Origin of the sequence: Psychrobacter sp. Choline-02u-9 (genome assembly GCF_002836505.1) — a bacterium.
Taxonomy (GTDB): domain Bacteria; phylum Pseudomonadota; class Gammaproteobacteria; order Pseudomonadales; family Moraxellaceae; genus Psychrobacter.
Map to the genome: position 1 here is coordinate 1 of NZ_PJBF01000052.1, position 57671 is coordinate 57671.

Annotated in this window: 52 protein-coding genes (1 of these 52 running past the window's edge); 19 read left to right on the forward strand and 33 right to left on the reverse strand. The window is 43.0% G+C overall.

The annotated features are described in order from the left end of the window. The first annotated feature begins 617 nt into the window (after positions 1–617). Together CXF69_RS07740 and CXF69_RS07745 are read left to right on the forward strand one after the other, a co-directional pair. The gene (locus tag CXF69_RS07740; protein ID WP_102078683.1) at positions 618–1277 is read left to right on the forward strand and encodes a hypothetical protein; all 660 of its coding nucleotides are present in this window, start codon (positions 618–620) and stop codon (positions 1275–1277) included. Positions 1278–1361: 84 nt separating this feature from the next. Beyond that, on the forward strand, positions 1362–1727 hold the full coding sequence (locus tag CXF69_RS07745) for a hypothetical protein (RefSeq protein ID WP_102078682.1): 366 nt from the start codon (positions 1362–1364) through the stop codon (positions 1725–1727). A gap of 142 nt (positions 1728–1869) precedes the next feature. On the opposite strand, the gene CXF69_RS07750 is transcribed toward CXF69_RS07745, so the two are convergent. From CXF69_RS07750 to CXF69_RS07785, 8 genes are all read right to left on the reverse strand, one after another. Next, positions 1870–2181 (reverse strand): YqfO family protein, encoded by a 312-nt coding sequence (locus CXF69_RS07750; RefSeq protein WP_102078681.1) that lies wholly within the window; start codon positions 2179–2181, stop codon positions 1870–1872. A gap of 37 nt (positions 2182–2218) precedes the next feature. After that, positions 2219–2851 (reverse strand): DNA-3-methyladenine glycosylase, encoded by a 633-nt coding sequence (locus tag CXF69_RS07755; protein ID WP_102078680.1) that lies wholly within the window; start codon positions 2849–2851, stop codon positions 2219–2221. Positions 2852–3125: 274 nt separating this feature from the next. Next, positions 3126–3566, reverse strand: a complete 441-nt coding sequence (locus tag CXF69_RS07760) for a hypothetical protein (RefSeq protein ID WP_102078679.1) — start codon at positions 3564–3566, stop codon at positions 3126–3128. A gap of 252 nt (positions 3567–3818) precedes the next feature. Continuing rightward, positions 3819–4532: a phosphoribosylaminoimidazolesuccinocarboxamide synthase gene (purC, locus tag CXF69_RS07765; RefSeq protein WP_102078678.1), complete on the reverse strand. Its 714-nt coding sequence runs from the start codon at positions 4530–4532 to the stop codon at positions 3819–3821. Between the two features lie 127 nt (positions 4533–4659). Beyond that, positions 4660–4986 carry a hypothetical protein gene (locus tag CXF69_RS07770; RefSeq protein ID WP_370587156.1) on the reverse strand — a complete coding sequence of 109 codons (327 nt, stop codon included), beginning with the start codon at positions 4984–4986 and terminating at the stop codon, positions 4660–4662. A 141-nt stretch (positions 4987–5127) separates the two neighbouring features. Then, positions 5128–6033, reverse strand: a complete 906-nt coding sequence (gene dapA / locus CXF69_RS07775) for a 4-hydroxy-tetrahydrodipicolinate synthase (RefSeq protein WP_102078676.1) — start codon at positions 6031–6033, stop codon at positions 5128–5130. Between the two features lie 449 nt (positions 6034–6482). Beyond that, entirely contained in the window at positions 6483–7691 is a 1209-nt protein-coding gene (locus tag CXF69_RS07780) for a metallophosphoesterase family protein (protein ID WP_102078675.1), read from the reverse strand. 265 nt (positions 7692–7956) lie between these two features. Then, positions 7957–9372, reverse strand: coding sequence for a Do family serine endopeptidase (locus CXF69_RS07785; protein WP_416374999.1), 1416 nt, complete (start codon positions 9370–9372; stop codon positions 7957–7959). A 917-nt stretch (positions 9373–10289) separates the two neighbouring features. On the opposite strand from CXF69_RS07785, the gene CXF69_RS07790 reads away from it, so the two are divergent. After that, positions 10290–12563 (forward strand): cation:proton antiporter, encoded by a 2274-nt coding sequence (locus CXF69_RS07790; RefSeq protein WP_102078674.1) that lies wholly within the window; start codon positions 10290–10292, stop codon positions 12561–12563. Positions 12564–12723: 160 nt separating this feature from the next. On the opposite strand, the gene tmk is transcribed toward CXF69_RS07790, so the two are convergent. Together tmk and mltG are read right to left on the reverse strand one after the other, a co-directional pair. After that, the gene (gene tmk / locus CXF69_RS07795; RefSeq protein ID WP_228706753.1) at positions 12724–13455 is read right to left on the reverse strand and encodes a dTMP kinase; all 732 of its coding nucleotides are present in this window, start codon (positions 13453–13455) and stop codon (positions 12724–12726) included. 88 nt (positions 13456–13543) lie between these two features. Beyond that, entirely contained in the window at positions 13544–14833 is a 1290-nt protein-coding gene (gene mltG / locus CXF69_RS07800) for an endolytic transglycosylase MltG (RefSeq protein ID WP_102078673.1), read from the reverse strand. A gap of 170 nt (positions 14834–15003) precedes the next feature. Between mltG and CXF69_RS07805 the strand changes: the two genes are divergently transcribed. After that, the gene (locus CXF69_RS07805) at positions 15004–15768 is read left to right on the forward strand and encodes a DpnI domain-containing protein (protein ID WP_102078672.1); all 765 of its coding nucleotides are present in this window, start codon (positions 15004–15006) and stop codon (positions 15766–15768) included. Here CXF69_RS07805 and CXF69_RS07810 read toward each other — a convergent pair. After that, positions 15760–16326: a hypothetical protein gene (locus tag CXF69_RS07810; protein ID WP_102078671.1), complete on the reverse strand. Its 567-nt coding sequence runs from the start codon at positions 16324–16326 to the stop codon at positions 15760–15762. The genes CXF69_RS07805 and CXF69_RS07810 overlap by 9 nt on opposite strands. A 143-nt stretch (positions 16327–16469) precedes the next feature. Here CXF69_RS07810 and CXF69_RS07815 point away from each other — a divergent pair, with 143 nt between their 5' ends. After that, complete coding sequence (locus tag CXF69_RS07815; RefSeq protein ID WP_227526663.1) at positions 16470–16667, forward strand: DpnD/PcfM family protein; 198 nt, start codon at positions 16470–16472, stop codon at positions 16665–16667. Positions 16668–16670: 3 nt separating this feature from the next. On the opposite strand, the gene CXF69_RS07820 is transcribed toward CXF69_RS07815, so the two are convergent. Next, a complete protein-coding gene (locus CXF69_RS07820; RefSeq protein WP_228706754.1) occupies positions 16671–17699 on the reverse strand; it encodes an aminotransferase class IV in 1029 nt (342 codons plus the stop codon). Positions 17700–17702: 3 nt separating this feature from the next. Next, complete coding sequence (locus CXF69_RS07825) at positions 17703–18365, reverse strand: hypothetical protein (RefSeq protein ID WP_057757980.1); 663 nt, start codon at positions 18363–18365, stop codon at positions 17703–17705. A gap of 490 nt (positions 18366–18855) precedes the next feature. Between CXF69_RS07825 and aroE the strand changes: the two genes are divergently transcribed. Then, a complete protein-coding gene (gene aroE, locus CXF69_RS07830) occupies positions 18856–19719 on the forward strand; it encodes a shikimate dehydrogenase (protein WP_102078670.1) in 864 nt (287 codons plus the stop codon). Positions 19720–19744: 25 nt separating this feature from the next. Here aroE and CXF69_RS07835 read toward each other — a convergent pair whose 3' ends face one another. Then, a complete protein-coding gene (locus CXF69_RS07835; protein ID WP_102078684.1) occupies positions 19745–20866 on the reverse strand; it encodes an FUSC family protein in 1122 nt (373 codons plus the stop codon). A 381-nt stretch (positions 20867–21247) separates the two neighbouring features. Between CXF69_RS07835 and CXF69_RS07840 the strand changes: the two genes are divergently transcribed. Both CXF69_RS07840 and CXF69_RS07845 read left to right on the forward strand, forming a co-directional pair. Continuing rightward, a complete protein-coding gene (locus CXF69_RS07840; protein ID WP_102078846.1) occupies positions 21248–23068 on the forward strand; it encodes an acyl-CoA dehydrogenase C-terminal domain-containing protein in 1821 nt (606 codons plus the stop codon). Positions 23069–23189: 121 nt separating this feature from the next. After that, positions 23190–23660: a hypothetical protein gene (locus CXF69_RS07845; RefSeq protein ID WP_102078847.1), complete on the forward strand. Its 471-nt coding sequence runs from the start codon at positions 23190–23192 to the stop codon at positions 23658–23660. A 97-nt stretch (positions 23661–23757) separates the two neighbouring features. Here CXF69_RS07845 and CXF69_RS07850 read toward each other — a convergent pair whose 3' ends face one another. Further along, the gene (locus CXF69_RS07850) at positions 23758–24132 is read right to left on the reverse strand and encodes a 5-carboxymethyl-2-hydroxymuconate Delta-isomerase (protein ID WP_102078848.1); all 375 of its coding nucleotides are present in this window, start codon (positions 24130–24132) and stop codon (positions 23758–23760) included. 204 nt (positions 24133–24336) lie between these two features. Then, complete coding sequence (gene ybaK / locus CXF69_RS07855; RefSeq protein WP_102078849.1) at positions 24337–24825, reverse strand: Cys-tRNA(Pro) deacylase; 489 nt, start codon at positions 24823–24825, stop codon at positions 24337–24339. 424 nt (positions 24826–25249) lie between these two features. Here ybaK and plsB point away from each other — a divergent pair, with 424 nt between their 5' ends. Further along, positions 25250–27898, forward strand: coding sequence for a glycerol-3-phosphate 1-O-acyltransferase PlsB (gene plsB / locus CXF69_RS07860; protein WP_416375000.1), 2649 nt, complete (start codon positions 25250–25252; stop codon positions 27896–27898). Positions 27899–28000: 102 nt separating this feature from the next. Here plsB and ettA read toward each other — a convergent pair whose 3' ends face one another. Beyond that, the gene (ettA, locus tag CXF69_RS07865) at positions 28001–29662 is read right to left on the reverse strand and encodes an energy-dependent translational throttle protein EttA (RefSeq protein WP_057757965.1); all 1662 of its coding nucleotides are present in this window, start codon (positions 29660–29662) and stop codon (positions 28001–28003) included. 402 nt (positions 29663–30064) lie between these two features. On the opposite strand from ettA, the gene CXF69_RS07870 reads away from it, so the two are divergent. From CXF69_RS07870 to CXF69_RS07885, 4 genes are all read left to right on the forward strand, one after another. Then, positions 30065–31324, forward strand: coding sequence for a flavin reductase family protein (locus tag CXF69_RS07870; protein ID WP_228706755.1), 1260 nt, complete (start codon positions 30065–30067; stop codon positions 31322–31324). Positions 31325–31482: 158 nt separating this feature from the next. Further along, positions 31483–32895: a fatty acid desaturase family protein gene (locus CXF69_RS07875; protein ID WP_102078851.1), complete on the forward strand. Its 1413-nt coding sequence runs from the start codon at positions 31483–31485 to the stop codon at positions 32893–32895. 255 nt (positions 32896–33150) lie between these two features. Then, positions 33151–33444, forward strand: coding sequence for a GNAT family N-acetyltransferase (locus CXF69_RS07880; RefSeq protein WP_102078852.1), 294 nt, complete (start codon positions 33151–33153; stop codon positions 33442–33444). Between the two features lie 128 nt (positions 33445–33572). Next, on the forward strand, positions 33573–33866 hold the full coding sequence (locus CXF69_RS07885; RefSeq protein ID WP_102078853.1) for a 4a-hydroxytetrahydrobiopterin dehydratase: 294 nt from the start codon (positions 33573–33575) through the stop codon (positions 33864–33866). Between the two features lie 109 nt (positions 33867–33975). Here CXF69_RS07885 and CXF69_RS07890 read toward each other — a convergent pair whose 3' ends face one another. Next, positions 33976–34131: a DUF1328 domain-containing protein gene (locus CXF69_RS07890; RefSeq protein WP_021814049.1), complete on the reverse strand. Its 156-nt coding sequence runs from the start codon at positions 34129–34131 to the stop codon at positions 33976–33978. Positions 34132–34562: 431 nt separating this feature from the next. Here CXF69_RS07890 and CXF69_RS07900 point away from each other — a divergent pair, with 431 nt between their 5' ends. Beyond that, complete coding sequence (locus CXF69_RS07900; RefSeq protein ID WP_102078933.1) at positions 34563–35849, forward strand: saccharopine dehydrogenase family protein; 1287 nt, start codon at positions 34563–34565, stop codon at positions 35847–35849. A gap of 751 nt (positions 35850–36600) precedes the next feature. Further along, positions 36601–37170 carry a hypothetical protein gene (locus CXF69_RS07905; protein ID WP_102083171.1) on the forward strand — a complete coding sequence of 190 codons (570 nt, stop codon included), beginning with the start codon at positions 36601–36603 and terminating at the stop codon, positions 37168–37170. Between the two features lie 116 nt (positions 37171–37286). Here the strand turns inward: CXF69_RS07905 and CXF69_RS07910 are convergent, their stop codons facing one another. Next, positions 37287–39833: a Tex family protein gene (locus CXF69_RS07910; protein ID WP_102083172.1), complete on the reverse strand. Its 2547-nt coding sequence runs from the start codon at positions 39831–39833 to the stop codon at positions 37287–37289. Positions 39834–40211: 378 nt separating this feature from the next. On the opposite strand from CXF69_RS07910, the gene ompR reads away from it, so the two are divergent. Both ompR and CXF69_RS07920 read left to right on the forward strand, forming a co-directional pair. Beyond that, positions 40212–40970 carry an osmolarity response regulator transcription factor OmpR gene (gene ompR / locus CXF69_RS07915; protein WP_102078650.1) on the forward strand — a complete coding sequence of 253 codons (759 nt, stop codon included), beginning with the start codon at positions 40212–40214 and terminating at the stop codon, positions 40968–40970. 67 nt (positions 40971–41037) lie between these two features. Then, positions 41038–42267: a CobW family GTP-binding protein gene (locus CXF69_RS07920; RefSeq protein WP_102078651.1), complete on the forward strand. Its 1230-nt coding sequence runs from the start codon at positions 41038–41040 to the stop codon at positions 42265–42267. 251 nt (positions 42268–42518) lie between these two features. Here CXF69_RS07920 and CXF69_RS07925 read toward each other — a convergent pair whose 3' ends face one another. From CXF69_RS07925 to ubiG, 4 genes are all read right to left on the reverse strand, one after another. Continuing rightward, positions 42519–42785, reverse strand: coding sequence for a DksA/TraR family C4-type zinc finger protein (locus tag CXF69_RS07925; protein WP_101204603.1), 267 nt, complete (start codon positions 42783–42785; stop codon positions 42519–42521). A 158-nt stretch (positions 42786–42943) separates the two neighbouring features. Next, positions 42944–43780 carry a YciK family oxidoreductase gene (locus CXF69_RS07930; protein WP_228706757.1) on the reverse strand — a complete coding sequence of 279 codons (837 nt, stop codon included), beginning with the start codon at positions 43778–43780 and terminating at the stop codon, positions 42944–42946. A 75-nt stretch (positions 43781–43855) separates the two neighbouring features. After that, positions 43856–44566 carry an HAD family hydrolase gene (locus CXF69_RS07935; protein WP_102078652.1) on the reverse strand — a complete coding sequence of 237 codons (711 nt, stop codon included), beginning with the start codon at positions 44564–44566 and terminating at the stop codon, positions 43856–43858. Between the two features lie 67 nt (positions 44567–44633). After that, positions 44634–45461, reverse strand: a complete 828-nt coding sequence (gene ubiG / locus CXF69_RS07940; RefSeq protein WP_102078653.1) for a bifunctional 2-polyprenyl-6-hydroxyphenol methylase/3-demethylubiquinol 3-O-methyltransferase UbiG — start codon at positions 45459–45461, stop codon at positions 44634–44636. Positions 45462–45966: 505 nt separating this feature from the next. Between ubiG and CXF69_RS07945 the strand changes: the two genes are divergently transcribed. Continuing rightward, entirely contained in the window at positions 45967–46587 is a 621-nt protein-coding gene (locus CXF69_RS07945; protein WP_057757933.1) for a thiol:disulfide interchange protein DsbA/DsbL, read from the forward strand. A 199-nt stretch (positions 46588–46786) separates the two neighbouring features. Here the strand turns inward: CXF69_RS07945 and yjgA are convergent, their stop codons facing one another. From yjgA to mazG, 8 genes are all read right to left on the reverse strand, one after another. Then, on the reverse strand, positions 46787–47299 hold the full coding sequence (yjgA, locus tag CXF69_RS07950; RefSeq protein WP_057757930.1) for a ribosome biogenesis factor YjgA: 513 nt from the start codon (positions 47297–47299) through the stop codon (positions 46787–46789). 49 nt (positions 47300–47348) lie between these two features. Further along, complete coding sequence (gene rapZ / locus CXF69_RS07955; protein WP_102078654.1) at positions 47349–48314, reverse strand: RNase adapter RapZ; 966 nt, start codon at positions 48312–48314, stop codon at positions 47349–47351. 52 nt (positions 48315–48366) lie between these two features. After that, on the reverse strand, positions 48367–49269 hold the full coding sequence (gene panC, locus CXF69_RS07960) for a pantoate--beta-alanine ligase (protein ID WP_102078655.1): 903 nt from the start codon (positions 49267–49269) through the stop codon (positions 48367–48369). A gap of 48 nt (positions 49270–49317) precedes the next feature. After that, positions 49318–50118, reverse strand: coding sequence for a 3-methyl-2-oxobutanoate hydroxymethyltransferase (panB, locus tag CXF69_RS07965; protein ID WP_102078656.1), 801 nt, complete (start codon positions 50116–50118; stop codon positions 49318–49320). A gap of 111 nt (positions 50119–50229) precedes the next feature. Further along, complete coding sequence (gene folK / locus CXF69_RS07970; protein WP_102078657.1) at positions 50230–50751, reverse strand: 2-amino-4-hydroxy-6-hydroxymethyldihydropteridine diphosphokinase; 522 nt, start codon at positions 50749–50751, stop codon at positions 50230–50232. A gap of 1 nt (position 50752) precedes the next feature. Then, a complete protein-coding gene (pcnB, locus tag CXF69_RS07975; protein WP_101204611.1) occupies positions 50753–52975 on the reverse strand; it encodes a polynucleotide adenylyltransferase PcnB in 2223 nt (740 codons plus the stop codon). 166 nt (positions 52976–53141) lie between these two features. Beyond that, positions 53142–53516 carry a ComEA family DNA-binding protein gene (locus CXF69_RS07980; RefSeq protein WP_102078658.1) on the reverse strand — a complete coding sequence of 125 codons (375 nt, stop codon included), beginning with the start codon at positions 53514–53516 and terminating at the stop codon, positions 53142–53144. Then, positions 53500–54381, reverse strand: a complete 882-nt coding sequence (gene mazG, locus CXF69_RS07985) for a nucleoside triphosphate pyrophosphohydrolase (protein ID WP_102078659.1) — start codon at positions 54379–54381, stop codon at positions 53500–53502. The genes CXF69_RS07980 and mazG overlap by 17 nt, the downstream gene beginning before the upstream one ends. A 228-nt stretch (positions 54382–54609) precedes the next feature. On the opposite strand from mazG, the gene CXF69_RS07990 reads away from it, so the two are divergent. After that, positions 54610–56097: a phosphohexomutase domain-containing protein gene (locus CXF69_RS07990; RefSeq protein ID WP_102078660.1), complete on the forward strand. Its 1488-nt coding sequence runs from the start codon at positions 54610–54612 to the stop codon at positions 56095–56097. Between the two features lie 102 nt (positions 56098–56199). Here the strand turns inward: CXF69_RS07990 and CXF69_RS07995 are convergent, their stop codons facing one another. Both CXF69_RS07995 and pgi read right to left on the reverse strand, forming a co-directional pair. Beyond that, a complete protein-coding gene (locus CXF69_RS07995; protein ID WP_227522886.1) occupies positions 56200–57585 on the reverse strand; it encodes a UDP-glucose/GDP-mannose dehydrogenase family protein in 1386 nt (461 codons plus the stop codon). 37 nt (positions 57586–57622) lie between these two features. Then, on the reverse strand, positions 57623–57671 hold the end of the coding sequence (gene pgi, locus CXF69_RS08000; protein WP_102078661.1) for a glucose-6-phosphate isomerase. It continues 1631 nt past the right edge of the window; the window shows 49 of its 1680 coding nt (coding positions 1632–1680); the start codon falls outside the window, past its right edge; it ends in the stop codon at positions 57623–57625.

Here is a 57671-nt window from a genome sequence, read left to right on the forward strand (position 1 = left end):
ATAAATCACCGTCCTCCAGACACGATAAAACCGCATAGCAATCAATTGTTATGCGGTTTTATTGTTAACTATCCATGTTACCTACCACGACTGCTTTTCATGCATCCTTGCACAAATATTCAGTACATTGTGATACTGGGCATCCTACCCTTTTTACTACACTACAGCTTCAGTATTACTTGCTGCTATCAGCAAAGGGACTGTGTCCTTACTTCAATCGCTATTGTCATCCTGACGCTAGTTATCGAATCATTATCCTTAATGCGGTCAACTCAATCCTTGAGTCACATTCCCTAATGCCGTGTGACTATAATGCCTAACTCTCACTCGCATGTTAAGTCGCGTAAACGTCATTGCGTGTAAGCATATGCTTACAACAATATATTTTACTTACCACAATTATTACAACTTATTAACGCAAAAGACACCTGCCGCAAAGTTTTGTACTCTATTATAGATAATGTAAGTAAATATTTCGAACAATAAACTACCAAAGACACTTGCTAACTGCTAGCTAACTTAATAAACCAAAATACTTTTAAAATCTTATAGTTATAGAGAATATAGGTACCTTTAACCTACACGACCTACTTAATACCATCATAGGATATTGCCTCATGAAAATAATAAAACCCTTTTCTATTAAGGCCACTCTGTCTACTAGTCTTGTCGTTGCATTATTGGGTACGACAGTAGGTTGTGCGGTTGTAGGCTCAGTATATGACAATCAGCCTGTCTATCGTGGTGATAATAATAGCCAAAACAATAATTTTAATCGCGTAAGTCAGCAGCTTCGACAAGACTTGCGCCGCAAAGGCTATCAGGTTATAGATATCAGAGCTGATAGTTACCGTGGTGATCGAGCTCTTACGGCGTATGCTAAAAAGAACAACCAAGCCTACGAGCTAAAATATACTTACCCTGCCCTAAGACTCATCAGCTCAAGCAAAAAAGCATGGCCAGATAACTGGGATAATAAGTCGCAAAATAATAATAACCGCTATAAAGAAAACAAACATAAAGATAATTATCAGAATGGTCAGCGCTATAAAAAAGGCGATGTCGAAGACACTATTAAAAGAGAATCACGATACCCAGCTATAAAACGCCGCGCTGTCAATAAAGTAAGAGCGATGGGCTACCGTGTCGAAGATATCGATCTTGAAGAAAAAAATAAGCGCGGTATCTTTGAGATTGAGGCTAAACGCGGTTCACAGAAGTACGAGATACTATTAAGTTATCCAAATTTAGATGTGATCAAAGTCAGAAAAGATTGATCGCTTTCAACATTTTTAGCTAATTACCTCGGTACGTTTAGCTTTTACCCATATTGAGCAACGATATATTACTAGGAAATCATTATGAAAACTCTATCATTTTCAACATTAAAAACAGTAGCGACTGGCAGCATAGTCGCAGCTTTATTAGCAGTGACCACAGGCTGTGTAACTGCGCCGAATGGCTATGACAACCTTTACGAGCACACTCATAAGGACAATAAAGGCCATAAAAAACACAAAGACAAAAAGAACGACAAAGACAGCTATGTCTCCGTTGTCGAGCAACGAGCTGCTAGTAAAGTCCGTAGCATGGGATACCGTGTCAAAGACGTCAAATATAAAAACGGTGATCGTAAGATTAAGATAAAGGCTGAACGTGGACGCGACGATTATAAAATTGAGCTAGGCTATCCAAGCTACAACGTGATTAAGCTTAAAAAAGATTAATCAGTTGTTAAGGGCTGACATTCACTATTAATACTCAGTTGAAATATTAAAAGCTTTATAGCCAAATAAGTTAGCAAATGGCTTATTTGGTTTTTCTATGAGAATTCTTACAGTCAATCATCTGATACTTTTCTATATAAAACTAAAAACCCAAAACTTTTATCACATCATAAGCTGGTGTTTCATATGGATGTGACTTTTTTAATGCGGCAATGGTAGCATCGATAAAGGCTTCATCCACTACCATTTCCACTCGCCACTCATCGACCGTTTCTAAACTATCCTGTGTACCAATGTGCGGCTCACTGCCTGATAATGGCATAAACTGACCGGCTCCTTGTATCTGCCAACAGCATTGCTCATAGTTTCCAATCTTCCCAGCGCCAACAGTAAACAGAGCAGATTTCACTTGGTCTAACGCTGCATCAGGAATAAAAACGGTCAACTTATACATAGGCTTACCTCATAGAATGGTTTTGAGTCTCAATTTGCTAGTTCTTAGATAAGGAAGGATGATCAGTCCATATATAACGTAGCAGCCAGTCTTTTGCGTCACCTGCATAATCAATACCAATACGTGGGCGTAGTGATACAGGTGGCTGGCAGCCATCATCTTCTATCCAAACTTCTGATATCGGCGAAACAGGTTTGCCATATAAATCGCGATCAATTTGCAAGCGTTTGGTCAATTTGCCAGGGCCTGCAAACTGCTTAGGATGTGTAAACTGCTTATCTGGACTGAGTTGTTGCTCTTCGATCAGACGGTCACTATCATCAGTCAAAAACCCAGCGCGTATCAGCACCGATTCAGGCGACTCTATAGAGCCGCTAATCAAATTTAGCATATGATGCACGCCATAGGTCAAATAGACATAGAACACTCCGCCTTGCTCATACATAATCTCTGTGCGCGCCGTTCGAGTACCTGCATGTGAATGGCACGCAGGATCATCTTGACCAATATAGGCTTCGGTCTCAGAGATACGCATACGTAGCGTTTTTTGCTGTCCATCACTATTGGTTAACTGTCGACATAAGACTTTACCAATCAGGTCAGCAGCGACCACACAGGTTGGACGAGCGAACCAGTCAGGCTCCAAAACGGTTGATGAGGCAGTAGACATTAGCAAAACCTTTTCTTATTTTTATGGTCTAATTGATATGAGTAAGTACTAACAAATTAGCATAAAAATAAGATAAGGTATCGAGGACAGTGTTGGCGCTATGTTTGATTTTTTATACGAGCTAAACTACAAGCCTGTGCTTAAAGAATGATACTAGTTGATAAATGGATAGGAATTGCAGGCTGTGATGTGTGGTTCCATTATGGCAGTCTATTTTAAGTAGTCTGTTAATACGTTTGAAGAGTGAAATAGCTGGTTCCGTTGGGGTATACCGTTAATACTTTAAGAGTATATTTTCTGATTTTCTAGTTGATACCTGCAAATCTCCTTGATCTAATTTTTTTAAATGCGCGTAATTGTTTCCAAAAGAGATAATGTGTGCCTTAAACTCTTTAGGCAAATCTATGCGATATTTTTGAACTAGATAAATGTGCATGTCATACCAGAAAAAAACTCCATCCGAGTACTCACCTGTACAAACATTATACTTACTATCAATTGGATCCTTTACAAGTCCCATCCATGCATAAACTAATTCTCCACTTCTCATATAATTTGAAAATAAGCTAGCCTCTGCTGAGGTTAGCTTATTTATATGATTTAATACACTTGGAAACTCTTTAAGCTTATCTTTACCTAAGAAGTATTTAGAATCTTGACTTGTATATTCAGTACCTAATTCTTCGATAAATCGTGGCAACACTTTAAATGACATACTCATGACCTCTAATGCGCTAAATAGTCAGCGATAAATTGCCTCTATGATAACTTACTTGAAGAGCCATCAAGCCTAGGTTGTCAAATACACTCGGATGTACACTAATGCGACACAGGAGGTTATGTTAATTGAAATCACTTGAGCTACAGCCGAGCCTTCGAGTCCTCACTAGGGTAGCATTACAAATATAATGACAATAAAAAACTGAGCACATGGCTCAGTTTTTATTTTATGCTAAGTATCTGATACTTATTTTAATGGTACACCGATACGGTCAGCCACTTCTTCATAAGCTTCAATCACATCACCTAATGATTGACGGAAACGGTCTTTATCAAGTTTCTTCTTGGTGTTCTTGTCCCAGATACGGCAGCCATCTGGTGAGAACTCGTCACCTAACACGATACGGTCATGGAATACGCCAAACTCTAGTTTAAAATCAACTAGGATTAAATCACCCGCATCAAACAATGCCTTTAGTACATCGTTGACTTGATAGGTTAGCTCTTCCATTTTAGCCAGTTGCTCTTTGGTCGCCCAGCCAAGAGACACAGAAAGTGACTCGTTAACCATCGGATCACCTAGCGCATCATCTTTATAAAACAGCTCATAAGTTGGCGGCGTCAATTCCTGACCTTCTTCTAAGCCTAAACGACGCACCAAACTACCAGCTGCAAAGTTACGCACCACGCACTCTACAGGAATCATGTCCAAGCGTTTAACCAACACTTCGTCATCAGACAATTGCTTCTCGAAATGTGTTTCGATACCAGCATCAGACAATTTTTGCATGATAAAAGCATTAAAGCGGTTATTAACCACACCTTTACGTGCTAATTGTTCGATACGCTTACCATCAAGCGCTGAGGTATCATCACGGAAGTGCAAAATCAGAAGATCATTATCCTCTGTTTCATAGACAGATTTGGCTTTACCTTTATACAGCAGTTGTTGCTTTTGCATTATGGGGGTTCCTGTTCGTTCAAGCTTATGTGGTAAAAACGCGCAGCTACCGCTGACTGATGTAAGATACATGGTTTGCGGCTATGATAAAAACGCAACAGTCAGCGATATAGATAAGGGAATAAGTTTAGTTCGAAGTGTTGCTAACAGCACGCTGAGGTTTTGGCAGCTGATACTGATTGCCTGACTCATTTTGTAGTTGAAGCGTGTTTGCCCCAGCATTAGGTGTTGAATACAAAGGTACGAAAGGTGCCGTTTCTTGGGCGGCAGGTAGCTCTATCGGTGCAAGCTTTTTGCTTTGTTGATAATCTAAGCTACCGTTGTCACGTTTACCAAGCAGGTTTTTGGTCGCTTGACAGCCGCTCAATACCAAAGTGCTACCCAAAACCAAGGTCAGCATTGCTGGAAATAATTTTGTCGTTGATGATGTTGTCTTTGATGTTACTGTCATCATGTTGTCTCTCTGAGTTAGCAGTTATTGCTCATGTAGGCGATTGACTTATCGTGATAAGTTGGCTTGCTGCTAGCTCGAATGGCACTCATCTAATGTGCAGCAAGTCTTAAATCGCCGAATATCAATTGGCTAAATATCAATTTATAGTATGTTTGCTCGAACCAATGCTTCATCAATAGTTGCATGATGCTGCTCTGCGAGCCAAACCAATGGCAGACGGATACCTTTATCGATAATGCCCATTTTGTGCAATGCATACTTCGCTGGGATAGGGCTTGATTCGATAAATAGGTCACGGTGCAGATGCTTGACCACGTCATGGATTTTACCAGCCGCTTCAAATTCACCACGCAAGCCAGCAGCGAAAGTCTCGCTCATGGCTTTTGGTGCGACGTTGGCCGTTACTGAGATATTGCCTTTGCCACCTACTTTCATTAGATCAAGCGCAGTGCCGTCATCACCAGATAGCACAACCATTCTATCACCAACGGCTTTGATCAACTGCTCACCGCGACCGACAGATCCTGTCGCATCTTTGATAGCAACAATATTATCGATATCACACAAACGCTCAACCGTTTCTTGAGCGATATCAACTACTGTACGGCCAGGCACGTTATACAGCATTTGCGGTATATTTACGGCTTTGGCAATGGCTTGATAATGCTGGAATAAGCCTTCTTGTGGCGGCTTATTGTAGTAAGGAGCGACTAGCAACGCACAGTCCGCACCTGCATCGGCAGCATCCTGAGTCAGCTTGATGGCTTCCATCGTGTTGTTGGCACCAGTACCCGCGATGACCGGTACACGACCTTTGACATGCTGAACGAAATAGCGAATAACATCGCTATGCTCTTGCATAGATAGAGTCGCTGATTCGCCAGTAGTACCAACAGCCACAAGGCAGTGTGTGCCCTGCTCGATCTGCCAATCTATGAGATCTGCGAGACGTTTATAATCGACCTTACCGTCAGGGTGCATGGGCGTTACCAAAGCTACCATTGAGCCTTGTAGTCGGGTTTTGATCTCGTCGTATGCTGTGCTCATAACCGTGCCTTACTGTATTATCCTAGCTTTTATTAAAGCTGTCACATGATAGGTCGTTTGCAAGTAGCCATTGCTTTGTGTGCGTTGATAAACGCTGATGGCGTAACTTACTTGATGTTAATGCTGCGTCTCTACTTACTATAATAGCGTTTGTACCATAGATAATTATATCTACGATATCAGTATCGTGATGGCAATTTACCAAGAGTAAAGGCCTGCTTACTAACCGACAGAAATATAATAATAAGAGTGCTCGTTAGTGTAGCATATTTTGATTTGACCGCTATCAATCAATTGGCAGTCAGCTCATAATTTTAGTACCAAAAAACGGGCATTATTTTTTGCTTAAATATATAAAGCTTGGGCTAAAACCTTGCAAATAAATAATCGCACTACTACAGGAGCAGTTTAGCGTAATCAACGTGCGCTGATAAGTCTCTTATGTAATATTAACGAATCGTCAACACATCGATAGTAGGTCGATAGAATCGAAAAGGCAACCCTCTCGTACCGATGCCGCTACTAACAAATATCTGTGCACTTGCATGTTGATATAAGCCGCGCTGCTTACCCATACGACTGTTACATAGCAATGCTGATTGCTCACTACTGCGTCGAATATCGTTCTGTTTTTGAGCAAGCAGGATATTTTTTTGAATAGCCTTTGCAGCACCTGTTATTAATAAAGGACGTGGCTGTAAAGACTTTGGCAGATCACTGATACTATCAAATCGTGATGCCAAGATAATCACTGGACTGGTGGCATTGGCAATCTCCGATCCAAGCATTGCTTTATCAGTCGCCTCTGACGTTTCAATATCTGTAGATTGCTTGGACACATCTTGCCAGCCGCAAAGCACCGCTACTAATGAATTTGTATTCGAGTTTTCTTGCTCAACACTGTCTTGATTATTAGTTCGATAAGTCGACTGATTGACGACTAACTGCTCATTTGTCGCTCTTGCACATTTGAGTGGCAGTGACGTACATTGCTGATCGATATAGTTAATATCGAGTACATCAAAAGTACTAGCCAATGTATCTTCTAATAATGGCTGACCTTGCTTGGTCGTATTCATAGACTGATAACGCAAGTCCGAGGTACTCATGACTGTATAAACAGGTTTATTTACCCCCTTGAACAGCATTAACTGACCCACTAAATCTGCACTTGGGTAGTATAGCCAGTCCCCAGTAATCAGTACGGCATCTGCTGACAAAGCATTGATAGTAGAGACCAGCTTGCGAATATGACGCGGCTTACCACCGTATATCCCTATATGCAAATCTGCCAATACGGCGACCTTGAGCGGTGTAGACAAATCTAAGTCAATAGAATGATGCTCTAATCGTAAGCGGTTGGGTTGTACAATGACAGTATAAAAGTACAAGCCCATCATCAATATTGCCATAAGTACGGCAGATAGTGATAGCTGCGCTAACATCGGCATCAGCTCCTGTGACCAAACCATGATAAGCAATACTGCCCAAACAGGCATCGTATAAGCAGCATAATATAATGCGAGCTTTACCCAAATACGCATAAAGCGCTTGGTAAGATTGGCATTAAACGTTTGTAGCCCTGACCACAGTGCAATGTACGCTAGCAGTGCTGCTGACGTCGTTGTAATAAGCGTATGTAGAGCGGGGTCAGTCATAATTACCTAGCGGTTGCATAATGGTACGAGCCTACTAAGCGACTCGGCCCACCTTAGAGCCTATTGATTGATCAATAGCTCATTTAACGAATGGATTGCTGTTGAGGTCTTACTCTTAGCTGTTTGATAAAAAACCAAACATTATAGAGGTCGACCTCCATGATAGACAAGCACAATTATTGACGTGCGCGCTGCCTTTATACCCTGAACCATAATCTGAGTTACATTATTAGTCATATTAACAGCCACGATTTAATCATGACACCTACTCAATACGTAGACCAATAATAGCAGGAATGCCTTGGCGTATAACTTCTATAGTGACCACTCCTTTTTTAGGAAGAGATGAGATAGCACCTGAAAAATCTGCCACTGTTTCGATCGGCTTTTGATGAAAGTTAGTGATGACATCACCTGCCAGAATACCTGAGCGCGCGGCCAATCCAGTAGGATCCACTGTGGTAACCAATATGCCCGTTTTATTATCGACTGCGATTTCTGCTTGTTCATCTGCCGTCAAATCGCGTAAACGCAAGCCCAACTGTACATCGTCATTTTGCTCATTACCGCTCTGTGCTCTTACATCATTGGGCGCATAAGCGAGCTTGCCGTTAATCACCATCTGCTTACCGTTGCGCTGAATCCGTGCACGGAAGGAGTCGCTTGGACGCGCTCGATTGAGCAAGTTCAGCAAATCGGACGCCTCCATGATTTGTACGTCATTGTATTGCAAGATGATGTCACCAGGTTTTAGGCCTGATTTTTGTGCTGGTGAATCTGGTGATACACGAGTCAGTAAGGCACCTTGAGGGCGCTCTAAATTATAAGCCTCGGCCAGATTGCGATCGATATCTTGTGGGTAGATTCCTAGATATGCTCGTGCCACTTCACCGTCATTTTTCAGCTGCTCATAAATATCCATGGCAGCGTCAATAGGGATAGAGAATGACAGTCCCATATAACCGCCAGTACCACTAAAAATACGCGAGTTAATACCAATCACTTCACCGCGCTGATTAAATAGTGGCCCGCCAGAGTTACCCGGGTTTAGCGCCACATCCGTTTGGATAAATGGCACACTGGTCTCGCGCGAAAAGCTACGTGATTTAGCACTGACAATACCGGCAGAAGCTGAGTAGTCAAAACCAAATGGCGAACCGATTGCTAATACAGGCTCTCCTACTTTTAGACCACTTGAGTCGCCGATAGGCAGGGCTGGAAATTGACTGCCCTCAACTTTTAGCACAGCCACATCTGAGCGCTCGTCACTACCAACCAAAGTTGCATCAAGCTCGGTTCTATCATTGAGCGTCACAGTGATTTTGTCCGCACCTGCGATGACATGATGGTTGGTCAGCATATATCCATTGGAGGTAATAAAAAAGGCCGTACCATAAGCATGTTCAATCGCTGGCGTCGCGACTCGATCAGGAATACGTAGACGATCACCAAAGAACTGACGCAACACTTCAGCAGTCTGAGCCTTAGCGAGCTCGGCCTCACTAATCGTTTTGGTAACATTGACACGTGCCACTGCTGGCGTGACTTGTTGCACCAAACCAGAAAAATCAGCCGTAGTGACTGCAGCCTGCGCACTGTTTATCGTCGTGACATTGATACTAGCAAACATAGCGGTACTAATAGCGAATGCTAGAGCACTACGTTGTAACCAGCGCTGCATATCGGCAGTGGTCTGTCCTTTGAACATATTGATAGGCATTTTGTGTCCTCCATATGAGTAATCGCTGCTATTAACAGCCACGTTATGATTGTCAGCGATAGCGACTACACCAAGCGGCATGTCCCTATTCGTTACTATTTGGTGAAATTATATTCTTTTATCTATTTATCTTGTCTATTTATGCTACGCAGCACTTTTATTCGAACTTATTGTCATACCTATTTAGCAATTACTTTACGCTTATTTTTATCACTACTCACTACTTGAATATTTATAGAGCGCTTGTCTTTAGAAGGTGGTTAATAGTGTAGAACATGATTAATAGTGTCTTATAAAAATAAATACTTTCAACGTTCAGTATATGATATTTCATGGCGCTAACACTATTATCCTGTACGCGACGTGCATGCCCCACGCAGCTACTGTATGATAAATAAAAACTTAAAGTATTCTGCTAGCACCTTTTGCATAGTGCAGGATAACCCAAGGCAGCGTTATTTCATATGAGCTTCGTATACTTTTGTGGCCGTGAGATAGCTTTTTAGCAGGTACGGCTTACATCAGCTTGAAATAAAATCATGGTATGATGTCAAACCAAATATTTTACTAAACAAACAAAAGTTAGCTTGTATATGAGTCTGTTTATTACGACCTCATTAAACTGGCTATCATCACTCTTGTTTTCCATCTTTTGCATTTCTAGCGTATTGTGATTTATCTAGAAGCGCTTTTGTCTTTGCTACTTTATAGTAGTTATATCATATCTAGCTTATGTTGTGATTCACGATGGCTATCAGTGCGATAGCTTGGCTACAACAAAAACGGATAACAACTTATTGTTAAATAAACGGTAGCGACTATCTTATAACAGCTATCGATAGATATAAAATATGACAAGATTATAAAAGGATTAATTTATGGATACCGCCCTTTTGCTATCCGGCGTGGTTGGGATTGGCATTGCCGCCCAATGGTTGGCTTGGTATTTAAAGCAACCATCCATTTTATTTTTATTACTGATTGGTATTATCGTCGGCCCAGTGCTGGGTGTATTTGACCCAGATCTGGTATTAGGCGAGCTGATGTTTCCTTTCATCTCTTTGGGCGTAGCAATTATCCTATTTGAAGGATCGCTAACGCTAGAGTTCGATGAAATTAAGCAACATGGTACCGTGGTACAGATGCTGGTATCAGTCGGTGTACTGATTACCATTGCGATCGTGGCCCTATCGACTTATTTACTATTCGATGTCGATCCATTGATTGCTCTACTCTTCGGTGCGTTAGTCTGTGTGACGGGTCCGACAGTCATTATGCCGCTGCTGCGTAGTGTACGCCCCAACAAAACCATTTCCAACATTCTAAAGTGGGAAGGTATTATCATTGACCCAATCGGCGCTATCGCTGTGGTATTGGTCTATGAGTACATTATCTCAGGCGGCGAAGCCAGTAGTATTCTACTGTTTGCTAAGATTGTCGTATTGGCAACTGCAATGGGTATGGCGGGCGCTTGGCTACTTGCGTTCCTTATGCGTCGTCATATGATTCCTGAGTTCTTGCGTAATGTTTTTACCCTAGCATTTGTACTGGTGTTATTTTCGATATCGAATCATCTAGAGCATGAGTCAGGTCTATTGACCGTCACAGTACTGGGCGTAGCACTGGCAAACTGGCCAAAATTCCCACGTGAGACGATTTTAGAGTTCAATGAATCGTTGACCATTTTGCTGATTTCAGTGCTGTTCATTATTCTGGCGGCGCGTGTAGAGCTAGCAAGTTTGCTCAGCGTTGGTTTTGCAGGGCTAGTGCTGCTCGCTATCGTGATGTTTGTCGCACGTCCATTATCAGTCTGGGCATCAGCTATCGGCTCTAACCTTAAGACCAATGAAAAGCTGATGATTAGCTGGATTGGGCCACGTGGTATCGTTGCCGCTGCCATCTCATCCCTGTTTGCGATTCGTTTGCAAGAGTATGATATTCAAGGCGTAGAGCTACTTGTACCTCTGGTATTTATGGTCATTATCGGTACGGTCATGATTCAGGGTCTAGGTGCAAAAGTAGTCGGTAATTTACTTGGCGTACGTGAGCCTGAGACCAACGGTATCCTTATCGTTGGCTCAAACCCAATTGCGTTATTGATTGCTACCTCTCTCAAAGACCAAGGCTTCGACGTCATCGTTGCGCACAATAACTACACCAATATTGCACGCGCACGCATGAGCGGTCTGCGTACTTACTTTGGTAATCCTATCTCTGATCATGCAGATCATCATCTGGATCTGATCGGTATTGGTCGCTTGTTTGCGATGAGTATGGACAAAGAAATGAACACGCTGTCCGAGATTCACTATCGTCATGAATTTGGTGAGCGTAAGCTATACCGTCTTAAATTCAGTGATGAAAAAGTCAAAAGCGAGCGTGATGATAAGCAATCGAACTTCCATTCACAGTGGTTGTTTGGCAAAGATGTGACCTATACCAAGCTTGCCAGTATGCTGTCCAAAAAAGCTCGAATTAAGATTACCAACATTACGGATAGCTATAGCTTTGAGCAGTATAAAGCGGATAATAAGCAATTTGTACCGCTATATACCGTCGACAAAGAAGGTAAACTGCACGTCATCACCGATAAGTTTGACGGTACTGTCCCTCGTGACCGTAAGCTTATATCGCTAGTGGTAGACGATGAAGTACAGCCAAAGCCAGTCGATGTAACGCCTAAGCAAGAGCAGGCTCGCATGGCAGCTGATGCTAACTTTGAGTCAAACTCAAAAGCCCCTGAAAAGCGCAAAGAGCAGGAGCCTAGCCCTGACGATAGCCAGACAGCAGCGCCAGAGCCTTCGGTAGATAGTGATAAAAGTGATGAACAAAACACTGCTAATCAGTCATCAACCACTCAAAGCAGTAGTACCGAGACTAAGTCCTCTTCTAACACTACCGTAGAGAAAAGTGAACCAGTAGAAGAGCCAAAAACGTCTGCTACTAATGGGGATAATAAAGGCGTCATGTCTGCAAACTCGACAGCGACTTCGAAGACCAAAACCTCTACGAACAGTAATGGCAATGGTAGTGCGCCCAAAAACAAAAAAGGAGCACTTGACCCAAATCGTCTACCTGACTCTGCTCAGGATAGCGATGCCTCTATCGCTACTACTGAGGATGTAAAAGTAGATAAGCCAGACGACAAATAATATGTGTTGTTATCTGCTTTATTGACTTAAAGATGAAATATTTACCTTAACAAAAAGCCCCAGCAATGAGCTGGGGCTTTTTATTGGTGCTAACTGACTGACTGTCTAACTAACTATCGATACATCTAACTGCCCTATAAATCTACTTGGCAAAATTTAGTTATTTGATATCGAATCTGTCCATAACTGTCTGCCATATACGTGCACTCACATCATCCGTACTACCCGATGCATCAATACGCTGTATGCGCTCAGGGTATTCGCTCGCTAGCTGGCTAAAACCAGTATGCACCCAAGTAAAAAACTCGGTAGCCTGCTGCTCAAAACGATCTGCTGCACTGCGCTTGTTGGCACGCTTCATGCCTTCGGCTACTGGCAAATCCAACCACAACGTTAGCTCAGGAAGCTGCGTCACAAATTGTTTGATAAGCATATCTATTTTGCCGCGTACCAACTCGTCGCCATACGCACGCCCAAAGCCCTGATACGCAATAGTAGAGTCGGTAAACCTGTCACATATTACCCAAGTGCCATTTTGGAGCGCTGGTAAAATGACTTGCTGCATGTGATCACAGCGCGCTGCAAATAATAGCAACAGCTCGGTATCGTCTTCGATATCTGTCGCTGGGTCCAATAATATATCACGTAACTGTTCGGCAAATGGACTACCACCCGGCTCACGAGTACGTAGATACGAGATGCCATTAGCTTCTAACCGCAAGCATAACTGTTCAATCGCGGTAGTTTTTCCCACACCTTCGGTTCCTTCAAAACTAATAAAGCGGCCTAACGTAGGTGCCGTCTCCGTATTTGAAGCACTTGTTTCAGGTAGATTCGATGATGGGGTGTTGGTATGTGACGGTGTTGTGCTGGTGTGCATAGATACTGACATGATATGACCTTATGTCATTGATGAGCGCTACCTCTACTTTGTAGCACTCAATAAACGATAAGTTTTTTAAGAAGATTAAGAAGGATATTTACTGCGGCGGCGTTTGAGATTTTTTCTCACGCATAACACTGAGATAGTCTTTTACCGCTTGGTTGTGTTCAGCCAAGCTATTGGTAAATTTGTGCCCACCATTGCCCGTTGCCACAAAATACAACGCTTCACTATCGGCAGGATGTAAAGTCGCTTCGATAGAGGCCGCTGATGGTAGCGCAATTGGCGTTGGCGGTAAACCATCAATTTGGTAGGTGTTGTAAGACGTTTTTTCATTGATGTCTTTGCGGCGGATATTACCATCATAACGACTGCCCATACCATAGATAATAGTCGGGTCCGTCTGCATACGCATGTTCTTATTCAAGCGATTTCTAAATACGGCAGAGACTAAAGGACGTTCATCAGCTACGCTGGTCTCTTTTTCGATAATAGATGCCATCACTAACGCTTCATATGGACTCTTATAAGGGAGGTTCGGTGCACGATTTTCCCACGCATCAGTCAGTACCTGCTGCTGACGATTATACAAGTCAGTCAATACTTTTTTATCGCTAGTTCCTTCACCATAATAATAGGTATCAGGCGCGAACCAACCTTCAAGATTATAGTTAACAATTGGGTCACTGCTATTAGCCACACTATCTGGCAGTACACCCGTCAAATCCAATGCTTGTGCAATACTCGCATTGTCACTATCTGCGGTCAGTACTTCTTTTTCGATTTTGTCATTATCACGCAGCGCTTGATAAAGGTCTTTAGATGTCTTACCTTCGATGATCTGTACCTTGACCATGGCTGCTTTTGCGCCTTGACCTAGTATCTGTAGCGCCTCAGCGATAGTCGGGTTTTCGGGTAGTTTATACGTACCAGCATGCAACGGCGCATCGACTTGTGATTTGATATATAGCTTGGCCACGCCTGCCGAAAACAACGGAATCTGCTGCTGCCACTGCGGTAGTAGACCATAATACGTCTGACCTGGTTCAATCGTGACCATTTGCTGCGGCTGCTCGATACGACCAAACAACGTCTGATAAACCATGACTAAGAAAAATGCAGCAATAAGCCCCAACACTAGCAGCACTTGATAGCCGCGTTGCATAAAAAACGATGGGTTATTGACTTTATATTGACGCGGTTTACTGTTGCCGCTGATAAGCGAGACGTTGGTTGCTGGCGTTGCTGATGTGTCTTCCACCTCATCTACCACTGGTTGCGCGTCCGGCAGCGTGGTATCGACACGCTCCTCGACTGTGCCATCTTGTTTGTTTGACGGCGACTCATTGGGACGTTCAGGTGGTATATTGGGTGTAGGCTTGCTCATGGCAACTCGCGAGGCAGATGTTTGCTAGAATTTAGCACTGAACCGTGCGATTTTCAATGGTATTTGCTTAGCTTATGAATTATCTTGCTATTGATAGCAGTTTATATGGCTTAATACTTAGGTGTTTTTTTCAATATTCTCAGCTTATCTATTAATAATGAAAATATCTTATGAACCTACATTTCAACCAAAGTCTTGCTAAAAACTATCACTCTGAACCTCAAAAAGTTCGTGTACTCAGTGAAGCATGGGTAAAAGAAAATAGTTACTGCACCAATTGTAGCGCCCAATCGCTAGCTGAGTTTGCTAATAACAAACCTGTCGCTGATTTTTATTGCGGAAATTGTAATGAGCAATATGAGCTAAAAAGTAAAAAAGCCAAGTTAAGCAATGTTGTCAATGATGGCGCTTATAAGACGATGATTGAGCGTATCAATAGTAAGGACAATCCCAGCTTTTTCTTTTTAACCTACTCAAAAGAATACACCGTCAATAATTTTCTGATTATTCCCAAGCATTTCTTTACACCCGATATTATTGTTAAGCGTAAACCCTTATCAGTGAATGCCAAACGAGCAGGTTGGGTTGGTTGCAATATTGACTTACGCCAAGTACCCGAATCAGGCAAAGTATTTTTGGTCAAAGACCAACAAGCTATACCGCGTGAAAGCGTTACCCAACAGTTCCAAAAGACTTTATTTTTACGCAAACAATCTATGGCTTCACGCGGTTGGACACTCGATGTCTGGCAATGTATTGACCGTCTCGATGTCAGTTTTTCTCTCAATCAGGTCTATGCTTTTGCTGATGAGTTGCAGCTCAAACATCCTGAAAACAACCACGTAAAAGATAAAATCCGCCAACAGTTACAAGTATTACGAGATAAAGGCATCATTGAATTTGTGAGCCGTGGTCATTATCGAAAGTTATACTAGTCGCTTCTCGTTGTAGTGCTTAGGTTTTGGCTGTCCCTTTTTGTCACGGTATACATCGGCAATCAGCTCATCTCTATCATCCCATAGTGGTAATCGCGCAGTAGCCACAAGGCGCTGATGAAACTTATGCGCTGGATACTCCCAATCAATCTCATCATTAATTTTGAAAAAATGCTCTTCACGATAGTCAATATAAGCATGCAATCGATTACGCACATAGCAATTCCACTGCCATAACAGCTGTACCGAGTTGCGTACAGGTTTGGTAAAAGGAATGAGATTAACCGTCAATGCACACATCACCAATTCATCATTAGGAATAACGTCGATACCCTGCTCGATGACTTCTTTTCGCGTATGCGCATACTCAAACATACCACCAAAAGCCACAAACCTTTTAAGGTCTTTTGAATATATGACACCAAAAGCCAATTGAGTATAAGGCGACAAATGCACGATTTCATTAGGCTTAGCTTTGGCCAATCTACAAATTTCATCAAACACCATCAAACGACGGATTTGTAGCGGGATACTTTCATCTTCATAAACTTCGTACATTGGCTTATCTCCTTATTAGATAAGCAGCATTGATCGATTTGCTTTATGACACAAGTCTGCGTAACAAAAGACGATCACTTCTTTTGATGGCTTTTGCTAATCTACTTGGTATTGATGACTGAAGTGATATATGAGAATCGAGTGTGAATATAATAATAAAAGATAAAAAGGCAGCACAAACCTTTCAAGTTGAAATTGTCGAAACATTAAGCACTATCGTGGATGTTGTCGCAGAAGATGAGCAAAGTGCCCTTTTGAAAGCGCAAGAGATGTATAGAAATGAGCAAGTGGTTTTATATCCAGATGATTTTATTGATACCCAATTCAATATCTTTCAATAACAGCTAGGCAGATTCAAAATCCACAACATCACCTGACAATAACGTCAGACTGCTCATTGGCATGATACCGCGCAGTGCATTGCAAAAGAAAAGCTGCGTTAATTTAGGCAAATCTTCATCTCGTAGCGACCTGATTCTGACTGGATATTGCGTCGTGGATAGTGCATCTATAATTACCTGACGCATGACGCCAGCGACACCCGATTGAGCCATAGAAGGGGTGTACCACTGACCGGTGGTTAGGTAATCTTCATTATCTTTATGAATACTAGAGGTAGTTTTGGATTCCGATAGCGACTCTTCTGCCAATTGATAGAATACATTACTCATCGTACCCTCAACCCACTGCCCGCTCATATCGCGTAGTAGTCCTTCACCAAGTGTTGAAGCAAGCTTTGATGCCAATGGCTCAGATTTTATACGTTGTAGCTCACCACTAGCGAGAACATTATCTAAACGATTAAGGCTCTTGAGACCTGCCAGCGGTGGCGGTAAGCAAGCAATCTGAGATGACAAGCATATTGCCGAAGCAGAAGGTTGGATAGGTACTAGGTTGCCATCAGGCAAAGACAGTTGCAGCGCAGTAGAAACTCTCATTGCAGTAACCTTTAGCCATATCTCACAGTCGCTACCATTTGTACTAGGTGTATAGCCATAACCGCGCACATCCTGCGCAGCGCGAGTAACTATTAGCTTTAGCATACCCTGCTCTAATTGCTGGGCATACAGCTGCAGTACTGCTAATAGCTCTTCGCTATTTATGTTTAGCTGCAAGGCTTCAGCATGAGAGACAAGCCGCTGATAATGATAATCTGACCATAGTATCAACCCATCGATGACACCTATAGTAGTAAAGAAGCCGTCAGCGTATGCCAGCCCGCGATTATCTAAAGACATGGTTACCGTTTGGCTAGTCGACCTACCCTCTTCGGTCACACTGCTGTCTTTGGTCAAACTACTATCATCGGTCACACTGCTGACTTGTGGATACAGACAAACCCAGCCGTTTGGCACTGACGTCATATCGGTCATGATTTAGCTATTGTCTGTTTGAGCGGCGGCTTTATTGATCACCAGCATGCAGCTATAAAACTCGCATTTTGCCAGCTCTATTTTTTGTCCACCGACGATTCGGTTTTTGATGATTTGGCTATTTAGCATATCAGCAACCATTTTTCCGCCATCATCACCCATCAATTGACGCGATAGTTGATAGGCTTTTTTGGCGTGGTTTTGGCTTAGCTCTTTTTCTTTGTCTGTGTCAGTAGGATTGGCATAATACCAGCCTAGCTCTAGATATTTTTCAGAGTCGATGATATCCAGATAAGGCGCGTCCGTTTTCATAAAGCGATATTTTGCCGCTGGATTACTGGCATAGTCTAGGCTGTTTTCGTCAGTGCTCATCACTTCGCCAAACACCGATTTTATACTATCTAACTCATCCACAGCGAGCGACTCAACCTTATCCGTACCCCATGCTGCGACATCATATCTCACTGGCGTGCCTTGCTGAGCAGTGGCACCATCTAGGTCAGGATTGTTTGCGCTGTCCTGTACTGGCTCATTCGTTGTTGCCTGCTCAGTGGTCTCAGCATCTGGATTTGGAGCATCTTCTTTGGTGCTATCACAGCCACTGAGCGTCACACTAACTGCCATTATCGTACCGACTAGAAGGGTCTGTAGGTTAGGATTCCACATGGATAATTTACTCACACTTTTAGATTGATCTCGAAATAGTATTAACGAGCTGGCAGGAACGCCGCTGATAACGAATAGTTTTCAATAAAGAGCATATTTCACAAACATTATAATCTAGCAGTCATTACAGCATATTGATATAGGTTTCCATATTTTATAGTTTACCCAACTGCTCAGCACTTGACTACCTTTTACGTTACGCGGAGCACTCCCCGAGAGTACAGATTTGTTAAATATATAACGTACTAAAACGACCTTCTCTTTAGTAGAAAGTAGAAAACTGCTTGCGCGTGTTTTGCGTATGTTTGCTTCAATGTCAGAATTTATTTTCAGAAGCGATAAGGCAGCCTCTGATTAACGCTGTCACTTTCTAATCATTGATTGGTGATAGCCTCTTGGTTTGTCAATCATAGCGTTATCCCTTATGATGATTGAACGCCACTTATTGCTTCTTTGATAGTATTTTTATTTTTTAGCCAGCGGACTATTTATGACCCAACACTTTATCGTTATTGGCAATCCAATCGCCCATAGTAAATCTCCTGAGATTCATGAGCAGTTTGCTGTACAAGCAGGGATTGATATTAGCTATCAGCGTCAGTACTGTCCTGATGATGCCGCCAGTTTTACAGCTGTCGTTGAGGCGTTTTTTTGCGGTGGCGGTGTGGGCGCTAACGTGACGGTTCCTTTTAAACAAGTCGCTTATGACTGCTGCGCAGCGCGTGGTGGTTTATCAGAACATGCCAAGACGGCAGGTGCAGTCAATACGTTACTATTGAACAAAGCACTACTAGAAAGCGGCGTGCCAATCACTGATGCACTCTATGGTGATAACACGGATGGACAAGGACTTATCAATCACATTATGAGTCTGGACTGGCCGCTGACCGATGCTCGTGTGGCGCTAATAGGTGCAGGCGGTGCAGCGCGTGGCGTGGTATTACCGTTATTTGAAGCAGGTATTGGCTCTCTCACGATCGCCAATCGCACCGTGTCTAAGGCAGCCGATTTAGTAAATGAGTTAAGTGCGGCCAGCTCAGTAATCGACGACCAAAATATCGAGGTTTGCGCGACCAATGAACTCAGTGGCGCTTTTGACATTATCATTAATGCCACTTCTATTGGCTTGTCAGGTGATACGTTGCCGTTGGATGATGCTCTAAACTGTCAATACGCTTATGACATGATGTATGGTCGTCCGCTGCCATTCTTGCAGCATTTTGCTGCTCGTGGCGCACAGATCTCTGAAGGCTACGGTATGCTTATCGGTCAAGCCGCTTTAAGTTTTGAGCGTTGGACTGGGCATACTATCGATGTCGCACAAGCGACAACAGCGTTAAATAAAGACCGTTAATCAAAGAGAATGCATTGTAAAGCTATTAACTAAAACGCAGTAATAGCCAATTTTCAAAACGGCGCAGCGGTACACGCAATCGCGTAGAGTGTATCGCCAGACCACCGCTCAATCCAATCACGCAGCCGAGCGCCGTATCAATCATACGCGCTTGGATAACGTCCCCAGCGACGGGAGGCACTGACATCGTACTACCATACTCGGCGATAAATATCGTCAGCGGCGTGATAAATATCACCGCCAGTCCATAATGCCGATCGACAAACGATTCAATCAAAAACATCATACATAGTATTGCTATAGCGATGCCCCATCCTGATAGTCCCCAAGACAGCATCCAGCCCGCCACGCCCATGCCAGCCAACGTACCCAATAAACGGTGCAACTGTTTGATCCACATGGTTCGTAGCTGCATACCTTGGATGATAATAAAGCAGCTCATCGCTGCCCAGTATGGATAAGGCAGCTCTAATAGAACGGCAACGACCAATGCCAAACTAACGAAACTTACCACGATCAGACTATCGCTAATCATATCAGGCTGATAATCATAGACAGGGACAGAAGCAACAGGACGGGCCGCCAATAAGAACAAACTATAGAGTAGCGCTAGCAACATCGAGGAGCCACTACCCAATATCACAAGCCCTATCGCTGAGAGCACTTGATCAATCGGCACGGGGATAAATAGCGCAATCGCACCCGCCATCAATACAAACAATCCCGCTGGTGGTGGTTGCCGATAATAACGACCTAACATCACCACGCTAATCCCAATCAGCATAAACACAGGCAGCCGCAACACTGGCATCAGCTGCGCGATCAGCCCCAGTGCAAAGCTGAGTATCATCGCAAAACCCCAAGCCATGACCGTCACTAGCCGATGTGGTAGCCCTCCTGCAAATGGTAGGTTTAGAATAATCATCGAGCCTAGCGATGCTTTGATACCTGAAGACAAGTCACCAAAATAAGCCCCTACAAACACCGGAAAGCTAATCGCAATCGCCGCGATGATGGGCATATGCCATGGTCGCTGACTGCGATTGACTGTGAGTAAATGATTCAGCTCACCATCGATTAACCACTTAATACGAGTTAATAATGCGCTCAACCAAGAGGCTCGCTGTTGCTTTTTTGAGGTGCTCATAAATGGCTTTCCTATTTGATAAGTCCATTTTTCTTTGAATTTAAATGAGTCTACATAACCCTTTATAGAATAATTTCAAGCGAAGATACAATTTACCTATACAAACTAAAATGAATTAATAACATAATTAATCATGAATAATAGTTATTAGTTGTATATTTGTCGCTGTTTAAGATTTATAATCATATCAACGCCATAACAGCTGTCCGCCACTAAAGGCGTTCTAATAACTAATACACTAGAAAGCTGTCCACTAATAATTCACTTGATGACTAATATAACGTCTAGCTCATCCAAAATAAGTAAATATCGCTTACATAAGTTGTGACTCAAATATTGCGCCATAAGTCTATGATAGCGAACTAACCAAAGAGAGCGATTATGTTAACTTACAAAGCCCCCTTACGTGATATCAAATTTTTGATTAATGATGTATTTGACTATCAGACGCATTATAAAAGCTTAGACAACGGCGAAAACGCTGATCCTGAAACTGTAGACATGATTCTACAAGGTATGGCTGATTTTGCTGAAAACGTCATTGCCCCGCTCTATCAATCAGGTGGTGAAGAAGGCTGTCATTTCGAAGATGGCGTCGTGACCACGCCAAAAGGCTTCAAAGAGGCTTATGACCAGTTTGTAGAAGGCGGCTGGCAAGGTATTTCATACCCTGAAGAATTCGGTGGTATGAATCTGCCAACGTCAATCAACCTTATCAAATCTGAGATGATCGGTACTGCTAACTGGTCATGGTCAATGTATCCTGGTCTATCAACAGGTTGTATCAACACATTGCTTCAGTACGGTACTGACGAGCAAAAAGCACTTTATTTACCTAAACTGGTCGAAGGCTCATGGGCAGGTACCATGTGTCTGACTGAGCCACAGTGTGGTACGGATTTGGGTCAAGTTAAATCAAAAGCCATTCCACAAGATGACGGTACCTACAAAATCAGCGGTACCAAAATCTTTATCTCAAGCGGTGAGCATGACTTAACAGACAACATCGTCCATATCGTCCTAGCACGCCTACCAAATGCACCAGAAGGCACGCGCGGTATTTCACTATTTATCGTACCTAAGTTCACGCCAAACGCTGAAGGTGAAGCTGGCGAGCGTAATGCCGTAGTTTGTGGTTCAATTGAGCACAAAATGGGCATCAGCGCATCTTCGACGTGTGTATTGAACTTTGATGGTGCAACAGGCTATCTAATCGGCGAACCGCATAAAGGCCTAAAAGCTATGTTCACATTCATGAACACGGCTCGTATTGGTACTGGTATCCAAGGTCTGGCGCATACTGAATTGTCTTTCCAAAACGCCTTACCATATGCCAAAGAACGCCGTTCTATGCGTACGCTATCTGGTACTAAAGATCCTGAAAAAGTAGCTGATGCTATTATCCATCATGCCGACGTACGCCGTATGCTACTGACGCAAAAAGCCTTTGCTGAAGGCGGTCGTTCAATGATTTATCATTCAGCACGTTATGCCGACAAAATGGCACAAGGTATTGTCAATGGCGATGACGAAGAGTTCGAAAAATGGGATGACAAATTGGGCTTCTATACGCCAATTCTAAAAGGCTTCTTAACTGAGCTAGGTATCGAAGCTGCCAAGCATGGTCAGCAAGTCTATGGTGGTCACGGCTACATCAAAGAATGGGGCATGGAGATGATCGCTCGTGATGCTCGTATTGCGACGATGTACGAAGGGACTACTGGCGTACAAGCACTTGATCTACTAGGTCGTAAGGTTATCTTGCAGTCTAAAGGTAAGATTATTCGTGACTACACGTCAAGCATCATGAAATGGTGTGGCGAGTACGCACTCGATAAAGAAATGCGTAAATTTGTTTGGGCACTGACCAAACTATGTGCTGAGTGGAACACCTTGACGGTACGCTTGATGCTGATGGCACGTAAAGACCGTGAAATCATCTCAGCCGCGTCAGAGGACTTCCTAATGTACTCAGGCTACGTGATGATGGGTTACCACTGGGCGCGTATGGCAGCGGTCGCTTACGAAAAGCTAGAAAAGGGTGGCACAGAAGCACCAGAATTCTACAAAGCAAAAATTCAGACTGCTGAATTCTACTTCGATAAGTTGTTACCACGCACGTCTGGTCACGCAGAAGCGATGGTTGCACCAAGCGAAAGCATGACATCAATGGAAATCGATCACTTTGCTTTCTTAGACTAAAATTGACTAAAACTGCATCGATAATCAATAAAAAGCGCCTATCATTTAGGCGCTTTTTTATGCTTAACTGAAAATATACTTATACAGAATACACAGCAATGAACAGTTTTAGGAGCAAGCTATGCCAATACCCTATTACAAAGCTACCGCGTTAGCCACACGCTGTATGCAAACATTGGTAATTAGCATGGTACTAGCAAGTATGTCTGCAAATAGTGCGATTGCTAAAAATAGCGATACCCCTATTCGTTTTTCAAAAGGTGCTATTAGTAGCGTCATCACTGGTAAATTAAATCCCAATGACAATGAACGCTGGTATCGTTTTGACGCTACAAATGGACAGTATGCCGTGATAAATATTACCCCATTTGCGGGAACATCTGAGACTGCCAATGTCGGCGTATTACATATGCCAAATGGTACGCAAGATGGGAGCAAAGGCGGTATAGTCTATCAAAGCTGTTTACCTGCGACGGGCACATATCGGTTGCGTATCGCCCGCAATCTTATGGCTACCGAAGGCAAAATCGCGGGTTATAAAGTGGAAGTAATGGTACTACCAACGTATGCCAGTCAGCCTTTATGCAAATGATTGTAATCATTTAACGTTGGTAACTTTAGCCTACGAGCAGTCACCTTTTTAAGCAGTCGCTTTTTCAACCAAACAGTTTTTGAAAAGGCAAGTACTGTTAGCTACCAAGCATTTTCTTATGATAGACCGCACTTATCTCTTCAACTTCTACACATATCTGCAATGCCGCACGCCCTGATTGCTCTGCGCCTATTTTATCCTCGATAGTAGCAACCAACAGTTCAGCCAACTGGTCACGAGCGGCCATATCACGTCCACTCATCAGCTTTAGGTGGGCGTAAATAAATCCATTGGCCTGTTCATCGTCTTCAACACCTACTAGAAATGACTTAATAGGTACAATACGTGCTTTGATATCAGTAGGCAGCTTAAACTGACCACTATCCCACAATGCTTTGTTTAGCGATTTGAGTAGTGATTCTTCGTGAGCGATACTGACGTTGGGTGTTACTTGAATGGTTAAATGTGGCATGAGCATGTCCTTAAATGTAGATAAAAATAATAGATAAACCGGCGTATAAGTCTACGCCTCATCGCTATGGTCAATCTACAACAATCTTGCGCCAAAGTATTTTCAATACAAGCGAACCCAGTATAGATTACTCATAAATATGCTTAGCGAAATTGTCGACATGGCCATTTTGTAATAGGCAGATGATAGCCACCGTATAACATTTTACTCATCAGTAATACCACTAAAGCAAGCATGAAGCGTTATGGCCAACTGTGCAGGCGGCAATTCAATCTCAAGACCGCGGCGGCCACCACTTACATAGACAGTGGCCTGATCTTGAGCTGTGCTATCTATCACGGTTTTTAGCCGCTTTTTTTGACCCAGTGGACTGACGCCACCCAACACATAGCCCGTACTACGCTCTACTTGTTTTGGGTCGGCCATCTGTACTTTTTTGCAGGATAGCAATTTGTTAGAAGATAGCGCCTTCGCCATTTTTTTAAAATTAAGTGTTTTATCAACTGGTAATATCGCCACAGCGAGCACGCCAGTATCGGTGATCACTACTAAAGTTTTGAACACCTGTGTCACCGCTACGCCGAGTTTTTCTGCGGCTTCTAAACCAAACGATGCGGCATTGCTGTCGTGAGTATATTCGTGTACTTGGTAATCAAGGTTACGTTTTTTGGCAAGATCGATAGCTGGAGTCATAAGTTTTAGGCTTAATAAAATGAAATTGAAAAATAGACGCTATATTTATGAGTCATCGGTGATATAAATATATTATTACCCTAAACATGTGAACTTTCAAATGTTTGAGCATTTTGTATAATTGGTCACTCACTACAGCGTAACCAAACCGTATTAATATTGGTAGTATATACAGACACTATATATCGCTTTGGTGGCTTTTATGGCATCATAAGCGCAACATATTTGACTATTTTTGATACTGATTATGATACCGAAGTTCTTAAAAAAACGGATTTTTAAAGCGCCAGTCGCGACTGATGGCACTGCTAAAACTGATGGCATCGCGACTTATAGCACTGCTGAAACTGATGGCAATGCAATCGCTACGAAGCCTTACTCTAATGCACCGATCAATCAGCTGTATCGTAAGCTGTCAGGTCAGATGCTCGATATCGCCGTAAAACCTAAGCTATTAGGCGAGCTACCTGAGTTCGATAATGATGATCAGACGCTAAGGTTTTATGTACTGCAGGACTATTCTCGTTCCAACAGCATTCTGATTGACTTGCAGACGCAAGAGCACAACTTACCGCCTGCACTGGTTGGAGTAAATGATGCCGCCCATAATATTAAAGAAAATGCGGCCATCATATTTTTGAATCACCCAAGTGCTAAAGACAGCCAGCTGTCTCCTCGCCTTTCCCGCTTGGTATCTGCTGTGTTGCAATATCCGGAGTTAAAGGTACGTCTAGTACCCGTATCGATTCTGTGGGGACGCGCACCTGAAAAAGAAGATTCGCTATTTAAGCTACTAACTGCCGACAACTGGCAAGACCCTAGCATTACCAAGCAACTATTCAATATCGGGGTGATGGGCCGTGATACTTTTGTACAGTTTCACCCACCGCAAGACTTACGTACTATTATCAATGATAATCTTAAAGGCGACGTGGAAGGACCTGCTACCTTTGACTCAGTCGCTACAGATGCTCTTAAAGCAAGTTCAACAGCGACGGATTCACTCGATATAGATTCAACTGCCGCTACTACTACTGATGCCGCAGCTGACGCTGAGCAAACACCAAGCTATGCGCTAGTCGCATCAGCCGATAGTAATCGTGAACTGGTTCGTATGTTGCAGCAGCAACTGTCAATTTATTTAGATAAGCAGCGCGCCAGCATGCTTGGCCCTGATTTATCAGATAGACGCAACTTGGTAGACAAGCTAGTGTACTCGCCAGCGATCAAACATGCGATCGAGATGGAAGCGGCCGAAAAAGGGACCAGCGTTCGAGAAGCTCGCAGTCAGGCCAGAGGCTATGCTAATGAGATGGTCAATGACTACTCTCATTCCATTATTAGAGGCTTTTATAAATTTCTGACATGGCTATGGACGCAGTTATATGACGGCGTAGAAGTCCATCACTTCGAGCGAGTACGTGACCTTGCAACCGATTATGAGCTGATTTATGTGCCTTGTCATCGCAGCCATGTCGACTATCTATTACTGTCTTATGTTATCTACAAACGCGGCCTGAGTATCCCTTATGTCGCAGCAGGTGATAACTTAGATGTTCCTGTATTAGGCCCACTATTACGCGGTGCCGTTGCGTTTTATATTCGTCGTAGCTTCCGTGGCAACGCGCTATATACCGCTGTACTGCGCGAATATATGCATACCCTTATCACGCGTAACACCCCGATTGAATACTTCATCGAAGGTGGTCGCTCACGTTCAGGTCGCTTGCTACCGCCGAAGATGGGTATGCTAGCGATGACCGTCCATAGCCAATTACGCCAAACCAATAAGCCTGTGGTATTTATACCGACTTATATTGGTTACGAGCGTATTATGGAAGGCGGCACTTATGTCGGCGAGCTAAAAGGTAAGCCGAAAGAGTCGGAGTCTTTAATCGGGCTGCTCAAAGTTGGCCGCAAAATCGAACGTATCTTCGGTAATGTGCACTTGAGCTTTGGTACACCGTTGCATCTTAGCGATTTTATGACAAAGTTCGATGTGCCAGCCAATAGTTTGCCATCCGATCGTACTGACTCGCCGCTTGATGAAAAAACCAGCGCTATGGTTGATAACATCGGTGTGAAAGTCATGCAGCATATCAATAAAGCTGCGGTCGTCACGCCTGTATCGCTATTGTCATTAGTTTTACTATCGGCACCGAAGGCGGCATTGGATGAAAACATCTGCCGTGAGCAAATCGCTTTGTATCAAGGTCTGGCTCAGCAGCTGGTCTACTCAGAGGATACAGTTATCACTGATATGACGCCGCAGCAAATCATTGATTATGGTATTAAGTTAAAACTTATTGAGCGTACGCCGCATATCTTGGGCGATATCATTCAGGTCGCAGGTAAGCAGGCAGCGTTACTCAGTTACTTCCGTAACAACATTTTGCATGTCTTTATTTTGCTGTCGTTCCTGTCTGCACTAGTCGCACGCAACGGGCGTATCAAACGCAGCCGTCTCGATAGTATCGCTGAGCAGCTATATCCGTTCTTACAAAGTGAGCTATTCTTATATTATCCAGCACATGGCTTAGCTGATACGCTCAATAAGAAAGTTGATAACTTGCTGTCTCATGGGCTCATCGTTGAATTGGGTGATGATACGCTCAGCGTGCCTGAGTCTAATAGTAAGCACTATCAGCAGCTGCAAGTGCTTGCGACTCCAGTTGGACAAAGCCTTGAGCGTTACTTTATGACGCTTGCTCTACTTGCTCAGCAAGGCTCTGGTAATTTAACTGAAAACGAAGTTGTGGACCTGTGTCATCTGCTTGGGCAGCGTTTGTCTGTGCTCTATGCAGATGATATTCCTGACTTCTTTGATCGCGCCTTGTTTACCAGTTTCATCAGTGCGCTGACTCGTCTTGACTATCTGCAAAAAGACGATGAAACAGGTATACTGACTTTTGATCATCGTATTAATGACATCGCTCATCATGCTAAGTACGTACTAACGCCTGATATGATGCAAATCTTGCAGCAAGTCGCTAGTTTGGACGAAGAAGAAATCACTCACGCTATTACTGAGATTAGTAATAAAAAGCAGCGTAAGTTTGGGCGTAAGCGTTAATTTTAACAACTACCCATACCCTTTAAGATTTTAAGCTAAACAAAAAAAGACCGCTAACAATTAGCGGTCTTTTTTTGGATTGGACTATATTAAACAGCCGTATTAGTTAGTAATTTTCTTATACTTGGCACGTTTAGGACTGGCATCATCACCCATTGTCTTTTTACGATACGCTTCAAACTCAGTATAGTTACCATCGAACCAAACTGGGCCTTCTTCTTCGAATGCCAAGATATGAGTAGCGATACGGTCAAGGAACCAGCGATCATGCGAGACGACCATGACCGTGCCTGGGAATACTTGAATCGCATCCTCTAGCGCACGTAAGGTTTCGATATCCAAATCATTTGATGGTTCATCGAGGAGCAATACGTTTGCGCCTTGCTTTAGCGTCTTCGCTAACTGCAGACGGTTACGCTCACCACCTGATAATTGACCGACGTGTTTCTGCTGGTCTGAGCCTTTGAAGTTGAAGCGACCGATATAGGCACGGCTTGGCGTGGTGTAATCACCAACCGTAATAATATCAAGGCCGTCCGAAACTTCTTCCCATACGGTTTTATTATCATCTAAGTGATCACGTACCTGACCGACATAGGCAACTTTAACACTTTCGCCCAAGTCAACTGAACCTGTATCTGGCGTATCGCGCTCAGTAATCATGTTAAACAGCGTGGTTTTACCCGCACCATTTGGACCGATAATACCAACGATACCACCAGCTGGTACGTTAAAGCTTAGGTTTTCATACAGCAGACGATCGCCGAATGATTTAGAGATGTCATTGATCTCAATAACCTTGTTACCCAAACGTGGACCAGGTGGAATATAAATCTCAGAAGTCTCATTACGTTTTTGGAACTCAGTTGAGTTCAACTCTTCAAAACGCTGTACACGAGATTTAGACTTGGCCTGTTGGCCTTTTTGATTTTTACGAATCCACTCAAGCTCTTTTTTCAGCGCTTTAGCAAATGATTCTTCTTGCTTATTTTGCTGCTCTAGACGCGTGTTCTTTTGCTCTAGCCACTCAGTATAGTTGCCTTCATACGGATAGCCATGGCCACGGTCAAGCTCCAAGATCCACTGAGCAACATTATCCAAGAAATAGCGATCATGGGTAATGGCAACGATCGTACCACTGTAGTTCTGCAAGAACTGCTCTAGCCATGCAACAGACTCGGCGTCCAAATGGTTGGTCGGTTCGTCAAGTAATAGCATGTCAGGGCGCGACAATAGCAGACGGCATAGTGCCACACGGCGTTTCTCACCACCTGACAGTTTGCTAACGTCAGCATCCCATGGTGGCAGACGTAGCGCGTCGGCTGCTTTTTCTAGCTGGTTATTTAAGTTGTGCGCATCCCAAGACTGGATGATATCTTCCATCTTGCCTTGCTCTTCAGCAAGCTTATCAAAATCAGCATCAGGCTCTGCGTATTCAGCATAGATAGCATCTAGACGTGCTAGCGCATCTAACGCTTCGCGCATACCGTCTTCGACATTACCACGAACGTCTTTGCTATCATCTAGCTGTGGTTCCTGTGGTAGATAGCCAACTTTGGTACCTGCTTGCGCGCGTGCTTCACCACTAAACTCAGTATCCACGCCTGCCATGATACGTAGCAAGGTTGATTTACCTGAACCGTTGATACCCAAAACACCGATTTTGGCACCAGGGAAAAACGATAGGTTGATATTTTTTAGGATTTCACGCTTAGGGGGAACAAGTTTTGACACGTTGTTCATCGTGTAAATATATTGAGCCATTAACACTCCGATAGACTGCATAGAAGAGAACAGCAAATGCAACTCAGCGATGATGCCAAGCGTGCCGTACCTCAAAATCAGGGTTACAAATTATAGGTCATTATCGCATTGTGGCGCATACCCTGCAAGCTGACAGGTTGTTTTACCAGTTGTTTTACTGTTTTTGACAGCAGGCTATGCCTTTTGGCTATAAAACTCGCTTTAAAAAATAATTCAAGGAGTCTTATCTTAATGAACTAACTTAACATTTTGATTCATTAGCGTTTTATAAAGACCACAAAAAATAGCATCAAAACTTTCGCAAATTTAATCAATAGCCGTTAGCATATTAGTGTGGCTTAACAAGGTCTATCGGCTCGATTTCATTTTCGATTATTAGAATGAATTATGAACTGACTTTGTATGCGTTACATCATTCACTTTCATAGCAATCATACAGGTACTGATAATATGGCCAACGGCTATCGCCCTGAAATTATTCAACGTGCGTTTGTCGATTTTATCGGATCGCGCTTACATCCGTTTTGGTCATTGACGACTCCTAAGTTACGCCTGATCGCACGCTATACATTAAGTGATAATTTGATAGCACTTCGTTTTGAGACCAATAGAGCCTTTAAACAGCAGACTTCTGAGATGATGGGTGGTTGGCAAGGCGGCCAATATCTCGATTTGCGCGTTTGTATCGATGGAGTTTATCACCAGCGTAGCTACTCGATAGTAGGTTTGGCGCATCAACCCCTCTGGTGGCGCGACGATACTACCGAGAGCCATACGGCAGACCAACGACATACGGTAACTATCGCGATTAAACCGCAAGGGTTGGTATCTAACTATTTAACCAAACAGATGCCACTGGCTAGCGTCGTTGATACAAGCTTGCCACTGGGTCATTTTACTTTAGCACAGGCAAAGGCAAAGGCAAATTTAGACCATAGAGAACCAGATAACCAAAAACTAAACCCTTTATTATTTGTCGCTGGCGGTAGCGGTATCACACCTATGCTCGGACTTATCACTCAAGCCTTGAGTAATGGTCACCATGTGACGCTGTTGCATTACAGTCGAACTGTTTCATCCAAGCTGCAACATCAGTGGCAAAAGCTGAACGAAGCGTATCCAGACTTCACTTATCATCTAATCCATACTGAAGATCCGACTACCTATTTGGCTGGCGTACGATACTTAAGTGTAGAGAGTCTGCTGTCGCTAAACTTACCTCTAGCAGATACGCAGATATTTGCTTGCGGTTCACCAGCGTTATTAGCTGGCTTATATAAAACCGCCGCAGAGATAACTTTCTCTACAGACAAACAGCTGCGCGATAACATCATAGTAGAGAACTTTGGTAATGCCCTAGCTAATGTTGATAATAGCAGCAATCAAACATTTGATAGAACAGTACCTGTAGCAGAACACACTGTCTATTTGCGATCACGGCAACGACAGTTTAGCAGTGACACGACCATACTGGCTGCGGCTGAGAATGCAGATGTACGGCTAGCGCATGGTTGCCGGCAAGGCATTTGCCAGTTGTGCCGCTGTAATAAAGTCAGCGGCGTGGTCAAAAATATCCAAACAGGGAAAGTGAGTGGTGATGGTTACGAATCTATTCAGACTTGCATCAATATTGCCATGACTGATGTGATACTCGATGTTTAATGACTGGCTTAATAGAACAACTGGCTCAATAGAAAGCATATGCTAAACAACCTATGAGAAATAAAAGACAAACGTTATTTTATAGGCTAAAACTCAGATAACTTATCAAACCGGATGCAGTGCTGTTCATTCATGCCGTTTCGGTTAAGGATTTATTTATGCGCTTACTACCACCCGTTACTACGCCACAATCTGCTGTACCTATCTTGACGCCACTGTCCGATACACAGCTAGCGAAAAACGCGCCTTTACCTTTGACGCCGCAAACGCCTTATACGCAGCTTAATGATGAAGCAATCAATGATAGCGGTCAGCCAGACACATCAACACGGACTCGATACCCAACAGTAACTGATGCACCCTTATCAAAGTCTCAAAGTGATGCTTTAGCTGTAGAGCTCAACGCCCTGTATAAAAGCGTTATGGACTCGCTAGGTAGTGAGGATGCACGCTACATACAGCGGATTTATGCGACTGTGGTTTATAGTGAGCTTGTCGCCCGTGGTTTACTGGCTGTCGCAGGACGCATGTCATCACGCCGCGCGCAGATAGGGACTTGGCTACTGGGCACGTCAATGCTTAGCTTTAGCAAAATACTCAACAATATGGAGCTTGGGCATAATGTCATGCATGGTCAATACGACTGGATGCAGCACCCACATCTGAACAGTCAAAAGTTTGATTGGGATATTGTTTGCCCTGCGCCATTGTGGCAACACTCGCATAACTACTTGCACCATACGTTTACCAATATTGTTGGGCGTGACCATGATGTCGGCTATCACTTGATTCGGGTGACCGATGAGCAGCCTTGGACGCCAGAAGATCGCTATAATATGTTTAGTACAGCGGTGCTGGCATTTGGGTTTGAGTGGGCGGTTGCCTTTCATGATATTCAGATCAGTGTCGATGAATACGCCGACTCTCCTGACTTGCATAAAATCATGCAGCAAAAGTCTCGCGCACTATTTGCCAAAATCGGCCGACAAGTAAGCAAAGACTATATTGTCCTGCCAGCCATAGTGGCAATGACGCTAGGCCGTCGTAGTGCTCTAAGCACACTGAGCGGGAACATGACGGCCAATACGGTTCGTAACCTGTGGACGTGGGCGGTGATTTTCTGTGGTCATTTCACTGAACAAGCACATATCTATACCCATCTCGATACTGATGAGAGCAAAGGCGACTGGTACGTGCGTCAGATTTTGGGTTCTAGCAATATCAAAGGGAATAAATGGTTTCACATTTTGACTGGCAATTTATCCCATCAGATTGAGCACCATATCTTTCCTGATATGCCAGCCAGCCACTATGCCAGTATCGCCCCGCAGGTAAAAGCGATCTGCCACAAATACAATCTGGCCTACAACACTGGACGTTTTAGCACACAGCTGCGACAAGTCATAGGACGTATCCACCACTTTAGCAAACCTAGCGAACAAGAATGGAATGCGTATAAGGCGTCAATGTCAGATACTAGTATCGAGCGTGAGACCAAACCAGCGGTCAAAGGTGGCCTTGGTCGGTTTTTACCGCCAGTTGTCCGCCAAGCCTTATCCTATGCATGGTAGTGTGCCAAAATAGTATTTTAGAAGTATTTCATTCTTACGCAGACTGGTTAACGCTAAAACTATGTACACAGCCGCTGTCATGTCTACTATTGTGGTAAGCATCTAGATTGTTCAGCGGTAATGCGTCATACTAAAATAACAACAAGTGTTTGATAAATATATGGCTAGAATTATCAGCACGTATAATGATTTTAGCATCTGTTAAATAACCTTAATTCATCATAAAAATTCGATAATAATAAATGGAGTTGTTCAATGAGTAACCAAACGACCAAACCAAATTTAGATATTACTCATAACCAAGCAGCAAATCGTTTTGAGACGACTATTGATGGTCAAACTGGCTATATCAGCTATCAAGACCGTGATGACAAGCTCGTCTATGACCACACGATCGTTCCGCAACAATTAGGCGGTCAAGGTGTCGGTTCAGCACTAGTCAAGCATGCGCTAGATTACGCCCGTGAACATGACAAAAAAGTCGTGCCGCAATGCTCATTTGTCGCCTCATATATCAGCAAGCACCCTGAGTACCAAGACCTTATCTAGCTTACTGCTACTCCTTAACGATAAAAGACTGTGTGCAATAATAGTTTTAGCAACCTATTTTAGATTAGGAGACCGATCCCAATATAACTTTTAATAAACCAATCCGTATAACAATAAAGGTTATTAATATGAGTAGTTTATCTGACAAACAAATCAATCTACAGTTAGAAGAGCTTGCTGGTTGGCAGCGCGATGGTAATAGTATCGTCAAGACCTATCACTTCAGTGACTTTATCGAAGCCATGAGTTTTATGAACCAAGCGGCATTTCATGCTGAAGCACTCGAACATCACCCTGAATGGCGTAATATATACAATATAGTCGAAGTACGCCTGACTAATCAGGATACAGGTGGTATCTCTAGTTTGGACATTCGCCTTGCAAAACGCATGGAGCATATCGTTCAGCCCAAACGTCTATAGCCTGATATTTCTGTTAAATGAGTAACTGAAGTGCTTTAGTTGAACATAAAAAAGACCCTCAATTGAGGGTCTTTTTTTATACTGGATTTTTTATAGTAATAAGCTGTGTTTACATTTTGCGACTGACAAATGCCACAATAAATAAAATCACAGCGACTGCTAAGAAGATGTATGCCAGATTAGCAGACAATCCTGCGACGCCGCCAAATCCTAATAAACTTGCTAACAGTGCGATCACTGCAAAAATAATAGCCCAACGAAACATAATATTCTCCTCAAATAATTGTTAAAAATCAGATAGTAAACTTTATATAGTATTGATTTAACTTTTTGTTTTTCTAATACCAGTCATATCTGCTTACAAACATAGATTAGCAATATTTCTCTTTAAAGAACGTGCATTTTAGTAATGATGTCAGTAGATTATGTAAAGTTTGTAGCAAGTGTTAATACCTTTTATTTTTTCTTGTCTCTATAAACATATTATTTAGGATGACGAGCATCTTATTTGCTAAATTATTGATTGCCTTATAGTTGCATATAAATAACATCAAAAATTTCTGAAAAAAATATTTGGCAATGAAAACTATGGCGACCCCATAAACTTCTAACGTATTTAGACCACTTGGTTTATAGTTTCCACTTGGTTTATAGTTTAAAGTCACATTATCATCCAATCTATTAAGGACAATACTTATGAGTACCGAGACGGATACCGCAAAACCCACGCAACAAGATACTAGCGACAACCGCCCTTATGCCGTCATCTTATATGGCGCAACAAGCTTTGTCGGACAAATAACCGCTCACTATTTAACCAATTTTTTATCCAATGCTAAAAATAAAGATGGCTCTAACGTCACTTGGGCAATTGCAGGGCGCGATGAAGAAAAACTCAATGAGCTACAGTCGAAACTTGAGAGCAAAGTAGATATTATCATTGCCAATAGTAAAGACTCTACCAGCCTTGATAAGATGACCAAACAGACACAAGTCATCATCTCAACCGTTGGCCCCTACCTCAAATATGGCGAGCCTCTTATCAAATCTTGCGCCGAAAATGGTACCGATTACGTCGATCTTACTGGTGAAGCGATCTTTATCAAAGATATGATGGACAAATATCAAGATACTGCCAAACAAAGCGGCGCACGGATTGTCAACTCTTGCGGCTTTGATTCTATCCCATCAGATTTGGGCGTGTACTTTACGCAAACCAAAGCAGAAGAGAAGTTCGGAGAAGCTTGTAATGTGATTCACATGCGAGTAAAGGCGGCAAAAGGTGGCATCTCTGGTGGTACGATTGCCTCGATGGCTACGATATTCGAAGAAGTTGGTGAAGATAAATCACGCCGTAAACAAGTGGCTAACCCTTATCTACTAAACGATGACACAGATGTGCCCAATATCCGTCAAGACAACATCAGCAAACCAGAATACGACAGCACCCATAAACGTTGGTTGGCGCCCTTTGTGATGGCTAGTATCAACACACGTATTGTACATCGCAGTAACCAGCTACTTGGTTATGAATACGGTCGCGATTTTAAATATGACGAAGCCATGTGGATGAAAGACGGCGTCAAAGGAAAACTGTCTAGCTATGCTATGAGCGCAGGTTTATTGGGCTTTGCCACTGCAATGATGATTAAACCAAGTCGCGAGTTACTATCCAAGCACGTTTTACCAAAAGCTGGCTCAGGCCCTTCTAAAGACGAGCAAGAGAACGGCTACTTTGATATTCGCCACTTTGGACAAACGGCCAAAAATGACACTATTACCGTTAAAGTAACAGGTGATCGAGATCCTGGTTACGGCAGTACTTCTCGCATGATTTCGCAGGCGGCATTATGTCTGGCACAAGATATCAGCAAAGAGGACGTTGGCGGTGGGTTCTGGACACCAGCATCTGCGATGGGAGATAAGCTAATAACTCGCTTAGAAGCGCATTCTGGTCTTAGCTTTGAAGTGATTGATAGTTAATCTATTGAATGATAACAAAGGCTCAATGTTTTTATGACCGTATCTTGGTTTCGAGATACGGTTTTTTATTACCTACTTTAAAATTTCAGCTAGGATTAAATTGAGAACAACGTATTTTTTTGGTGAACAATGTTTCTGTTTCCCAATTATTTAATACTTTATGATACTAATCACTAATGTAGTATTGCTACTATCATTTTATAGATATTGTAGAAAAATTAGATATAAACATTAGTTTAATAAAGTATATGTTATCAAAGAATTTATATAATAGAACTTAAGAATTATCTAAACACTGGTTTTGAATTATAAATAAAAACTACTGATAAAAGTCTCTATAATACTGACAAATAGCACTCAAAAAAACTATTAATAACAATCAGCTAAGTTCAAATAACAACTATAAGCAATCAAAAATTTATATTTTGAATACTAGAGACATCGGTAGATATTTATAATTAATAGACTCATTTATTAACAGCTTTAATAACACAATCAACCTTTGCTACTAATGAGTTTTTGGAAAATCTAGAAGTTAAAATATCAGCTAGACTTTAAGTATGACAGTTTCATAACGTCACAAGAAAACATTAAACTGTTAGAACCTTAATGAGTTTGCTACTGAAATATAAACTACATCATTGATAATTTGCATACAGTATTTACAGACATATTTAAATAAAAACAGCTCATTATTAAATATGAGCTATCGTTTTTAACTATTGCTAATTATGTATCATGGAGTTTTATAATGAAAAAGAATGTTTTATCACTAATCGTCGGCGCTACCCTTGTATTACCAACTATAGCAATGGCGGCACCCGTTAACAATAGCGATCTAATGCCAGCAGATATGCGTAACGCTGCTGTTGAAAGCACTGTGCAAGCCGAAATAGAAGGTCCTGATGGTGAGTTGCTCGCGACTCAACCTGGCGCTGTAGATGTCGAAGAGTCAAACACTGCTGATGTCGATATGAACATGGCTAATGAAGCAGATGAAATGAACGACGAAACTGACGATATGGATAATGAAGCAAGCGATGATAACGCATCTTTGATGAACAACGCTCAAGCAACAACCAATGCGGCAGCAATGACAACTGCTCAGGCTCCTGTACAGAACGCTCAAGCACCTAACATGCAACACAGCAATGCAGACTATCAGCCTTTGATCGCTGGTGAAGCGGCTACTGAGAACAAAGTTGCAGATGCTGCTAGTACTTTGCAAGAAAAGAAAAAAGACAAGCGTGGTGAGTTATTAGCTACTCAGCCAGCAAACGTACAGTTTAAAGAAAACCGTCGTATCGCTGTATCACGCTAAGCAGATAGTTAGTTTATTTGATTAGTTTGTAAGTGTATTACTTATATAAAAAGGCAGCCATATGGCTGCCTTTTTTGTTATACCAAACTATAAATTTTAGCTATTTTTAGCAGTATTTATTTCTTAGTTTTAGTCACGCCAGCTTCTTGTAATAAAGCACCGAGTGTACCCATTTTACTTGGGGCTTCAGCTTTATCATTTTTCACTGGCTTACTACGATTACTCGCGTTGTCTTTATCCTGACGCTTGCCACGTGGCTTAGACGGACGTTTGTCAGCAGCTGGACGGCTATTATTTGGACGATCACTATTTGTATTGTTATTGCGTGGACGACTAGTTTTCTCGCCATCTGTACTAGCTGTCGTAGACTTGGCAGCAGTACGGACAGGTTTTTCAGATTCAGGCTTCATGCTAAAGCCGATACGACCACGCTTTTCATCGATAGAGATAACCCGTACCGATACGATATCGCCAGGTTTGACACGGTTCATAGGATCTGCGACAAAGTCATTGGCCATCTGCGAGATATGTACCAGACCATCCTGATGCACACCGACGTCAACGAAACAACCGAAGGCTGTTACGTTCGTTACCACGCCTTCTAAGGTCATGCCTTCGCTCAAATCTTTGATACTATTGACGTCATCACGGAAATTGGCCGTTTTAAATTCAGGACGAGGATCGCGAGCAGGTTTGGCAAGCTCTTCGATAATCGCTTTTACGCTGACATTATCATCGTTAGCAGCCAGTGTAGTCGTATCAATCGTATTTAACACGCCATCATTACCGATGACTTCTGACAGTGGCTTGCCCGCTTGTGCGAGTAAGCTATCAACCAATGCATAACTCTCTGGATGCACACCAGTGGCATCTAATGGATTGCTACCATTATGAATACGCAAAAAACCAGCTGCTTGCTCAAATGTCTTAGCGCCTAGACGTGGGACATTTTTAAGCGCTTCACGACTATCAAATGCACCGTGCTCTTTGCGATAGGTGACGATTTGCTGCGCTACATTGCGGTTAAGACCTGCGATGTGAGCCAAGATAGCTGGGCTGGCTGTGTTTACATCCACACCAACGGCATTTACGCTATCTTGAGTTACTTTATCCAGACTGTCTGCAAGCTGGTTTTGATTGACGTCATGCTGATATTGACCAACGCCAATGGCTTTTGGATCAACTTTCACGAGCTCTGATAATGGATCCTGCAAGCGACGCGCAATAGAAACCGCGCCGCGTACAGAAACGTCTAGATTGGCCAGCTCATCACTAGCAAGTTCACTCGCTGAATAAACAGACGCACCCGACTCATTAACGATAACGGCTTTGGCTTTTAATGTATCATTCGCAGCCAAAATCTCTTTAATCATCGCATCTGTTTCGCGACTTGCCGTACCATTACCGATAGCGACCAAATCAACGTTATAGGTGCTCAACAGCGCATCGATGACTTTTTTAGCTTCATCCATCTTATTATCAGGTGCGAACGGATACACTGTCGCGATAACAGGCTTCTCTTCGCTATCTGACATGACATGACCTTGCGCATCGACGATGGCCATTTTTACGCCATGACGGATACCAGGATCGACACCCAAGATTACTTTAGGACCTGCAGGTGCAGACATTAGCAAATGCTGTAAATTGCTAGCGAACACATCAATCGCATCCGCCTCTGCGGCTAGGCGCTTTTCAGTTAATAGGCGATGCTCGATATGCGGACGCCATTTGTCTTTCCACAAGCTACTGGCTGCCTCTGCCAAAAACTCACGGCGTGCTGCTGGCGCTTTAGCATCGACGTCAAAATGACTGATGATTTTTTCGATAAAGGGTGTGTCTTCGCCTTCAATCTTTAGGCCCAAGACGTTTTCTTGACGACCGCGCAACATTGCTAATAGGCGATGATTTGGCAGTCGAGCAAGGCTTTCGCTATGCTCAAAGTAGTCTTTGAATTTTTCGCCCACTTCGCGCTTCTCTTCGCTCGCAACGCTCGATACGATACTGGCAGTTTTGGCAAAGCCACTGCGTAAATTGTCCAACAAGCCCAATGCTTGTGTCCATTCATCAACGATAATCGCTTGTACGCCAGCGAGTTGTTTTTCGATATCGCTAAAATCAACTTCGATTTCATTACCACTGTCATCAGTGATACTTGACTGGACTTGATAATCAGCCAAGGCATCTGTCGGGGTGATCTCTTGGGTCAAGACCGCTTGGGCAGCAGTATCAAGACCAGCGGCACGAGCTTTAGCAGCAGGTGAACGACGACGCGGACGATATGGCAGATAGATGTCTTCAAGCTCAAGCTTAGACGTCGCATTATCGATACGCGTCTGTAGCTCGTCGGTCAGATTGCCCTGTGTGCTTAGCAGCTCAGTAATTTTGAGGCGACGTGTTGCCATGTCACGCTCATAATTAAGCGACTTCTCTAAAGCACGTAGCTGCGCATCATCAAGATTCTGAGTCTTTTCTTTGCGGTAACGCGCAATAAAAGGAACCGTCGCGCCTTCATCATAAAGTTTGACAAACGCATTGACTTGAGCAGTCTTAATGCCAAGCGCGCGAGCAAGCTTGTCGTGAATATTCGCGTGTGTGGTTGCATCTAAAACCTGTGCATTTGTCGAGGTTTGAGATGACGTTAAGGTATCAGTGCTACTCATATACGTATCAATCGTTGAGAAATGTAGCTTTGCATTATAGCAAAAGCTGCATGAATAAAAATCCTTTTTATCTTTTCGTTATTTATTGCGCATTTTAGGACGCGAATCGTTCTATATCACACATCCTATGGACTTGTTAAACAAACGCATACAGCATTTATTATCATGGGTGATGCAATTCTCGGTGCAATCTTATACACTAAAGTATCAATAACACAAATATTGATATGTGCTGACATATTGAACAATAGTTTTTAATTTTATGAAGTGCTTATTCGTAACCAATAATTAAATAATGATAATTAATGGCAGTGTTTTTGCTCATAGCTATTTACTTGTAGTTTCTGATAACAATAATTTTTATAAAAGGATGCCTGTATGACTGATAACAACAGCCATGACACGTTAACTCAGCGTATTTTAGTCGTCGATGACGATGCTCGTCTGCGCTCTTTGTTGCAACGCTTCCTAGAAGACGACGGTTTTGTCGTTCGTACCGCTCATGATGGCAGTCAGATGGACAAACTCATGCAACGTGAGCTTTTCTCTTTGGTCGTGCTTGATTTGATGCTACCAGGCGAAGACGGTATCAGTATCTGTAAGCGTCTGCGTGAAGACAATGCAGATATTCCTATCATTATGCTGACTGCCAAAGGTGGCGATGCTGACCGTATCGCAGGTCTAGAAGCGGGTGCAGATGATTATCTGCCTAAGCCTTTTAACCCAAAAGAGCTATTGGCGCGTATCAAAGCGGTGTTGCGTCGTCAAAACCGTGAGCTTCCAGGGGCACCAAGTCACCAATTAGAAGTGGTTGAATTTGGTCCATGGACACTAGATCTATCGACTCGCACGCTCAAACGCGACGGTAACGTAGTCACTTTGACAACAGGTGAGTTTTCAGTCCTAAAAGCGCTCGTACAGCATCCACGTGAGCCATTGACCCGCGATAAATTGATGAACCTTGCCCGTGGTCGTGAATGGGGTGCGATGGAGCGTTCTATCGACGTCCAAGTATCACGTCTGCGTCGCCTAATTGAAGACAACCCTTCACAAGCGCGTTATATCCAAACTGTTTGGGGCGTTGGTTATGTGTTTGTTCCTGATGAAGCTGAGGTAGAAACCATCAAGAGTGAATAACTTTTGACTGATCTAATTCCTTTTAATATAGGCCGTGTTTGTTTACTCACAAACACGTGCCAATATGATGAGCCTATTTGTGAAAAACCCAATTATTTTTCAAAACATACCCTGCACGTTAGTGACAGGGTTTTTAGGTGCGGGCAAAACCACCGTAATCAATCAGTTACTGGCCTCGAAACCGAATGACGAGCGCTGGGCTCTCTTAATCAATGAATTTGGCCGTATCGGTATTGATGGCGCACTCCTAGCAAGCTCCCAAGATAACGATCTTGAGCAAAAGAATATCGCCATTCGTGAAGTCAGTGGTGGCTGTATTTGCTGCACCAGCCAGCTGCCCTTACAGATTGCAATCAGTCGTCTGCTCAGTGAGCATCATCCACAGCGATTATTAATCGAGCCCACAGGATTGGCACATCCACGTGAGCTGATACTACAACTCAGTGAGCCGCATTGGCAAACTGCCCTAAAAATGAATGCTGTGATAACCGTGTTAAGTGGCGAGCAGTGGCAACAGATTAAGTATCGTGATCATGATGGTTTTCAAGCGCATGTCCGTGATGCCGATGTACTGATAATCAATCGTTATGTCCAATTAGATACTATCGAAAAACAAGCCTTGGTAGAATGGATAACCAAGCTAAATTCGCAAGTAAAAATCATTTGGGCAGCATCAGGACTAACAGCATCTGAGACAACAGCTTCATCAGATAGTCTTGTAACAGATGCATATTCGTCTACGTTAAACGACCAACTGAATCAGCCTAGCTCTATCATTTCGAATCAACGAAAAGTCACTATCTCTAATCCTAAAAAATCGATGATTGGTTTACAGTCTCCAGCCAATTCTTTAGCAACTGTACCATCATCGAGTTCATCTACCGATGAGACTAAAGCTCAGGCTAGTGCTGATAGTGGTCTGCCCTATCGCTACCATGAAGAGCAGCAAGACTTTCAATTGGCAGGATGGCGACTACCTACACACTACATACTAAACGCTGACGATTTACAGAATTGGTTGTTAGCATTGCCAAACTGGCAACGTATCAAAGGCGTGGTACATACTTCTGATGGCTGGATGCAGATCAATTTTAACCCTGGTAGTCTAACTACCAGAACCATCGACCCACAGACTAATAGTCGATTGGAAATTATTTTGCAATTAGACAATACTGTCGATACAAATGCTGTCGACAAAGCTACAGAAAAATTAGAAACTGAGAATGGTGCCAAAGCATCATCGGCCTTGATAGATTGGGAAGAGTGCGATCGCGAACTGATGGCGCTGGTCATATAGTAACAGACAAAAAAAGGGCAGACATTGCTATTCTATCTAGCAATGTCCGCCCTTTTTTTTCAACGCAACTAGGGCGTGTCCTCATTTTAAAAATGGTGATAAAAATGAGATAAATCGCAGTCAAACAAGGAAAATAGCGCAGATAATATCGAGATATTAGTCAGCTATTTGACGACGTTTGGCAAGATTTAGCCATTTTTAACCCATTTAGATGACTATCGATTGAATTGAGGACACGCCCTAACTATTTTTTAACGCAATTGACTGTCTTTACTACCACGACGATTAAACAGCTCAGCCGCTTTTGCTTCTTGTTCAAGCTCCGTCTGACAGCTAACACAGTGCTGAATACCGGGCACCGCTAGTCGCCTTGCCTCTGGAATAGGCTTACCACATTCGTCACACAGCTCAGCACTTACACCTGTCGGTAACGAACGTCGCGCTCGCTCTAATGCATCATTTACAGTTGCATCCATTTGTTCGTGCTCAGCACCATCTCTTGACCAGCCACCTGCCATAATCTTATCCTATTTTTTATTCATTATAATCAGACAATACAAATATCTTTAATAACAAATAGATGGGGCTAGCTATGATTAATTGCAACCTGCGATAGTGTATAAAATCATCCATAAAGAGCGACGTAATTATTTTGACTCACCTGAAAACTTTGCTACTAATCTTTAGGTTGTAGCTCAATGACTTGGCCGCGTACGCCAATACTTTCGTCACTCATCAGACAGACATAGCCTGCCATGATATCTTCAGGTGTTTTTAAGCTCATCGGGTTTTCACCCGGATACGCATGCGCACGCATATTGGTACGAGTACCACCTGGATTAATGCAGTTAAAACGTAAATTGGTAGTGTTCTGCGTCTCTTGAGTAAAGATATCACTCATACCTTCTACTGCTTGTTTTGAGAGTGCATAAGCCCCCCAAAATGCGCGAGGATGTGTACCTACAGTGCTAGAGGTAAAGACAACAGAGCCATGATCAGCATCTTTTAATAGCGGCAATAACGCTTGAGTCAGCATAAAAGTCGCTGTGAAATTGACTTTCATCACTTGGGCGAAAGTATCGACGTCATACATTTCAAGCGGCGTTAATTGTCCTAATATACCAGCATTATGCAAGATACCATCTAACTGGCCGACTTCTTTATTAATTAGCCCTTCGAGCTGCTGCATTTCGGCATAAGTCGCCCCTTCTAAGTTCATCGGCAACATAGCAGGCTGCTTACCACCAAGACTCTCAATCTCATCGTAGACGTACTCAAGCTTGCTACTAGTGCGGCCTAACAATAAGACAGTGGCGCCATAACGAGCATATGTCAATGCAGCAACACGGCCAATACCATCCCCTGCTCCAGTCACCAAAATAGTCTTACCATCTAGGCAATTACTGGACGGTACAAAGCTACGAATATCATCATGAGTCAAAGGCTGAATAGAACTTTGAACCGTTTTTTTATTGTCTTGTGGATCGACTGATTGATTATTATTGTCACTCATGGCATTGCTCACTACTTATCATTAAATCGTTGAGAATATGTGCTTATGGTTGTAAATCTGGTGATATACAGCAGTCTATAAATACTCAAACTTACCAGACGATAGCAGTAATTTATTTAACTGCTCAGGCGTGTCAGTAATATAGTCGGCGCCCCATTTTTTCAAAGACTTTTGATCTTCAGGTGGAATATATCCATAAGCGGCCAAAATCGTTGGCATGCCAGCAGCGTTGCCAGCTTCGATATCGCGTATATGGTCACCAACATAGAGCACGCAGCCTGCCGCGCCTCGAGGGATACCCAGTTTTTCTAGCGCCATATACATTGGCTCTGGATCTGGTTTGGTACGTGATACATCATCTGGACAGACCAAAACTGCACAGCGTTGATCCAGTTGCATCTCATTTAATAGCTTTTCGGCTAAATAACGTGGCTTGTTGGTAACGATACCCCAAGGCACACCTTTTGCTTCAAGCTCAGTCAGCACCGCTTCAAGCGCCTGAAACACGCAGCTATCGACACAGATATCTGCTTCATAATCATCTAAGAACTGCTGACGAAACTCAAGTAATGCTTCTTCGCTGACTTCGAGTTGATCATTGTGTCTTAGCATCAATTGCACCATAGCTGAGGCGCCCGCAGAGACTTGCTCTCGGATTTCCGCTTCAGGCGGTGCCTGCCAATCATTTTCGAGACTCATTTTACCAATGATACGAACAAAATCAGCAGCAGTATCGATTAATGTCCCATCAAGGTCAAATAAAACAGCTTTTACAAATTGGGTCATAGTGAATGCTCTTGAAATTGATGACGTATTTAGTGAAAGTATGGCAAATAAATGGACGTTTGCAGCATTAAACCAGTGGCTTTTGTACGGCTATCATATAATTAACATCGACGTTTTGGGCAAGCCAGTAGCGTTTGGTCAGCGGATTATAATGCAAACCGATAATATCCTGACGAACAAATCCAGTATTAAGTGCCATTTTATCTAATTCTGCTGGCCTAATAAATTTGGCATAGTCATGGGTACCGCGATCAAGCAATCGCAGCACATACTCTGCACCAACGATGGCAAACAGATAAGACTTAGGATTGCGATTAATCGTTGATAACACACAGACGCCGCCAGGAGCCAGTAACTCATAACAAGCCTGCACAATCGAGCTAGGATCTGGCACGTGCTCTAGCATCTCCATACAAGTCACCACATCAAACTGACCAGCATGTGTTTTTGCCAACTCTTCAACGGGTATATGTTGATAACGAAGCGTATTCTCTAACTGGCTTTGCTCTGCATGTAACGCAGCAGCTTTTAAGTTCTCTGTACCTAAATCAATCCCTGTCACATCAGCACCGCGGCGAGCCATAGATTCTGACAATATTCCGCCGCCGCACCCTACATCGAGTACTTTTTTGCCAGAAAGTCCTTGCTCAGCGATTTTATTAGCAGCGTTTTGATAGCCACGTTTGACGTTTTCTTCTATCCAGTTTAGACGTAATGGATTGATCTCGTGTAGCGTTGCAAACGCCCCTGTGTTACTCCACCATTCACTCGCCAAGTTATTAAATTTTTCGACTTCGCTAGGATCCACGTTGATGGTGTTAGACTCTGTATTATTGAAAGCGCTATTATTATTTTGATCACTCGAAGTTGATGAAGAGTTTAAAGCTGAGCTCATGGTATATTCCTTGATTGTAACTATCGTTATTATCGTTTACAGTGCACGATTATGTGCTTAATATTAGCATGAGAGTAGCAGTTTTGTCGTAAGCACATCGTCACCGATTGTGAATAGGCTTAAACTTTACCCTGTTTTTTGGGCAGTATCTTGATATAGAAAAAATACGTATCCTTGTGACAATATCGCATCCTGATATTTTTAAATCTCTTAAATCCCATATGGAAATAAAGCAAACGTTTAAGAAACAGTAGGTTCAGAAAGTAACAAGCAATATACCTTAAATAATAGCTAACAGCTTTACAACTATCAGTTAAGAATGCGATTCACAAGTACATACATTTTACGTTATCATAGTCGATACTTTGCTATTGTTCGATTATACTCGACACTGTCTGGTTTAGACGCTTTAAAATCTATATATTCTAAAGTGTCACATGTTTAACAACCATATAGACACCAACCTCTTAACCCATTCTAAGTCTCCACACCTCAAGGATAAAGTATGAAACGTGTCATCACACTGACTGGTCTAGCCATGGCCATTGGACTTGCCTCTATGGGCGCACAAGCTGCAGACTATGTCGCTGGAAAAGATTACCGTGTGCTAGACAACCCAGAGAAAATCAGCGGTGATGCTATCATTGTTCGTGAGTTCTTTTGGTATGGTTGCCCACATTGTAATGCGCTTAACCCGCACATGGAAAAATGGGCAAAAACCAAAGACAAAGATGTTGCATTCTTTAAGACACCAGCGGCACTTAACCCTGTTTGGGAAGCCAATGCACGCGGTTTTTATGCGGCTCAGCTTTTAGGCTTTGAAAGCAAAACTCATGACGCATTATTTGACGCTATCCATAAAGATGGCAAAAAACTGTTTGATCAAGCGTCACTAAGCAAATGGTATGCATCAAAAGGCGTTGATGAAAAGAAATTCAACAGCCTATATAACTCATTTGCCGTTGGTACAAAAATCGGTCGCTCTCAAGAAGGCGCCAAGCGTTATCAAATTACGGGTGTTCCATCTGTCGTGGTACAAGGCAAATATGTGGTAACTGGTGAAAACGCTAAAGTCGCTAAAGTTGTTGACTATTTAGTTGACAAAACTCGCGCTGAAAAGAAATAATTCAAGCCATAAGTACTTGAATAACTCACATGACGTACAGCATATCTGTATGTCGTGCATAAAAAAGCCAATCATAAACTGATTGGCTTTTTTGCATCTTAACCTTCTAGCTATACGTCTTTTAATTACTCATTTTTTAACTACTAATCTTTCAACTAATAAAATTCTAATTAATAGATTTCTAGCTTGGTTATAGATGCTATTTCTTCAGCTGCGATAAAATAGCCACTTCACGTATATAACTTGCCAAATCTGCTTTAGATTCTGCTAGCAACTCATCATCTTGCATGTGTTTGGCATACTCTATCCACAATAGTAACTGATACATACTATGGTGCTCAGAAGCTTTATATTGCTTCACAAACTGCTTGAGCGTACCTTCATCATTGATATTCAGACGCTCGTACCAGCTCTCTATTTTTGAGACTTGCTCTTTAGGAAAAAAGGCATCAAATAGTGCCTTTATCAGCTCATGACGATTTTCTTCAATCATCAGCTTGCCAACACGTTTGGTCTGACGATTACGAGCATTGGCGCTGGTAATATCAGCCAATGCCATTAGCTCTGCCATAAAATAATCACTGGCAGGTAAGGCTTTTAGCTGTTTTTTCGATAAGCTAGCAAGCGGTATAGATAATTGCTGCAAGCGCTCATGGGCTTTTTTGAGTTCTGTGCGCGAAACGCGCATGTCCTGTTCTTTCCAGTCGATCATAAAAGCTTTCCAAAATAATAATTAATAAATTAAATAGTGTCTGATATCACTACCAACGACTTTTTTCGCGGTGTTTTGCCAATACCTTCACGCCTTTGGGCATAGCATCAGCAAGGCGGCGTTGTAGATGATCAGTGATAAAAACAGAGCGATGTTTGCCGCCCGTACAGCCTATGGCAACCGTGACCGTATGACGATTATTGTGCAAAAACTCTGGTAGCCAACGGGTCAAAAACTTATCAATATCACCCATCATTTCTGCTACTTCTGGATAATCTAAGAAGAATGCGCCTACCTCAGTATCCAGACCTGTCGAGTCACGTAACTCAGGGTTCCAATGTGGATTAGGTAGAATTCTAACGTCGAATACAAAGTCAGCATCAATGGGGCCACCGTATTTAAAACCAAAAGACAGTAGATTGATGACAATCTGGTTGTCCATGCCTATGTGTTCACGCAAGCTATCTTTTAACTGATGAATATTTAGGCTACTGGTATCAATCCTAATATCAGCATGACTAGCAATTGGCTCTAACAGCTCAACTTCTTTTTTGATAGCAGCAGGTAAATTGAAAGTAACATGCTTAGCATTATCACTATCAATATCTTGTGACATTAGCGGATGTACGCGTCGCGTCGCATTGAAACGAGCTATCAGCGTACTCTCTTGTGCAGTCACATATAAAATCTGTACCGCATGAGACCCATAAGTTTCCTTGAGAGAAGCATATGTCACTGCAAAGTTAGATAAATCCGCACGTGGCGTTCGAATATCGACACCCAGCGCAATACGATGAATACCGCTTTCATTGACCAGTTTATGAGCAGCATTAGGTAACAAAGACAGCGGTAGGTTATCAATAGAGTAATAGCCTAGATCTTCTAAGATATTCAACACTGAGGTCTTACCAGATCCTGAACGCCCTGAGACCACCAATATACTGAGCTTATTCGTAGACCTCTGATCCGCTATCGTTGCTGCCGCATTACTATTTTGATCCTGACTTACACCCATGATCTACTCATCCAAGTCTATTGTATCTAGTCTACTGCTATGTCATAAAAGCCTAACTTACCACTACCAACTGATTGTCTAACAAGCGCGCTTTTCCTAGCCATGCTGCGACTAAAATAACGACATTTTTGTTTTCTATATTAAAGGTTGTAGAGTCACTTACGACAGAACCTAACTCCTCAGTCTTTATTTCCAGATAATCAATAATAAAACCTGCGTCACTAATACGTGTCCGCGTCTCTACTAATAGCTTATCAAATGCTTGCTGACTAAGAGCCGTACTTTTCAAACGCTTCGCTAATTCTTGCAATGCTTGATGTAATACAGGGGCAGCTTGACGCTCATCTGCACTTAAGTATTGATTGCGCGATGATAGCGCTAAGCCATCATCAGCACGAACAATAGGTGCGCCAATGATATTAATAGGATAACTCAAGTCACGTACCAACTGTTTAATGATAGCAAGCTGCTGATAGTCTTTTTGTCCAAATACTGCCACATCTGGTTGCACAATGTTGAACAGTTTAGACACCACAATACCAACACCATCAAAGTGTCCGGGACGTGATTGACCACATAACTGATTGGCAATAGCACCAGCCAACACAGCAGTAGGTGGTGGTAATACTGGATACATTGCATCAATGCTAGGTGCAAACACGTAATCTGCATCAACTGTCGCAAGCTTAGCCACATCTGCATCTAGCGTACGCGGATAACTGTCAAAATCTTCCCCAACGCCAAACTGAGTAGGGTTAACGAAGATACTGACCACCACTACATCTGCATACTGTTTGGCAATCTTTACCAGCTCAAGATGACCGTCATGCAGATTACCCATCGTTGGTACTAACGCAATGCGCTGCTGACGGCCTTGTTTGTCACTTTGCTGACCACGATAAGGCTGAAGCGCTTCACGTAGTGACGAGATATCATGATAAATAATTAGAGACATGATTACTTTTCTTCTATTCAAACGTTCTGTTGTTCAATAGCTTCAAAATCAGCTAAATTGGTGCTGCTCAGTCGGGAAGCTACCTTCGCGTACTGACTGCTGATAGAGCCCAAAAGCACCTTCGATACTGTGTGCACTATTGCGCTCATCTGTTAAAAAGTCATGGATAAAACGTGGCACTCGGCCATGCGCCATACCTAGCATGTCATGCATAACCAATACCTGACCATCAGTATCGGCTCCAGCACCAATACCAATAACTGGCACGGCTACAGCTTCAGTAACGGCTTTTGCAAGCGCAGCTGGAACACATTCTAACACTAGCAGTGCAGCGCCAGCTTCAACGACTGCCTTAGCATCGGCAAGCAGTTTATCAGCTGCTTCATCGCCGCGACCTTGAATTTTATAACCACCAAACACGTTCACAGACTGCGGGGTCAAACCAAGATGTACACAAGTTGGTGTGCCTGCTTGCGCCAAGGTCGTTACCAATTCACACAGCTCACTACCGCCTTCGATTTTTATCACATGCGCCCCTGCTTGCATTAGCGTGCGGCTATTAGCAACGGCTTCCGGCAATGTCACATAACTCATAAACGGCAGATCAGCCAATATCAACGCGTGCTTGTTACTACGGGCAATATTGGCAGTGTGATAAGCCATATCATTGACTGTCACAGGTAATGTTGAGTCATGGCCTTGTACAACCATGCCCAAGCTATCGCCAATTAAAATTGTATCAATCTCGGCTTTTTCCATCATTCGTGCAAACATCGAGTCATAACAGGTCAAGCACGTGAACTTGGTGCCGTCTTTTTTAAACTTATTTAGAGTAGATAATGTCGTCATATGACCCTCAATTAATCTGCAATGCCTTTGATTATCAATATTGCTACTATTCTAGCTGTGATCGAGAGGTCTTAGACCAATCTCCCATCACTTAGCATCAGTTACTTATAATCAATCGCTTGATAGTAATGTTAAACCTGTCCAATCACGGCTTTGTGAATAGTCACTTATCGACTTACCTGCGATGGTTAAATTTGGTGCCAACTCTCGCAGTGGTATTAAGACAAAATTGCGCTCACTTAAGCCAGCATGCGGTATTGTCAGTGTTGGATCAGTAATCTGTATCTCACCGTATAGCAAAATATCAACATCCAGACTACGTTCACCCCAACGGCGCAAACGTGCCCGCTTGGCCATACTCTCTAACTGCTGACAAAAAGCAAGCAGTTCATAAGGGGGAAACGTTGTCTCAAAACCAGCTACTGCATTAACAAAATCCGGCTGATCTTGCGGACCCATCGGTGCTGAAGCGTAAAAAGAAGAGACACTTACCTCACGTACCTGCTCATGTGATTGCATCATTGCAAGCGCCTGCTGCAAGTGATCGGTAGGTGAACCTAGCTCATTAGCGAGGTTGCTACCCAAGCCCACATAACAGGTAACCCAGTTACTATTATCTGTACTATTATCCATATTATGCGCTTTCGGTACTAGGCTGACGGCGGCGGCGCTTCGATGGTACAGGGCCTTTGTTATCAGTTACTTTCACAGCAGGCATCTGATCATTCGTATCTTGCTTCGCTTTAGCAGCCTTTGCAGTAGTTGCTTTCACCGATTTCTTGGCTCTTGCAGGTGCAGCGGTTTTTGCCGCGTTTTTGCTATCTACTGCCTTGCTAGCTGCTACCTTTACACTTTTAGTATCGCTTTTATCAGTCGATTCAACGGCAGGTTTAGGCGTTTTTTTTGCATACTTCGCTGCTGGCTGTGCTTTGCTATTACTACCCTTCGCATCGCTATTGCCTTGTACTTCGATATTGCTCGCACTATCTACAGTAGGTTGACGACGGCGACGCTTATGCGGGATCGGCTCGTTATTCATACTGACTAGCGCAGGTGATCTTGCGATCGAGCGAGCTGGTCTAGCTGACGCTTGAACTTCTGGCTGGCTAGTATTAGACGGCTGAGTGCTACTATCTACGCGGTCAGCTTTAACCGCTTGCTTTGCTGCATTTTGATTGGTTGATGATGGCTTTCGCACAGGTGCTTTACTACGTTTCGACGTATCATTAGCTGACAGTTGCTTCTGCAATGGCGGTACAACGTTCTCGTGCTCTATAACAAATAACGGCTTAGGCTTTGCCTGTTGACCTGCCGATTGCTTGTTACTAGCAAGAGACAACTGCTGTAGCTGAGCAAGCTCATTATTGTCTTGCTCTACTTGCTGCACGTTGTGTCTGCTACTTTCGTTGCGGCCAGCTTTAGACTGGCTGGCAGCGCGGCGGCGACGGGCTGGAATATTTGACGAATCATTTACCATTGTTTGATCATTTCTACCTTTTTCAGCACGGTCATCGGCTTTGTTTTGCTTTGTACTGTTCTGATTAGGTGCTGCATTATCAGTAGTCTGTGTTTTTGATTCTTGACGATTACGTCCGCGACCACGTTGCCCTTTTTTATAAGCACCTCGGCGAATATTTTCGTCAAACTCATCAATCGCCTGCTGTTGCTCTTGTTCAGACAAGGTTTGATACGTCTGCCACCAGTCACCCATATCGTTGGTTGACTCTGATAGCGGATGCTCTGCATCGCCGCACTGCTCACGTAATAATAAAAAGTCAAAGCCAGCACGGAAACGTGGATGCTCAGATAGCTGAACGATTTGCTTGCTACGCGGGGCTGCAAGTTTCGGCTGCAATATCCAGATATCACGGATAAATTGCTCAGCAAATTTCGGAATAGCGGTTTTGATACGCTGACGGTCAATGACTTTACCAGCAGCATGCATTTGCGCTTCGGCAAACGGCATATTACGCTTCTTGGCTTTTGCTAATTGATGCAGATAGTTTTCCCACAGTAAAGCAGCATAGAAGAACGCAGGGTTGATACTCTTGCCCGCTGCAATACGCTTATCGGTATTGATAGCTACCTGATTGACTAAAGCACTTGGCTCAGACGGTGGATAGATAATGAGACTATCAATCGCACCTGACTCAAACAATAATGGCAATAGGGGTACTAGATAGCCACCGGTAAACATCTTTTGCGTTTCATCATAGAGACGATGCGGTGATATTTGCTCAAGCAGCGCCCAGTTTCCGTCATTGAATTGCGCAGACAACGCTTCATCAAACTCAAAACCTAACTTGGCTTTGAAACGTAAGGCACGTAACAAGCGCACAGGATCTTCTTCGATACGTACTGGCGCATTGCCCAATAGACGAATGATTCTGTTATCAATATCATCAAGCGCGCCGCAGAAATCATGGACGATGCCTTTGAGCGGTTGATAATAAAGCGCATTAATAGAGAAATCGCGACGGGAGAAATCTTGTTGAATATCGCCCCAAACATTGTCGCGCAGAATCATACCGTCTTGATTGGTATTAGCATCACTGGTTGGTGGTCCACGGAAAGTAGCAACTTCAATCAACTCGCGACCTGAATACACATGTGCCAACTGGAAGCGGCGACCGATAATGCGGCAGCGCTTACCAAAGACATCTTTAATCTCATGTGGCTTGGCATCAGTAACAGCATCAAAGTCTTTCGGGCGCAGACCTAATAAAGTATCGCGCACACCACCACCGACGATATAGGCATCAAACCCAGCACGGGTCAATGTGGCAATCACTTCAGTAATGGAATTGGGTAATTCAGATTTGTTCAGTTCTAACTGCTTGGCGGCACGCTCGGCCATGCATCTACTCCTCGCCGGTATTCTTTAACTACCCCTGAATAACACAGCGTTTATCAGGCGGATGTACCTGCTAGTTTAACAAATTTTGTGCGTGGTGGGTGTGTTATGACATTTACTTACATGCTATTTTGTCAATATTGGGGTTGATTCATCCAAAATACCGTCATTAATCTTGCACACTCAACCGTCTTCGATTTTTCTCAACCGTTTTTTCACCGATACCTTTAACTTTTGATAACTCATCAACCGTGGTAAAACCACCAAACATCTCACGATATAGGATAATTGCCTGCGCTTTGCTGCTACCGATACCATCTAACGAAACCAGCTCGCCTTCGTTTGCTCGATTGATATTCACAATATATTGCTCACGTGCTTGAGTTTTGGCATTTTCTAGTGACAACAGGTACTCATAAGCGCTTTGAGGATTATCAAAACAGGGCGCAGCATTAGTATTATCAAGCATCAGAATAGCCAAAACACAACCTAAAATAGCAGTTTTGGCTAGGCTAGCAAACGAGTCTTTAGGATGAGCGTTCATGTTGTTTCGCCGCTTCCCATAATGCATCCATCTCTGTTATATCGCTGTCTTCTAACTGCTTGCTAGCGAGCTCCAGCTGCTCCTCAATATAACCAAAACGTGACTTAAACTTATGGACACAGGTTAAGGTTGCTGTCTCTGCATCCAAATTTAATTTGCGGGCGACATTGACCAGCGCAAACATACAATCACCCAGTTCCTTTTCAATATCAATAATATTGGCTTTGCTTATGTCATATCCAACAGCAGTTGTAGAACTATCTGTCAGCTCATGCTTTAGCTCAGCAATCTCTTCATCCAGTTTATCAAAAGCACCGCTAACACCTTCCCAATCAAAACCCAGTTTAGACGCTTGCTTTTGTACGTCTTGCGCTTGCATCAATGCACTACCCGCTTTGGTATTATCCAAACGGCGCTTTGGTTTACCACGTGCCTCGCGTGATTGCTGCTCCTCCGCTTTAATCTCATCCCAGCGTACTTTTACCGCTGCATCGTCTGTTAGAGTTTCGGCTTCAAACACATGAGGATGACGACGAATCAGCTTCTCTTGTAGAGTAGTAATGACGTCACTCATATCAAAGCGCCCTTGCTCAGCATACATCTGACAATGAAACACAACTTGCAGTAGCACATCGCCTAGCTCGCCTTTGATATCTTCATCATCATCGGTTTGTACCGCTTCGCCTAGCTCATAAGCTTCTTCGATGGCATAAGGAATCAGGCTATGATTGCTTTGCTTTTTATCCCATGGACAATCAACTCGCAGCCGTGCCATCAATGCTAAAAGATCATCAAGCTGGCCTGTGGCTTCTGGTGTTCCTTGTACTGGTACAGGCACTGTGATTTTATTGTCGAGAGTATTCATAAGGGAGGCTCTTATTTTTGCTTAATGTAATAATTGTGATTGATTCAATATACAAAGGGGATAAAGCTATCAAGTGCATCTGTATACATGCCATTTCACGCAAGGTTAACGTTTTCACTCTTTTGTAATAAGTTGAAGATAGTGTAGCATTGGACACTTATTAGCTTATAATTGTGCCATCTACTCTATTATTTTACCATTGCTCACGCGCAAGGAATTTTTACCATTATGTCTACTTCTGCGACCATTAGCTATCAGCCAAAAACTGAATTCAATCCTATTACGATCAGCTCATTCAAAGCTTACGATATACGCGGTGAGCTTGGCGTTAATCTGGATGAAGAAATTGCTTACCGTATTGGACGGGCTTTTGCGCAGATTTTATATCAGCGCAATAGTACAGTAAGTGAGACTCATGACAATGATATGACAAATCTAAAACCTGCCATTGTCATCGGCAGCGACATTCGTCATTCTAGTGAACAGCTTAAACAAGCCACCATAGCAGGTATTATTGATGCTGGTATTGATGTGATTGATTTAGGTATGACTGGTACTGAGGAAGTATATTTTGCCACCAGTCATTATCAAGCATTGGGCGGTATCGAAGTCACTGCCAGTCACAACCCTATTAATTATAATGGCTTGAAACTGGTCAAAGAACACTCAAAGCCAATCAGTGCCGATGACGGTCTTGCAGAGATTCAGGCGTTAGCAGAATCCGGGCAATTTACGACTGACATCCAATCAGGAAAATTGCAATTATTGACTGATAAAAGTGCTTATATCGACCATGTCATGACCTTCATCGATACTGATAAGTTAAAGCCGCTCAAGCTGGTCATTAATTCAGGCAATGGTAGTGCTGGGCCAGCGGTGGACTTATTGATTGAGAAGTTAGCACAAGCTAATGCGCCTGTTGAAGTGACTAAATTGCATCATGCCCCTGATGGCAGCTTCCCTAATGGCATTCCCAATCCTATGATTGAAGCCAATAGAGTGGCTACCCAGAAAGCCGTTTTGGAAAACAATGCTGACCTTGGCATTGCCTTTGATGGTGACTTTGATCGCTGCTTCCTATTCGATGAACGTGGCGAATTTATCGATGGTAGCTATATCGTCGGCATGCTCGCTCAAGCTTTTTTAAATAAATACCCGAGTGAATCAATCGTCTATGATCCACGAGTGATTTATAACACCGAAGCAGTGATAGAGGAACATAACGGCAAGGCGGTCATTAGTAAATCTGGACACTCATTTATCAAGCAAGTCATGCGTGACTCAGGTGCTGTCTATGGCGGTGAAATGTCTGCGCATCATTATTTTCGCGACTTCTTCTATTGCGATAGTGGCATGATTCCATGGTTATTGACCATTGAGCTGTTGTCTATCACTGGTAAAACCTTATCAGAATTGGTCACAGGCTATATTGCCGCCTATCCTAGCTCAGGCGAATTAAACTTTCGTCTCACAACCTATGACGCACCGACAATTATTAGCGCTATTGAAGCCAAATTCAGCAACGAGCAACCAGTTAAATCAACACTTGATGGTTTAAGTCTTAACTTTGGAGAGTGGCGCTTTAATTTGCGAGCATCGAATACCGAACCGCTTATCAGATTGAATATCGAAAGTCGCGGTGAGCAACCGTTACTGGCTGCTAAAACTCAAGAGATTCAGCAATGGCTAGCAACACAAGGTGCCGTACCAGCATAAAGTCATTAACCCAGTAGAAACAGTTCTGACTGTCAGTCGAAAAAGGCTCGCTAGTGAGTATTAGCGAGCCTTTTTTCTATACACAAAAAACCTTAAATCAAACTATTTAGTTCGACCAATACCCATATAGTCACCTACTAAGCTATTAATTTGTGAGCGTGTCAGGACATTTTGCGCATCAAATACTGGCATGGCTTGTTGATTGATTTTGCCAATATCCAATTGATCTCGTGGTGACCAACTAACAATAAAAATAGCATGGGTATCGCAAAGCTGTTGATAAGGACTAGTAATAAGCTCAAGCAATGGCTGTTGCTGATAAAGCTCGGCAAGCTCGTGCTGTGCCTTATCACTATAAACTAGTGTGCGAATATTATAAGACCACAGTAATGCTAACAATGGATGGATAGCTGAACCAGCGGTACGTCCTGAACCTGATTTATAACTACCGCCCCAAATCATCACAGTTTTATTATCAATGAACCCATCAAAATACTGCCAAAATTTACGGAATATCAGCTCTTTTTGATCTTCATTGATATGCACGATAGATTGTAATAAAGGCATATCCAAACTGTGTGTACGGCTTGATTGTTGCAATTTAGCCAGCTCGGTAGGCAAAGTATTACCACCAAAGCCCCACCCTGCTTTTAAATAACTGCTGCCTACCCGCTCATCCAATCCCATAATGCGACTGACTTGACTGATATCAACATTTTGACTATCAGCCAAACGTGACATCTCATTCATAAAGCTCACTCTAGTCGCTAGCATCGCCATGATACTACTGCGAGCAAACTCTATCGTTGCGATATCAGCATGATGAGTAGCGCGTGCGTGCTGCATCAAAGGCTTCAATACATTCAAGTGCTGGCTGCTACTTGCTGTCTTTTCACCCAGTAGCCATAACGAAGGATTCAACATCGAGCTATACGCATCGCCGTCTTGTAAGAATACAAATGGCACATAATAGACCCAAGCACGTTGCAAACGTTGAGCCAGTTCTGCTACATAACCTAATTGCTCAATGCCGCTCATAATCACAGGTAGCGCCTGCTGATGGCTTTTATTAAACGCGGTAATCCAACTGTCTTCTGTCCACGACGGCTTAATACTATCTAAAAACAACCAATAAAGCGTCACCGTAATTTGAACATCAGTTTCGTTATGACTAGCTGCTTCATAGCCTTTTATTAGCATATCGGCACTAGCTGGCAATTCCTTACTGATAATGACCTGCTGCTGCTCATACATTTGCCATAGGGCTTGCAGATGATGCTCAAAACCATACTGTTGTATCTGCTGCGTCAGTAGCGCCTTATCTGCATAAAGATGCACACATTGACCAAGACTTGCTAGCACCACTGCACTGGTAATTGCCTCTATGCTGTGACCAATAAGCACACAAACTGTGGAATCATTTAACTGGTTTGGTTCAGATTCATTATTGTATTTATTCATATGGCTACCATCTAAAGCCGTCTCCATGAGCGTGCTTTCCTATATTATTGACACACCACTATCGCTAGGACAGCTGTTTGATACGCTGTAGTAATTGGTCAGTAGATGTATCG

Coding starts and splice junctions, on each gene's coding strand:
- CXF69_RS07790 (WP_102078674.1), top strand. CDS start 10,290: ATGGATACCGCCCTTTTGCTATCCGGCGTGGTTGGGATTGGCATTGCC.
- ubiG (WP_102078653.1), bottom strand. CDS start 45,461: ATGAGCTCAGCTTTAAACTCTTCATCAACTTCGAGTGATCAAAATAAT.
- rapZ (WP_102078654.1), bottom strand. CDS start 48,314: ATGGGTGTAAGTCAGGATCAAAATAGTAATGCGGCAGCAACGATAGCG.
- CXF69_RS07945 (WP_057757933.1), top strand. CDS start 45,967: ATGAAACGTGTCATCACACTGACTGGTCTAGCCATGGCCATTGGACTT.
- CXF69_RS07930 (WP_228706757.1), bottom strand. CDS start 43,780: ATGAGTGACAATAATAATCAATCAGTCGATCCACAAGACAATAAAAAA.
- CXF69_RS07780 (WP_102078675.1), bottom strand. CDS start 7,691: ATGACTGACCCCGCTCTACATACGCTTATTACAACGACGTCAGCAGCA.
- CXF69_RS07750 (WP_102078681.1), bottom strand. CDS start 2,181: ATGTATAAGTTGACCGTTTTTATTCCTGATGCAGCGTTAGACCAAGTG.
- CXF69_RS07880 (WP_102078852.1), top strand. CDS start 33,151: ATGAGTAACCAAACGACCAAACCAAATTTAGATATTACTCATAACCAA.
- CXF69_RS07925 (WP_101204603.1), bottom strand. CDS start 42,785: ATGGCAGGTGGCTGGTCAAGAGATGGTGCTGAGCACGAACAAATGGAT.
- yjgA (WP_057757930.1), bottom strand. CDS start 47,299: ATGATCGACTGGAAAGAACAGGACATGCGCGTTTCGCGCACAGAACTC.
- CXF69_RS07810 (WP_102078671.1), bottom strand. CDS start 16,326: ATGTACGAAGTTTATGAAGATGAAAGTATCCCGCTACAAATCCGTCGT.
- dapA (WP_102078676.1), bottom strand. CDS start 6,033: ATGAGCACAGCATACGACGAGATCAAAACCCGACTACAAGGCTCAATG.
- CXF69_RS07990 (WP_102078660.1), top strand. CDS start 54,610: ATGTCTACTTCTGCGACCATTAGCTATCAGCCAAAAACTGAATTCAAT.
- CXF69_RS07885 (WP_102078853.1), top strand. CDS start 33,573: ATGAGTAGTTTATCTGACAAACAAATCAATCTACAGTTAGAAGAGCTT.
- CXF69_RS07770 (WP_370587156.1), bottom strand. CDS start 4,986: ATGATGACAGTAACATCAAAGACAACATCATCAACGACAAAATTATTT.
- CXF69_RS07745 (WP_102078682.1), top strand. CDS start 1,362: ATGAAAACTCTATCATTTTCAACATTAAAAACAGTAGCGACTGGCAGC.
- CXF69_RS07805 (WP_102078672.1), top strand. CDS start 15,004: ATGAACCTACATTTCAACCAAAGTCTTGCTAAAAACTATCACTCTGAA.
- CXF69_RS07850 (WP_102078848.1), bottom strand. CDS start 24,132: ATGCCACATTTAACCATTCAAGTAACACCCAACGTCAGTATCGCTCAC.
- CXF69_RS07935 (WP_102078652.1), bottom strand. CDS start 44,566: ATGACCCAATTTGTAAAAGCTGTTTTATTTGACCTTGATGGGACATTA.
- pcnB (WP_101204611.1), bottom strand. CDS start 52,975: ATGGCCGAGCGTGCCGCCAAGCAGTTAGAACTGAACAAATCTGAATTA.
- panC (WP_102078655.1), bottom strand. CDS start 49,269: ATGTCTCTAATTATTTATCATGATATCTCGTCACTACGTGAAGCGCTT.
- aroE (WP_102078670.1), top strand. CDS start 18,856: ATGACCCAACACTTTATCGTTATTGGCAATCCAATCGCCCATAGTAAA.
- CXF69_RS07840 (WP_102078846.1), top strand. CDS start 21,248: ATGTTAACTTACAAAGCCCCCTTACGTGATATCAAATTTTTGATTAAT.
- ettA (WP_057757965.1), bottom strand. CDS start 29,662: ATGGCTCAATATATTTACACGATGAACAACGTGTCAAAACTTGTTCCC.
- CXF69_RS07900 (WP_102078933.1), top strand. CDS start 34,563: ATGAGTACCGAGACGGATACCGCAAAACCCACGCAACAAGATACTAGC.
- tmk (WP_228706753.1), bottom strand. CDS start 13,455: ATGTCAGTATCTATGCACACCAGCACAACACCGTCACATACCAACACC.
- plsB (WP_416375000.1), top strand. CDS start 25,250: ATGCTCGATATCGCCGTAAAACCTAAGCTATTAGGCGAGCTACCTGAG.
- CXF69_RS07845 (WP_102078847.1), top strand. CDS start 23,190: ATGCCAATACCCTATTACAAAGCTACCGCGTTAGCCACACGCTGTATG.
- CXF69_RS07785 (WP_416374999.1), bottom strand. CDS start 9,372: ATGCAGCGCTGGTTACAACGTAGTGCTCTAGCATTCGCTATTAGTACC.
- CXF69_RS07820 (WP_228706754.1), bottom strand. CDS start 17,699: ATGACCGATATGACGTCAGTGCCAAACGGCTGGGTTTGTCTGTATCCA.
- ybaK (WP_102078849.1), bottom strand. CDS start 24,825: ATGACTCCAGCTATCGATCTTGCCAAAAAACGTAACCTTGATTACCAA.
- CXF69_RS07910 (WP_102083172.1), bottom strand. CDS start 39,833: ATGAGTAGCACTGATACCTTAACGTCATCTCAAACCTCGACAAATGCA.
- CXF69_RS07995 (WP_227522886.1), bottom strand. CDS start 57,585: ATGGAGACGGCTTTAGATGGTAGCCATATGAATAAATACAATAATGAA.
- folK (WP_102078657.1), bottom strand. CDS start 50,751: ATGGATAATAGTACAGATAATAGTAACTGGGTTACCTGTTATGTGGGC.
- CXF69_RS07980 (WP_102078658.1), bottom strand. CDS start 53,516: ATGAACGCTCATCCTAAAGACTCGTTTGCTAGCCTAGCCAAAACTGCT.
- mltG (WP_102078673.1), bottom strand. CDS start 14,833: ATGAGCAAGCCTACACCCAATATACCACCTGAACGTCCCAATGAGTCG.
- CXF69_RS07740 (WP_102078683.1), top strand. CDS start 618: ATGAAAATAATAAAACCCTTTTCTATTAAGGCCACTCTGTCTACTAGT.
- CXF69_RS07890 (WP_021814049.1), bottom strand. CDS start 34,131: ATGTTTCGTTGGGCTATTATTTTTGCAGTGATCGCACTGTTAGCAAGT.
- ompR (WP_102078650.1), top strand. CDS start 40,212: ATGACTGATAACAACAGCCATGACACGTTAACTCAGCGTATTTTAGTC.
- CXF69_RS07835 (WP_102078684.1), bottom strand. CDS start 20,866: ATGAGCACCTCAAAAAAGCAACAGCGAGCCTCTTGGTTGAGCGCATTA.
- CXF69_RS07905 (WP_102083171.1), top strand. CDS start 36,601: ATGAAAAAGAATGTTTTATCACTAATCGTCGGCGCTACCCTTGTATTA.
- CXF69_RS07825 (WP_057757980.1), bottom strand. CDS start 18,365: ATGTGGAATCCTAACCTACAGACCCTTCTAGTCGGTACGATAATGGCA.
- CXF69_RS07920 (WP_102078651.1), top strand. CDS start 41,038: ATGAGCCTATTTGTGAAAAACCCAATTATTTTTCAAAACATACCCTGC.
- CXF69_RS07755 (WP_102078680.1), bottom strand. CDS start 2,851: ATGTCTACTGCCTCATCAACCGTTTTGGAGCCTGACTGGTTCGCTCGT.
- purC (WP_102078678.1), bottom strand. CDS start 4,532: ATGCAAAAGCAACAACTGCTGTATAAAGGTAAAGCCAAATCTGTCTAT.
- CXF69_RS07875 (WP_102078851.1), top strand. CDS start 31,483: ATGCGCTTACTACCACCCGTTACTACGCCACAATCTGCTGTACCTATC.
- CXF69_RS07760 (WP_102078679.1), bottom strand. CDS start 3,566: ATGTCATTTAAAGTGTTGCCACGATTTATCGAAGAATTAGGTACTGAA.
- mazG (WP_102078659.1), bottom strand. CDS start 54,381: ATGAATACTCTCGACAATAAAATCACAGTGCCTGTACCAGTACAAGGA.
- panB (WP_102078656.1), bottom strand. CDS start 50,118: ATGACGACATTATCTACTCTAAATAAGTTTAAAAAAGACGGCACCAAG.
- CXF69_RS07870 (WP_228706755.1), top strand. CDS start 30,065: ATGCGTTACATCATTCACTTTCATAGCAATCATACAGGTACTGATAAT.